This window comes from Accumulibacter sp., from assembly GCF_023806625.1.
Taxonomy (GTDB): Bacteria; Pseudomonadota; Gammaproteobacteria; order Burkholderiales; family Rhodocyclaceae; genus Accumulibacter.
Window position 1 is genome coordinate 1 of the sequence record NZ_JAMTDX010000098.1, and the last position, 56519, is coordinate 56519.

Genomic DNA, 56519 nt, shown 5'->3' on the forward strand with positions numbered 1-56519 from the left:
AACATCACCAGCCGGATCATCGACATCATCGCGCCGATCGGCAAGGGACAACGCGGCCTCCTGGTCGCCAGTCCGAAGAGCGGCAAGACGGTGATGATGCAGCACATCGCCCACGCGATCACCGCCAACCACCCCGACGTCACGCTGATCGTCCTGCTCATCGACGAACGGCCCGAAGAAGTCACCGAGATGACCCGCTCGGTCCGCGGAGAGGTCGTTGCGTCGACCTTTGACGAACCGGCCACGCGCCATGTTCAGGTCGCCGAGATGGTCATCGAAAAGGCCAAGCGCCTCGTCGAGCACAAGCGCGACGTGGTCATCCTGCTCGACTCGATCACCCGCCTGGCACGCGCCTACAACACGGTCCAGCCAGCATCCGGCAAGGTTCTCACCGGTGGCGTCGATGCCAACGCGCTGCAGAAGCCCAAACGCTTCTTCGGCGCCGCCCGGAACATCGAGGAGGGCGGATCGCTGACCATCATCGCCACCGCGCTGATCGACACCGGCAGCCGTATGGACGACGTGATCTACGAGGAATTCAAGGGCACCGGCAACATGGAGATCCACCTCGACCGCCGGATGGCCGAAAAGCGCGTCTATCCGGCGATCAACGTCAATCGCTCGGGGACTCGACGCGAGGAACTGCTGCTCAAACCCGATGTCCTCCAGAAGATGTGGATTCTGCGCAAGCTTCTCTACAACATGGACGACCTCGAAGCGATGGAGTTCCTTCTCGACAAGATCAAGGCGACCAGGAACAACGGCGAGTTCTTCGACTCGATGCGCCGCTGACCGGTGTTCCCCCGATCCACCGGGCTCGCGCTGCGCACGCAGGGAGAAATCGCCGCGGTCTGCGATTGCCCTGCCCCGCCCGCCTGGCGGATTGCGGCAAGCGGCGAATTCGCGGATAATCACGCGTCTCGTCAGAAGCTTGCGCAACACGGTCGATCGCCTCGACTAGGACCAGCAGCCCCAACCCTACAGGAAAGAGCAGTAAATGAAACCGAACGCCCATCCCGCTTACAACGAAATCACGGTGACGTGTTCCTGCGGCAACACTTTCACTACACGGTCAACGATGAAGAAGCCTCTGCATGTCGAAGTCTGTTCGGCGTGTCACCCTTTCTACACGGGCAAGCAGAAGATCATCGATACGGCCGGTCGGGTCGAGAAGTTCAACCAGAAATACGGTGCGATCCGCAGGCCGACGTGAGTCGAGCAGCGGGGTAGAAGAAAGGCAGCCCCACGGCTGCTTTTTTTTCGTGCCGACGAGTTCTTTTCCGCGCTGCCCACCCGAGCATGCCCGTTCATTCGGAGCAGACCGTGCCTAGAGGGATAGGCCTGCCGCCCAGTTCTTGGACGCTGGCCATTCTGCTTCTCGTCTATTCCCTGACCGGGCTGGTCGGTCACGATCCGTGGAAGAGCGACGACGCAGTCACCATAGGGGTCGTCCACGACCTGCTGACCCGCGGCGACTGGCTGACCCCCGGCCTGGCCGGCCGGCCGTATCCTGATGCCCCGGTCTACTACTGGGTTGCGGCGGGCTTCGCGAAGCTGGCGTCGGCAGTGCTTCCGGTACACCAGTCCGCCCGGCTGGCCAGCGGCCTGTTCACGTTGCTTGCCCTGGCTTTCATTCTGTTCGCCGCGCGCGAACTGCACGGTCCGGATCAGTCCTCGGCAGCCCCGTTACTCCTCGCCGGTAGCGTCGGCTTCATCTACCATGCCCACGAGGCACAGCCGATGCTGGCCACTCTGACCGCGTATACGGCTGCTTACTGGGCATTGACGCAGTTCAACCGGAGACCGGTCCTCGGCGCGTTGTCGTTCGGCTCGGCGCTCGGTTTCGGCTGCCTGGCCAACGGCCTGACGCCAGTTCTGCCATTGATCCCGGTAGCTGGCTTCGTGGCCTGGCGATCCGAGCGACGCTTGTACTCCACTCTCCTCATGCTCGCGTCCCTGCTGCTCGCCGCCGCAATCGTCGCCAGCTGGCTCGTTCCGGTATACGCGACGTCGCCCACCTTTTTCGCAGCCATCGTCGCGCAGGAGTCCGAACAGATTGCCGGGACGGCGCAGCCGCTTCTCAGTCTGCTGCGCTTCCTCTTCATGCTCCCATGGTATGCCTGGCCGGCCTTGCCCCTCGCCTGCTGGACGCTGTGGGCGAAGCGACGGCAGCTGGGTAGCCAGGCGCTGTCGATGCCCTTGGCCGCCCTGCTGATCACGCTGCTCCTGGCGAGTTTATGGCTCGGTCCGCGCAGTGTCCCAGCCCTTCTGCTTCTGCCGCCACTGGTCCTGCTCGCCGTTCCGGCCGTTCCGACGCTGCGCCGCGGTGCGGCCAACGCTTTCGACTGGTTCGGGATGATTACCTTCAGCTTCTTCGCGCTGCTCGTCTGGGTCGGCTGGAGCGCCATGGTCTTCGACTGGCCACCGCGGCTCGCACGTCAGGTCGTCCGGCTGGCGCCGGGCTTCGTCGGCCACTTCAGCCTCCTGCCAGTCCTGGTCACCGTCGCCGCAACCCTGGCCTGGTCATGGCTGATCGCCACGAGTCCCCGCTCACCGATGCGCGGCGTCCTGCACTGGATGGCCGGCCTGACGTTGCTCTGGCTGCTCGTCACGAGCCTCTGGATGCCGTGGATCGACTACGGCAAGAGCTACCGCCAAGTGTCGCTCTCGCTGGCGGCCGCCCTGCCCGAGAAAAGGCGCTGCATTGCGTCGGTCAGTGTCGGCGACCCGGTGCTCGCCTCGCTCGACTATTTTTCGGGAATCCGGACGATTCCGTCGACGATGACGGCGTCGGCAAGCTGTGATCTGCTGCTGATACATGGCGCGCCGCGATACAGTGGAGTGGCTGCGAACATCGGCTGGCGCAAGATCTGGGAAGGCGGTCGCCCGGCCGAACGTGCCGAGGGCGACAGGCTCCACCTGTTCCAGCGCGACGCCCCGCAGACCGGACAGCCAGGGCGCTGAGCGGTGCTCGAGCGTCTTCTGATGGCGGCGAGACGAGGAACGCTCGCGATCTTGCCGGACCGCTGACTTCCGCGAACCCCCGTGATGGGCTTCCCGTGGGGAACGGCGAGGGCGCGGCGGGGAGGCTCTTCAGAGCCTGAGAAAGTGCTCGCGATAGAACCTGAGTTCCTCGATCGACTCGCGGATGTCGGCGAGAGCCGTATGCTGCGAACGCTTGACCAGTCGGCTGGCGACCTCGGGCCGCCAGCGCCGGCACAGTTCCTTGAGCGTGCTCACGTCGATGTTTCGGTAATGGAACCAGGCTTCCAGTCGCGGCATGTAACGCTGCAGGAATCGCCGGTCCTGGCCGACGGAATTCCCGCACAGCGGGCTGGCCAGACGTGGTACCTGAGCCTCCACGAAGGCGAGTGCAGCCCTCTCGACGCTCGTCTCGTCGAGCTTGGATGCCCTGACGCGGTCGAGCAGACCCGAACTCCCGTGGGTGCGCCGATTCCACTCGTCCATGCCTCCGAGGCAGGACTCTTGCTGATGCACGACCCATTCCGGAGACTCGACGATCGTCTTCAGGTCGCTGTCGGTGATGATCATCGCCACTTCGATGATCCGGTCGCGCTCGGGATCCAGGCCGGTCATCTCCATATCGATCCAGACGAGGCGCGTGCTGTCCTGTGCCATATAATTGGGTTTACTCCGTTTCGTATGGAACCGCCTCGGCGCCACGACTCCTCCCGCAGAGCCCTTCGGGCGCCCCCACCCCTGGCCCCGCCCCCGAGGGCGGGGAACTCCTCGCCGCCGGACGGGCTCGGGAGCTGGCCGCAAACAGCTGCGACCAGCCCCAAGCCCTTGAGCGTATTAGCGTTTCGGGCGCTGTAAAGGGTCCGCTTCGCCGGGCTTCGCCCGCCCTTGACAGCGCCCTCAACGCTGGTCATGTCCCGACCATAGGGTCGGGCGGATACCAGCCGGGCGCGGCGGGTATGGCGGCTTTCCACACGAAACGACATAGACCCATATAATTCCCCGGAACCGCGAGGCTCCGATTCTGTCACATTTGTAAAATGGCAAATGCGTTTTCTCTGATCTTTGGCGCTGCCGTGGCGCTGATGTGCCTGCTGCGCTTCTGGCTCGCCGGTCGTCAGATCGGGCACGTCCTCGCACATCGTGGCAGCGTTCCCCCGAGCTTCGCCGGGCGCATCGATCTGGCCGCTCATCAGAAGGCCGCGGACTACACCGTGGCGCGGACGCGTTTCGGGCGCTTTGCCCTCGCGGTCGAGATCGCCGCGCTGCTCATGCTGACGCTCGGCGGCAGCGTCCAGGCGATCCACGCCTTCTGGTCAGCGCACCTCGAGGGTCTGGCCTACGGCGTTGCGCTGATCTTCAGCGTCCTCTTCGTTTCGGCAGTCGTCGATCTGCCGCTGGCCGTATACCGGCAATTCGTCATCGAAGAGCGCTTCGGCTTCAACCGGATGAGCGCGCGCCTGTTCGTCGCCGATCTTGCCAGACAGGCGGTGCTGGCGATCGTCGTCGGCGGACCGGCCCTGCTCGCCGTTCTCTGGCTGATGAACGAGGCGGGCAGATTATGGTGGTTCGCCGTCTGGCTGTTCTGGTGTGCATTCAATCTCCTGCTGCTGTTCGTCTACCCGACCTGGATCGCACCGTTGTTCAATCGTTTCGTCCCGCTCGACGACATCGCGCTGCAGGCGCGGATCGAAGCCCTGCTCGCACGCTGCGGCTTTGCCAGCTCAGGGGTTTTGGTGATGGACGGTTCGAAGCGCTCGACGCACGGCAACGCCTACTTCACCGGCTATGGCAGGACGAAGAGGATCGTCTTCTTCGACACGCTGCTCGGCCGACTGCAACCAGCCGAAACGGAAGCCGTCCTGGCCCACGAGCTCGGCCATTTCCGGCATCACCACGTGACCAGACGAATCGCCCTCGCCTTCGTGCTGTCGCTGCTCTTTCTCGCCATCCTCGGCCAACTGGTCGATGCCGGATGGTTCTACCGCGGACTCGGCGTGGCCGCGCAGAATGCTGCCATCGGCCTCGTACTCTTCCTGCTTGCCGGGCCGGTGTTCATTTTCCTGCTCACCCCGCTGCTGAGCCTGCTCTCACGACGCGACGAGTTCGAGGCGGACCGTTACGCGGCCGCGCAGACCTCGGCAGACGATCTCGTCTCGGCGCTGGTCAAGCTGTACGAGGACAATGCCACGACGCTGACCCCCGACCCGGTGTACTCGCTGTTCTACGATTCCCATCCCCCCGCCGCCCTGCGTGTCGCGCGGCTTCAGGAAGCCGGCTGAAAAGAAAGGAGTCCGACCGTGAAGACTGCCGAAAACCCGCTTGCCCGCGAGCATTGCCAACCCATCCGGGGTACCGGGCACCGGCTCGATCCGCTCGAGATCACCGCGCTGCTCGCGACCCTGCCTGGATGGCAGGTCGACGGACAGGGCAGGCTCAGCAAGTCCTTCAGCTTCGCCGGCTACCCGGCGACGATGCTCTTCGTAAACATGATCGCTGCGCTTGCCGAGCGCGAAGACCACCACCCCGATCTCGAGGTCGGCTACGGAAAGGTGCTGGTCGGCTATTCCACTCACGACGTCGGCGGTCTTTCACGCAACGATTTCATCTGCGCAGCCAGGGTCGAGGCGCTGGCCGGCTTTTGAAACAGTCGGGCATCGTCGTCGCAGCCTACGGGCGTCAGTACCGCGTCGAACTCGACGGCGGACCGACCCAGCTCTGCGATGCACGGGGCAAACGCGGCGGCCTGGTCTGCGGCGACCGGGTGACCGTCCTCCAGACTGCCAGCGGCGTCCAGGGGGTCATCGTCGCGCACGAACCCCGCGGGAGCCTCTTCTATCGTTCGGACGTCTCCCGGCAAAAGCTCATCGCCGCGAATGTCACCCAGGTGATCATCGTCGTGGCTACCGAGCCCCCGTTCTCGGACGAACTGGTCACGCGGTGCACCGTCGCTGCGGAAGCACAGAATATCGCCGTACTGATCGTGCTCAACAAGTGCGACCTTGGCGATCGCCTCGGCGCAGCGATCGCCGTTCTCGAGCCATTCGTCAGGCTGGGGTATCGCGTCCTCAGGATATCCGCGCGCAGCGACGGGGCAAGGCAGTTGCTCCCCATGCTCGCCGGAGAGACCAGCCTTCTGATCGGCCAGTCAGGAATGGGCAAGTCTACGCTGATCAACGCCCTGGTACCCGGCGCCCGCGCAGCGACCCGGGAGATTTCGCAGGCCTTGCACAGCGGCAGGCACACCACCACCTGCTCGCACCTCTATCGGCCGGCCCCGGCTTGTGCGCTGATCGACTCGCCGGGTCTGACCGACTTCGGCCTGCGCCATCTGACGGTCGAGGAAATCGCCGCTGCCTTCGTCGAGTTCCGTCCACTGGCTGATCAGTGCCGCTTCCGGGACTGTCACCACCACCGCGAGCCCGACTGCCGGATTCGCCTGGCCCTCGAGGAGGGCAACATCGATCCTCGACGATATGCGGCATTTCTGTTGCTTTGCTCAGAGGCTGCACAGCGGAACAGCAGTCGATGACCGGCGAAGCGACCGCCGGGGACACGTCTCGGAGCCACCGAACGTGCGCTCCCGCTCCGGGTCCGGCGGGCGAACCGCACGCCTCGGGTACCCATTTCAAACCAGAGGAGTTCTCCGATGAGCGACATCATCATTCGCCGCACTCATGGCAGAAGCCTTGCCGAAGCGCGTGCGTCGGCCGAGCATATGGCCGCCGAACTCAACGAAGAGTTCGACCTCGCCTACTCGTGGAACGGGAACGTCATGCGCTTCAAGCGCCCAGGCGTCTCCGGCAACCTGTCGGTCGACGACCGAGAGGTGGCGCTGGACATCCGGCTGGGTTTCCTGCTCTTTGCGCTCAAGCCGACGATCGAACGCGAAGTCCATCGCTTCTTCGACGAGAACTTCCCGATCTAGTCCCGGAGAGCAGCACGACGGCCTTCAGCGATTCCCGAGTTGGTCGACCAGCGCGACGTACTGCTGCATCGCATCGCTCGCTGCCGTCCCGCGGATCGCGGCCCACGCATCGTACTTGGCGCGCCCGACCATGTCGGTAAAACCGGGACGCCTTCCCTGCACGTCGCCCTCGCTGGCCTGCTTGTAGAGCGCGTAGAGCTGCAGGAGAGTGGCATTGTCCGGCCGCTCCGGCAAGGCCTTCGAACTGGCCACGGCGGCCTCGAACTGGGCTTGCAGGTCACTCACGATTCTTTCTCCGCTGGAAGTGGTGGTCACGCGGCTCTATTATATGGGCTGGCTTTTCCCGGTGGAGCGGACAGGATGAGTTCGCGCGAGAAGATTTCCCATGTCGATACCGCCTGGCTGCGCATGGATCGGCCGGAAAACCTGATGCAGATCCTCGGGGTGATGATCTTCGCCGGGCGGATCGACGCGGAGCGCTTCCGACGCACCGTCGCTCGGCGCATGCTTCGCTACCGGCGCTTCCAGCAGATCGCCCTGCAGGGAGCCGACGGCGCCTGGTGGATCGACGACTCCGATTTCGATATCGACGCGCATGTCCGCCATTCGTGTCTGCCTGCCCCGAGCGGCAAGAACGAGTTGCAGAAGTTCGTCGCCGAGATGGCCAGCACACCGCTGAATCCGTCGCGACCCCGCTGGGAATTCAACATCGTCGATCTGGCCGACTCCCGGTCGGCGCTTGTCGTACGCATCCACCACGCGATCGCCGACGGCATCGCCCTGATCGGGGTGATCGACTCGCTCACCGACGCCGCGGCGAGCGCACCGGAAGACGGAGAGAGGCGCGGCGGGGGTGCGGAGCGGCACGCGAGCCGCGACGAGCACGACCGCCCCGGCAACGATGACGACGCCTTCTGGCGGGTGATCCTCGAGCCGCTGAGCGAAGTCGCGCTGGCCTCGATCCGCGTCGGCGGCCACCTCTGGGCCCAGTACCTCGGCCTGCGCAACGATCCGGCATCGGTCCGCAGCTACGCGCGAGTCGCCTCGGCGATCGCCTCCGAAATCGGCAAGCTGGCGCTGATGGACGACGACAGCCGCACGCGCTTAAAGGGCAAGGCGGGAACGGTGAAGCGCGTCGCCTGGTCGGAGCCGGTTCAGCTGGCCGAGATCAAGGTCGTCGGCAAGGTCCTTGGCTGCTCGCTCAACGACACCCTCCTCGCGTCGATTGCCGGAGCCCTGCGCAGCTACCTGGTCGAGTGTGGCGACGACGTGGACGGAGTCGACATTCGCGCCATGGTTCCAGTCAACCTCAGGGGACCCGATGATGTTGGCGAGCTCGGGAACCGCTTCGGCCTCGTCGCCCTCGAGCTGCCCGTCGGCATCGAGAATCCACTGGCCAGGCTCTACGAGACGCGAGCGCGCATGGCCGAACTCAAGGGCTCGTACCAGGCGATGCTGACCTTCAGCCTGCTCGGTTTCGCCGGAATGGCGCCAAAGCTCGTCGAGGACCAGATCCTCAGCCTGCTGACCAGCAAGACCACCGCGGTCATGACCAACGTCCCCGGACCACAACAGCCACGCTACTTCGCCGGCAGCCTGATCGAGCAAGAGATGGTCTGGGTTCCGCAAGCCGGCGACATCGGCATGGGGGTCAGCATTCTCTCGTACAACGGCCGAGTGCAGTTCGGTCTGATTACCGACCGAAACAGGGTCGACGACCCGGAGCGGATCGTCAGCCGATTCGCCGCGGAGTTCGAGAAACTTCTCTGGCTCGTGCTGCTCGAGCCGTCGGACCGCCTGGCCAACCCCGAGGTCGTCGAAGGAGACCTGATCAGGCTCGCCGTCCAGCCCGGCGCAAGCCGGTGAAGACCGGCCGTCCGGGCATGACCCGGTCGCGGCCAGCGAGCCAGCGGCGGCTCAGTCGGCGAGCTCGGCCTTGGCCGCTTGGACGTCAAGGCGCTCCATCGCATCCAGCGGCTGACAGGCCGCCGCTTCCTGATACAGCCTCTCGGCATCCTTGAGCCTGGCCTTGCCATACATCATCACCAGAGCGTTGGCGTACTCGATGCGCGCGATTGCCGAGTCGGGGTTCATCTTCAGCGCGGTCTCGAGCAACTGCTGGCCCGTCTCCTTCCTGGCGCCATAGGTCAGTCCACCGACCATCGCACCGACCTTGTCGATGACCTCGGCGTGATACGCGCCGAGCGCGATCCGTGCGTCAGAGTGCTCGGGGGCCAGTTCCAGGGCACGCGTGAGGCTTCCCTTGATCTTGCCGCCGAGACCCTGGGCCAACGCCTTGACGACCGATATCCCCTGACTGTAGCGACCGAGAGCGAAGCCATGCAGGTACCAGCCGTTCACGTTCGCGGGATCCTTCTGCTGCACTTCCTCGCAGCGCTCGGCCGCCTCGCTGAGCAGCGCAAGCTTGCGCTCCTCGTCGCTTTCGAGGTACGTCGCGTAGATCGTCGCCGCCTTGTTGGCCGCGTTGTAGCCAGCAGGTCCGCAGGCCACGCCGGTCTCGAGCGCCTTGCCAAAATCCCCCGCGTGATAGTGCCGCCAGGCTTCCTGCACGCGCGCGTCGCCGGGAAAGGGTTCGCAGTCTCCCCGGTGCAGCCTGGCCCAGTTCTGCTGCAGCGCTGCTCCCGGGTATTCATAGGTCTTCTCGGGGTAGGGAAACTTCTTCCAGCTCATCGGTTCACCTCGGGCCAAGCAAAAAAACTCTCCGGCGCAGTAGGCTACGCCCTCAGGTACTCCTGTGACAATCTTTCGAGCAGGTTCTTCGCTTCGCCGACCAGGAACGGCGAAATCATCGCCATCACCTGATAGACGCCACGACCGATCCGGCCACGTTCGAGCTTGCCGCGAGGATCGCGAGCGTATTCGAAGGACAGCCAGTACGTTGCCACGCAGGCCATGTTCGTGGCCAGGGCGCGCAGTTCGCCGGAACCGGCGCGCATCGAGCCCGCCGAGACGAGTGCCTCGCAAAGGGTCGTCGCCGTGCGCACCTTGTGGGCGAGGATCTGCTGGAAATGGACTTCGAGAACGCGATTTCGGGTCAGCAGGTCATTCAGATCGCGATAGAAGAAACGGTACTTCCAGATCTGTTCGAACAGCAGGTGCAGGAACAGCCAGATGTCCTCGACGTCGGCCGGCCGGCGTGTCGGAGCAGCCAGCGTTTCCTCGATCTCGCGTTCGAAGATCCGGAAGATCGACTCGAGGATCTCGTCCTTGTTGTGAAAATGGTAATAGAGGTTGCCCGGACTGATGTCCATTTCATCGGCGATGACCGAGGTGGTCACGTTCGGCTCGCCAAAGTCGTTGAACAGTCGCAAGCTCGTCTCGATGATCCTTTCGCGCGTTCGCCGCCTGGGCTTGCGATCCATCGACGAGTCCTCCCCGAGTGCCGTCACCGGGGCAGGATAACACCCCGGCGCCCCTTCGGGGAATCCTCGGTCGCCGTCTCCGCTTCCGGATGGGCGAGCGCTTCAGGCCCCACGAGCCGCCAGCCAGGTCTCGAGATCACGCAGCGAAGACTCCAGCGCACTGGTACTGGTCGCCAGGTCCGGGCGGCGCTTGTGCAAAAGCAGCGAGCGGCTGTGGTCCTTGAGTACTCCGAGGTTCAGCTCGATACCGTGTCGCGCGAGAATCGGCCGCAGTTCGTGCCGCCGCCAGTAAAGGTCGCTGCGCGTACGCTGGTAGGCGTGCTCGCACAGCCGGCTGCGCCCGCGATAGCTGAAGACATTGGTGAAAAACATGTCCTTGTCGTCGCGCGTGGGCTCGAAGAGGATCACGTCCTGGCCCTTGAACTCGTGCCGGTAACGATCCATCCCCGTGCGCATCCGCGAATGGATGATCGCCCGGAAGGTCTGCGAAAGAACGACCGGAAGCCCACCCTCGACGAGATGTTCGGGAGCAAAACCGGGCCTGTCGCTTGCCGAGCGCTGCGCAGCCAGACGCGAGTCGAAGGGCACCAGCGGATTGATGCAAAAGAGCAGGTCCGCTCCTTCCTGGAGCGCCACCGAGGCATGCAGCGTCTTGATCAGCGCGCCGTCGACGAAGTAACGGTCGCCGATCTTCACCGGCGGAAAAAGTCCGGGCAACGCGGCGCTCGCCTGCACGGCCACCGAGATCGGGATGTCATCATGCCCCTGCGCGCCGAAAGGTATCGACTCACCGGTGTCGAGGTCGGTCGCGACGATGAACAGGCGGTGCCGGAGTTCACGGAAGTCGTTGGTCCGGCCGCCGGTCGAGAACAGCTTGCGCAACAGCTCGTCGATCCCCGCGCTGTTGAAGACACCCGCCGGAATAGCGTGGCTGAGGCTCTGGAAGGCCTCGATCAGGCGAAGGTGCCAGGGATCCGAAAGATACTGCCGCAGCGCCGACCAGAACAGCGCCGGAACGGTCATTGCCCGACGCAGGTACTCGCCGAGCGCCGGGCGCAGGAGCATCTCGGGGTCGAACACCTCGTCGGTGTCGCCCTCGACGAGCATCCTGGCCAGCTTGTCTGGGCCGAGACCGTTGGCGACAGCCGCCGACATGAACGCCCCTGAACTGACGCCGACGTAGATGTCGCAGTCGGTGAAGTCCAGACCGTCGAGCGCCTCGGCCAGCGCCGCCAGGGCACCAACTTCATAAATCCCGCCCACCGGCCCGCCGCCTGCGAGCGCCAGTCCGATCTTCGAGCGACGGTTCACAGCCACCATGAAGTCGAGTCCTTTCGTGTCCTGAGCCACCATGCCCGGAAAGATACCACGACCTCACCCATCCACCAGACGAAGCGGTGAGTCCTTCCGGGGGTGGATGAAAAAAGCCGGCGGCTCCTTCGGTGATTCCTGGCCTCGCACGACGCCCGCCCAAGCGGCCGCGACCGTCGCGCAGCGCCAACACGACTCGCCGACCCGACCAGCGAAACCGCGTTCCCTTGCCTGGGCAGGGGAACGCAAACCCATCCGCGCGGTTATTCGCTGGCCGGAGGGTTGGTCTGCGGGATCGTGTTCAGCACGTCGGCCGGGGTGACCGGCGGTACGGCTCGGGCCGCTGCGCGCCGCGTCGGAGCCCGCGTCGGAGCAGGTTTCGCGGCCTCCGACTCGACCGGCTCGGCGGCTGCCTTGGCTTCGGAACCGGCAGCGGGCTCCTTGGTGACCCTGGCTCTGCTCGCAGGCTTGGCACCGGCAGTGCCTTCGGTCAGCGCCTGGACGGCGGCGCTCAACTCGACGACCCGCTTCGACAGGCGGTCGATATCCTGCTTGCTCGGCACGCCGAGGCTACCCAGCGCCCGGGCCACGCGATCCTCGAAGACCTGCTCGAGGCGATCCCAGGTTCCGGCGGCCTTGCCAGCGACCTGGGCAATCCGTTCGTCGGTCATCTGACGGGTCCGCGCCTGAATGTTCTCGCCCTCCTTGACGAGCGCGTCGAACACCTTGCCGCCTTCCTCCTGCGCCTTCGCGAAAGCCCCGAGCCCTGCCAGCCAAATCTGCTGGGCAGATTCCTTGACCGTCGCGGCCAGTTGATTCTCGCTGACGCTACCGGCCAGTTCCTTGAGTTTCTTGCCCATTGTCATCTCCTTGAAGAGGGTATCCAGAAGGCATGCGAGTTTTCCGCTTGCCCTACGAACAAAGTCTAGTGACAATATCTAGAGGACGCACACTAAAGACCCCGGAGCCGGGGCCCCGACGCGGCCTGCCTGACAGACGCGACTGGCACGGCGGACCACGCCCATCTGGAGATACGCATGAGCTACTTCGTTACCGGCGCGACCGGTTTCATTGGCAAGAGACTCGTCCGCAAGCTGCTCGCCCGCCCCGGGGCGACCGTCTATTTCCTGACCCGAGCCGCCGAACTTCCTCGCCTTCCCGAATTGCACGAGTACTGGGGCTGCGACGAGGGCCGGGTGATTCCCGTCGTCGGCGACCTCACTCAGCCCGCGCTCGGCGTTTCGCCAGCGGACATCCGTACGCTTAAGGGGCAGATCGAGCATTTCTTCCACCTCGCGGCGATCTACGATCTCAAGGCGAGTGCCGAGGATCAGCAGCGCGCCAACGTCGACGGCACACGCAACACCGTTCGCCTGGCCGAGGAGATCGAAGCCAGACATTTCCATCTGGTCAGTTCGATCGCTTCGGCCGGCCTGTTCGAAGGTCTTTTCCGGGAGGACATGTTCGAAGAGGCCGAGAACCTCGACAACCCGTACTTCCGGACCAAGCACGACTCGGAAGGCATCGTGCGCAAGGAGTGCCGCGTCCCCTGGCGAATCTTCCGTCCGGCAATCGTCGTCGGCGACTCGCGCACCGGAGAGATGGACAAGGTCGACGGCCCGTACTACTTCTTCAAGCTGATCCAGAAGATGCGCCGGATGTTCCCGTCCTGGATGCCGACGATCGGCATCGAAGGAGGCCGCATCAACGTCGTGCCCGTCGACTTCGTCGTCGCGGCGATGGATCACATCGCCCATCTGCCGAACGAGGACGGTCGGTGTTTCCATCTGACCGACCCGACGCCGATGCGTGTCGGCGACCTGCTCAACACCTTTGCCCGTGCGGCGCACGCGCCGGAAATGGCCATGCGCATCAACGCCGCGCTCGTCGGCTTCATTCCGCGCTCGGTGCGCAAGGCCATGTTCGCGCTCACCCCGGTGCGCAGAATCCGTGCTGCAGTGATGAAGGATCTCGGCCTGCCGGACGACATCCTCGACTTCATCAATTATCCGACTCGCTTCGACTGCCGGGAGACGCAACGCGCGCTAAAGGGAAGTGGCATCGCGGTTCCGCCTCTCGACAGCTATGCGTGGCGGCTCTGGGACTACTGGGAGCGCCACCTCGACCCCGACCTGTTCATCGACCGCACGCTGCGCGGCCAGATCGAAGGCAAGATCGTGCTCGTCACCGGAGGCTCGTCAGGGATCGGCAAGGCGACGATCCGCAAGCTGGCCGAAGCCGGAGCGATCGCCGTGACGATAGCCCGCAACCCCGAAGCTCTCGACGCCGTACGCCGCGAGTTCGAGGCCGACGGGCTGCGCCTGATCACTCACGCCGTCGACGTCGCCGATCCCCAGCAGTGCGCCGCATTCGTCAAGTTCATGACCGAGGAACACGGCGGCGTCGACATCCTGATCAACAACGCCGGGCGCTCGATCAGGCGCGGCATCGAGAATTCCTTCGATCGCTTTCACGACTTCGAGCGGACGATGGAACTCAACTATTTCGGCGCACTGCGCCTGACCATGGGCTTTCTGCCCGGGATGATCGCCAAACGCCACGGCCACGTGATCAACATCTCGTCGATCGGCGTGCTGACCAACGCCCCACGCTTTTCGGCTTACGTCGCGTCGAAAGCGGCGCTCGACGCCTGGGCGCGCTGCGCTGCTTCCGAGTTCGCCGACCGCGGCATCGAGTTCACGACGATCAACATGCCGCTGGTCAGAACCCCGATGATCGCGCCGACCAAGCTTTACGATCAGGTTCCGACGCTGACACCTGAAGACGCCGCCGATCTCGTCGTTCAGGCGGTCATCCACAAGCCGGTCAGGATCGCTACCCGACTCGGGATCTTCGGCGCGCTGCTCCACTCGCTGACTCCCAAGGCCGCGCAGATCATCATGAACACCACCTTCCGGATGTTCCCTGACTCGAGCGCCGCTGCCCACACCAGGGAACAGGGCGAGCAGACGGCCGACCAGGTCGCCTTCTCGCAGATCATGCGCGGAATCCACTTCTGAGCGCAATGGAGACTCCCGGGCCCGGCCCACAACCCCGTGAGAGGGCGCGCGAACTGCTCCGCGAACTGCGCAGCCGCTTCCCGGTCTTCCGTGACCAAAGACCCCTCGCGCTTGGCATCGATCGACAACTCATCGAGCGCATCCCGGATGTCGACCGCAAGCTGCTGCGCATCGCTCTGGGCATGCACACCCATTCGCTGGCCTATCTCAAGGCGCTCGCCAAAGCGGCAGAGCGCGTCGACCTCGACGGGGGTCCGGCCGGAGAAGTCGCTGCCAGTCACCAGAGTCACGCTGCGCAGTTGCTCGGCGACCTGCTCAGGAAACAGGCCGAGCAGCGCAAGGCACAGCGCGACAGCGAAGCGCTCGAGCGCCGCCGCGCAGAAAAGCTCGGTCAGCTGGTGGCGAAGTTTGGCCGCCAACGGTGATCGATCGGGCAGCTGACGAGGCTGATCGGCCACTGCTGACCCCCCGGCCTGAGCAACGCGCCTTGCCGTAGGTGATCGTCGCCGTCTGGCAGGTGCAGTCCGGACTCAAGATGGATCATCTGATCAGCGACAGTGCGACAATCGAACTCTACGCCTGGCTCGAGCAGGACGCCCAGCTACCCGGGTGGGACGTGCTGCTCGACAATCCCTTCGCGCAAGCGTTGCCTGAAGACCGCTTCAGCACGGTGCAGAACTACTTTGCCGAGTACCACCTCGAGTATTTCCGCCAGAGACTCTTCCGCCAGTTCCCCAGCCGACTGCACGCACTGCTGCTCTTCGCCACGCGCGTCGATGCCGAAGCGTTCCGCGTCAAGCATCCCCGGCGCGCCTTCGGCAAGATCCTCGTACGCGCGCGCAGCCGCGGCCGCTACCTCTGCTCGTTTCACGATTCCAGCTGGTTGGATTACCTGCGCCTGCCGCACAGCCTGAGCCTGGCGATGCTCGACGAGGTGGCCAACCACTATTGGAACGGCGTCCTCGTCGAGGAAGCCGGCCTGAGCTTCCTCGACCAACGCTGGCACGATCCGCCGGTGATCGAAGCGCTGTTCCAGGGCACGCTCGAACCGGTAGTGACATACCCACAGAGCGGCTGGCTGCCCGGATTCCCCTAGCCCGAACCTGCCGACGTGCCCCCTCAGCCGCCCCTGCGTGCCGCTTCGCGCCTGGCCATCGTCGTGACAGGTCCGCTCAGCTGAGCAGCGCGGCCACGAAGTCGAGGTGGAACCGGGCGTCCATGAACCCCGCAATTCCGGATGCGAGGCCCACTCCGGCAAAGACCAGCGCGAACCAGACGAGCCACCGGCGACGGGTCAGGGCAGCCACGCCCAGCACGGCGAGGCCGACGGTGATCCCGGCCTCGGCGATATCGAACTGGTCGTCGTGGAAGTTCAGGTTCTCGTACTCCTGCTCGTAGGCTTCTGCCTGTTGCTTGATCTCCTGCTTCTCGCGTTCATAGCGTTCGACCTTTTCCCGGTAGAAGACGATCTTGTTGTCGAGCAGCGTCTGCGCCTCCGCAGTCAGACCGACGGCGCGCTCGCGCTCGATGGTCAACTGGTCGAGCATGCTCTCGGCGAGCCCCTGCTTGGTGCTCTTCGCCTGGAAATAGGCCCAGGCGTTGACGCTCCTGGCTTGAGCCTGCGCCATCGCCTGGCCGATGTTGCCGCCCTTGATGCCGAACAGCGCCATGATCGTCGCCAGAACGGCGACCAGAACGGCGATCGTGCTGCCCAGCCGATCGCGTGATTCTGCCGCCTCACCCATCACTTCGTCGACCGCATCCTTGATGTCAGCCATCCCGAGACCTCCTCCTGGTGCAAGATTTTTCCGAAGGCTCCGCCAGCGCGGAGGTGAACGCAACGATGCCGCCAGGTCGGGGCCGAATGATCGGCCCAGCCCGCAGAGGCAGCGATGTTAGCCCAGGATCGTGCCCGATGGGCAGGTTTCCGGGACCAAAGAAGCTCATCGACGCCCGCGCGTCGCCTGAAACGAACGCCTCGCCGTCAGCCTGATTGTCGGCCGTCGGCTGGTCAGTGGCGTAACCAGCCAGCGCTGAGCCCGCCGCAAACGCACTCGCTGGCCCGGCGTGGATTCGACGATCTCGACCCGGCCGGCGATGCCGCGCGGCAGCGCCCTCCGTCAGAGGCGTTCCCGTCGTTGGCCAGCCGCTCGCCTCGTGCAATCACGGTGACCCGGCTGGCCGGGCGAAGCAAGAAAGGGCGCAGCCGCGTCGGCCCCCCCTTTTCGAGGCGCGCTGACGATGGCATGCTTGAGTCTGGCGAGCGATGCTCGCGAAGAGTGCGGTGTGACGACCGGAGTTGCGTCGCCAGGGCCCCGGACTAGGCCGACGCCGCGAGCCGCGAGGCACGCCGGCTCATCGGTCGAGGAGGAGCCCGGGCAGCGGAGAGGCGACCACCCGCGGAACCCTGGCACCTCCTTCAGCGGACGTCACCAGGCAGAGGGCAGCTGATTCCATTCACAGGAGGCGAGGTCATGGGCTGGAAAACGGTTCTCTATCAGGACGCACGCTCGCAAATGAAGGCTGGCGACGTGATCGCCTTCTCGGGTAAGAGCCATTTCTCGGAACTCATCAAGTGGGCGACCCGGGCGGTCGTCTCGCACGTCGGCGTGATCCTCCAGTCGAAGCTGCTGATCGACAGCGATCCGCAGTCGGGATACTTCAACCAGATCATCGAGTCCACCTCGCTGAGCGGATTCTCCGGCGTGAGCATCAGCCGGCTCAGCGATCGCCTCGAGACCTACGACGGAGAGATTTGGTGGCTGCCCCTGCGCCAGGACATCCACGCGACGATGGACAAGAAGAAGTTCTATGACTTCCTGATCCATCAGGAGCGCAAGGAATACGACATGCCCCAGGCCATCAGATCAGCGCTCGATGCGCTCGACACGCTCCCCCTGCTGGGGCGCACGACGCACAGCGCCGAGGATTTTTCGCGGTTCTTCTGCTCGGAACTCGTCGCTGCCGGGCTCGAGGCTTCCGGCGCGATTTCGAGCATCAACGCCTCGGAAGTCACGCCGATCGACCTCTGCTCGTTCTCGCTGTTCGAAGCGGACTACTTCCAGCTCAAGGGAAACCGCAAGGAGATCCGTGGGTTCAACACCCGCGATCCCGGCGGCTGGGGAGAGTAGCCCCGGCCAGCTGTGCAGGCCGAGCATCGAGCCGCTCGGCGAGACGGTCCGCCAGACGTGGGGCGCCCAAATCGTCGTCGATGACCTGCCACGAAGCGGCGAGAACGGCTCTTCAGCCGAACGTTCGGGCGGCCGCCTTCCGGAAATCAGTTTTCGTGCTTCAGCGTGAATCGCGGCGGCGGATCGATGACCGTGACCAGCGGGCGAAAGCCCGAGCCATCGGCGGCCGGAACGACCTGCGCCGGCGGTTCGGTCGCCAGACCTGGCACCCAGTTGTAGCGGAGGGTGACCCTCTCCCCGGCAGCGTCGCTGACGACCACACGATTGAACTCTCTCGACTCAATTCGGGCCGCGCCTTCAGCCACATACGACAGGCTGCGCCTGACGCGGTAGACCTCTATTCCCTCGTATTGCGCTACCGGCTCGACGATCGGGATCCGGCTCAACAGGCGTTTGAGGGGTGCCGAGTGGGCCACGATCCAGCCGACGTTGTACCTTTCGAGACCCGCCAGGAAGCGCTCTTCGCTCAGCCCGTCGATCTTGCCGCCAAAACCGTGGCCATCCCAGAAGGATACATCGGGGAGCGAATAAGGGTACGGGCTACCAATGAACTCCCTGCCGATCTGCTTCGCCAGAATTCCGGCCACATGTGCCCCTCCATGAACCCGGGCCATCGACGTTTCGAAGAGGATCCGGCCGTCGGGCGAAGTGTTTTCAGCGAGCCAGGAAGCCAGGAAGGTGTACGAGGCAGGCTGGTTCAAGACTTCAGCCGGGAGCTTGCCATAACGAGCGTGCTTGCCAGGAGACACCTCACGCACGACCTCCCGAGCCCCGAAGGCAAGCGCGAAAACCGCGATCACCAGGGTCACCATTGCCGCGATGCGCTGCCGTGCGGAGTGCCCGCCCAGCGCGCACTGCCCGATCACGAAGGCTGCAGCCATGCCGAGCGTCAGGAAACCTGCAGCGATGAACCGGTTCGGTTGCAGAGAGGCCAATCGTTCGCTGGTCGCACCAAATGCCCCGAAGAGAAGAAGCGACCACCCGGCAATGACCAAGGGCAGCAGTCTGGCGCGCCCCGTGCGGTCGACGACGACCAGACCGATCAGGGCGACTGCACAGATCGCCGGATTGAGAAACGACCCGACCGGGCTCCCGCCGATACCGAGCAGCGGTTGGAGCAGGACATCGATGCCCACCGCTCGCTGATAGGGGTGGCCGATGAAGTGCGGCTCGGCCGTGCCCATCGACAGCAGCCACGGTAGATTCAGGGCCACGGCGATCACGACTATGGCAAGCGCCCTCCCGGTCATCGGCAACGAGAGACGCTGGCGATCGACGACCAACAGGGCCAGGAACAGGACGGCCGGCAGCAAGCCGAACAATGGATGCAACCACAGACCCAGTCCTCCTGAAACCCCCGCGGCGAGGATTCGCCAGGTGATGCCCTGCTGCGCTGCCGCACAGACCGACCACACCCAGGCACCATAGGCCAGCCCAACGTAGCAGCCCAGGACGTAGCTCACCATGCCGGCCATGAAATACCAGCGCAGTTCCCCGACCCAGAACAGCAGCACCCCTACCACGGCCGCGAGGGCGGTGTGCAGCAGCGGCCAGCGGAGCGCACGGCCCATGCCGATCAAGGCGAGCGGAGCCAACAGCGCACAGACGAAGACATAGACTTTGTACAGAACCTCGGTCGGCACGGTATCAGGCAGCAGCGCCGAAACCAGAACGGGCACGCGGCTGCTGGCATTGGAGGTGACGCCGCCGAGATTCCCGCCAACAAAGTACGGGTCGTACCCGGTCAGCAACCCCTGCTTCAGGAGCGCCCTGCCCTGCTCGATCTGGTACAGGTGATACGGATGATCGATATGGAAGAGCGGCTTTCCGCTGAACAGTTCAGAAAGCGGAAGGGTCATCTCGAGCAGGCCGAACTGCAACAACACGACCGCCAGCGCGAGAGGCATCACACTCCACTGGCGACGGGTCGCCAGTGCCCAAAGCTGCGATGTCAAGCGACCAACAAACGTCACCATGCGTTACCCTCATCCCCCCAAATAGACCGCCGACGATCCGCAGCCGACCAGGTACTCCAGGCAAGCGATCGGCATCGTTGCCAGCTGGGTCGGTCGCCCGAGACCGAATGCCGTGGTGACTCGCCGCGAGCCCTCCTGACGGCGGCGCCCGGGGCCCCTCACTCCGCCGCCCCTCCGTCTCTTCTGAATCCCCAGAAACGACTGGCCAGAAAAGTCACTGCCGGGACAGCCGCTGTCGAAACGAGAGCGGCGGCGGTCGGCGAAAGCAGGTTCCCGCTCAGGAGACAGGCCAGCAACAGGGTGTTCAGGGCAAGACCGCTGGTCGCTATCAGCAGGAATCGGCAAAGCGCTCGCCACGGGCTGCCGGGCACCTGGAAAGTCCAGAAGTAGTTGCCAACGAACGACACCCAGAAGGCGGTCAGGAAAGCCAGCAGGTTGGCAACGAGCGCAGGCAGCTCAGTCCGGGCAATGAGTTGCCAGACCATGAGCAGATGGACCGCAGTCGCCATCAGGCCGATCAGCCCGAAACGCGCCGCCGCGAGGAACTCACGGCAGGCCCCTCGGCCCGGCGCCCGTGTCGCGAGCAGGCTCGCGAAGCGCTGCCTCAGCACTTCTCGGCCAAGCAGAAAGCCGTCAGCCCGAACAGCCGATTGCATGGCATGACTGCGAGTTCGGCGCGGGAGAGAAGTGCCAGCAGCTCGTTGGACAGCGGATGGTGCTGCGACAGTTGCGAACGAGATGGCAACGACCTCCGGTGCCGCCACCTGTCGAGCAAACGCAACACGGCTCCCATCGGCAGAACTGCACCAAAGTAATAGACCCCACGGCGGACCGTCAGCCCCGCGCGGCTGACGACCTCCTCGATCTGTCTCAGCCTGTAGCGCCGCCGGTGCCCGAGAAAAACGTCGTGACCGCTCCACAGGAACTGGAACGCAGGAACCGAAACGACGAATCGCGCGCCTGGGGGCACCCTGTTCACATAGGCCCTCAACAATGCGACGTCGTCGTCTACGTGCTCCAGCACATCCATGACCAACACCAGGTCCGCGCAGATATCCTTGGCGACGCGTCTGAAGTGAATAGGCTTCTCTCCTTCGCGATCATCCTCCTCGCGGGTATAACTGGTATCGATGCACCATGCCTCTCTGGCTGAAGTGTGGCAGAGCAGATAGCGTGAAAAGAATCCGGACCCCGCACCAACGTCGATGACCGTGGATACGGGGGCTCTACCGAGCAGGCGAATGACCGCGCTGGCCTTCGAACGGTAATACCAGTGGCGCCCGATGCTCGCGCCGAGGATTTCGGTTTCCTTGAGGTCCATTCCTAGCTGCCGGCCTCGTATATCTGCCGGATCAACACCACCGGCCGCCGTTTGGCCTCGATGTAGGTCCGGCCAAGGTACTCGCCAAGAACCCCGATACCGATCAACTGCAGTCCGCCAAGGAAGGTCACTGCGACCATCAGCGAAGCGTAACCGGGAACGTCTCTTCCCTGGATCAGAACTCTCGCCAGGATGAACAGCGAAAAAGCGAAGGAAGACCCAGCAACTGCCGCGCCAACGTAGGTCCAGATGCGCAGGGGAGCGGTACTGAAGCTGGTTACGCCCTCGAGCGCGAAATTCCACAGCTTCCAGCCGTTGAACTTGGTCGTTCCCGCAGCACGAGCGGGTCGCACGTAGTCGACGTACGCCGTCCGGAATCCGACCCAGGCGAAAAGGCCCTTCATGAACCGGCGCGACTCGGGCAGTTCGTCGAGCGCGGCGATCACGCGGCGATCCATCAGCCTGAAGTCCCCGGCGTTTCGTGGCATTTCGTGATCCGAGATCCGGTTATGCACCCAGTAGAAACAGTTGGCCGAAATGCGCTTGGCCCATGAATCGGCGTCCCGGTTGATCCGTCGACCGACCACCACCTCGTAGCCCTCTCGCCACTTGCCAATCATTTCCAGGACGATCTCTGGGGGATCCTGAAGGTCGACATCGATCGGCACGACCACCCGGCCTCGGGCAGCCTTCAGGCCGGCGGTGAGCGCGGCCTCCTTCCCGAAATTACGCGTCAAATCGACGATCCTGAGTCGTGGCTCGGACTTCTGCAAGCTCAGGAGCGCCTCGAGCGTCCTGTCCGTGCTCCCGTCATTGACGAACACGAACTCCAGCGCGATCTCCGGCTCGCCCTGGAAAACAGCCCGGACACGATCGACGAAAAACCCCACGGTATCCGCCTCGTTGTAAACGGGAACGACGAGCGACAGGCTGTCCGGCGGAGGGCCAGGGTCGGTACGACAGGGTATGGCCTCATTCGAGTTCATCGACATCCTCTTGAGTGGACTGTTCGCGCTTGCGCCGGATTCCTCAACACGTACCCGTTTCTCGTCGCCGGGCACGGCACGCGCATGCGCCGAGGCCGAATCCGATCTTCACTGCCTTGATCCGCTGCAGCCAGGCGCCGCAGACCGTCCATCAGTCGTCCATCTCGTGCGTGACACGAGCCGCTGGATGGAATCGGGAAAGGGTGACGCCATTGATGCGCAGTGGCCAAGACGGCAGGCTCGACAGAGCGCACGACCAGACATCGCCGGTCATGTCGGCAAAAAGTGAACCCGTGTGCGACGCTGCAGATTGGCTGAGCAGCGGGTCCATTGATAGACACTGAGACACTGAGCCGGTCGATCGAGTCATCCACCATCAGGTACAGGAACCAGGATCCGCGTCGATGATCAGTCATGTAACGGTCCCCGCGCTGAATCCTTGAGGCGGTTCGAGCCAGGGTGTCGCTTGGCCGGAAACCCGCTGGGCACCAACGAGGCAGAACCCAGAAACACGAACCCGCATCGCCCGAAAGGGGTGACCGCATTCATCGCCACACTCTCGGACCTCCCTTTCGAATCGACCCGTGGACCACCCGACAATATCTGTCTGGAGGCTCGGCGTCGAACGCTCGGGCACAAAAATGGACTCGGCATTCGGCGCGACGGCGGGGAAAAGCGCCACACGCACCTACGAGTGACGGCCCCCCACCCCCATTTCAGGATCATCGGCGGCCCCGATCGCCGCGAGACCGATTGCCGGAGAACCGAGCTGCAGCGAGCCCTCGCCGGCGCAAGGTCGCCCTGGACATCCCGGCTGGCCATCGGCCAGTGCAGCGTCGTGCCGGCCGGAAGAAGATCACAGGCAGCTCAAGAGCCTGGGAACGGCGCAGCACAACCCACCGGGACAAGGGGAGCGTGCGCCCCGCTTGTGACGATCGCTCAGCGACTGGCGAGCAGGAGTGGTAGGCCGCCCGGGGTCAACCCGGAAACCAGCCCACGGCCCGGCAGAACTGCACAACCGAGCTCGTGGGGACCGCGCGCCCAGCAGCCCCCCGATACCCGGGACTCGTTTCGTCGAATCAGAGAATCGGCGCCGTGCTCTCCGGGCGAGATCGTCGACCCGCTGGGTTCATAGACCACATGCGGCCGGCCGACGAGCAGCGGATCGATCGGACCGACCGCCTCGAGGTCCTTGCCGGCGTAGTTGAGCTTGTGCAGCACGTAACGCATCGCGTTGAGACGGGCCCGCTTCTTGCAATCGGACTTGACCACCGTCCACGGCGTCTCGGCCGTGTCGGTGTGGAAGAACATCGCCTCCTTCGCCTTCGTGTAGTCTTCCCATTTGTCGAGCGAGGCCAGGTCGATCGGCGACAGCTTCCACTGCTTGAGCGGATGCACCTCGCGTTCCTTGAAGCGACGCCGCTGCTCCTTGCGGCTCACCGAGAACCAGAACTTGATCAGGTGGATGCCGCTGCGCACCAGGGTTCTTTCGACTTCCGGCGTCTGGCGCATGAACTCGCTGTACTCCTCCTCGGAACAGAAGCCCATGACCCGCTCGACGCCCGCTCGGTTGTACCACGAGCGGTCCATGAAGACGATCTCGCCAGCGGTCGGCAGGTGCCGTACGTAGCGCTGGAAATACCACTGCCCACGCTCCTCCTGGGTCGGCTTTTCGAGCGCGACGACGCGCCCTCCGCGCGGATTCAGGTGCTCGGTGAATCGCTTGATCGCCCCGCCCTTGCCCGCCGCGTCGCGGCCTTCGAAGATGACCACCACCCGCTGGCCGGTGTCCTTGACCCAATTCTGCATCTTGAGCAGCTCGACCTGCAGGCGATACTTCTGCTTCTCGTACGCCTTACGCGACATCAGGTTCCGGTAAGGGTAGGCATTGTTGTCGCGCCAGCCGCTGGCCAGTTCGTCGTCGGGACTCGTCGCCGGCTTGGCCGCCTCAGGGGGCTCCTTGCCCATCATCGCCTTGCGCAGGGCCACCGCGTCGTCGGGTGACGACCCGGTCATGATCGCTTCGAGGGTCTTGGCCAGCGACGCCGTGTCGCCGACTTTGGCGTGTGCGATGATGTCCTGCAACGCAACGACCTTGCTCTCGACCGCCGAGCTGGCCGCTTCAGAGATGTCGAAGGCTTCCATGCCCTGCGGAGTCCGCGAAGGAGCGACGTCGCCGGCCATTGCCCTGCGCGGCTGTGCCGAACGCGTCTCCCCGGAAGCCCGGGGCGCCCGTCGCGTTGGTTTGGCGATCGCAGGTTCAGCAGTCTCCGTTTGCGTTTCGCCTGCAGGAATCTTGCTGTCAGTACCGGTGCCGGCCGGCGTTCTCTTCTCCATCTATCTCTCTCCAGTGGGGTATCTCTGAGCCTGTAAAAACGTCGGATCAACGATCGACGATACTGCGGATGATAGCGCCGACATGTCCGGTAGTTCAATTGCTTGAGGGCTCCCGGAACGATCTTTTGCAGGAATTTTTTCATTTCCCTGCGAGCGACCGAGAAAAGCGCTCTCCGGCCAGCAGTGCGGACGCCCGGCGCTGCCCGGGAGTCACGGCGTCACGGCGCACAGCCTGGGGGGCCCTGGCTGCTCTATACTTGACTGCCTGTCGCCACCGGCCGAACACCCGTCAAAGGAGGGGGCCATGCTCGACCCGCTGGTCCTGCCGTTCTTCCGCAATCGCTCCTGGCGATCCGGCCGGCTTGCGCTCATCGTCCTCGCCACGTTGGCCGCGTGTTCGCCACCCGAACCGGTGCGCATCGGCTTCATCGGCGGACTCTCCGGTCGCGTCGCCGATCTCGGGATCAGCGGGCGCAATGGAACCATCCTCGCCGCAGAGTTGCGCAACCAGAACGGCGGCATCAGGGGCCGGCCAATCGAAGTGATCGTCGAAGACGACCAGCAGGATCCGGAACTCGCCAGAGAGGCCGTCGCTCGCCTGCTCGCCCGGCGGGTCGACGTGATCATCGGTCCGATGACCAGCGCGATGGCGGTCGCGGTCGTCGACCAGGCGAATGCCGGAAGGATCCCGATGATTTCGCCGACGGTGACGACGAACGCCCTGACCGGCCTCGACGACCACTTCTTCCGCGTCGTTGCGCCGACCGCGACGCACGTCTTCAGATCGGCCGACTACCAGTTCAACAGGCAGCACGTGCGCCGCGCGGTTCTCGTCTGTGACCGCCGCAACCAGGCCTACACCGAGAGTTGGGCGGGCGACTTCCGCAAAGCCTTCACAGCGCTCGGCGGGAAAGTCGTCGCCGAAATGGGCTTCGAGTCGAGCGACGCCCTGGCGGCCCTGGCCAGGCAGATTCTCGCCGAGAAGCCCGACGGTGTGGTGATCGTCGCCAACTCGGTGGACACCGCGCTGCTCGTCCAGCGCATCCGCCTGATCGATCCGGACGTGCCCGTCGCCACCGCCGAATGGGCCGCCACCGAGAGGCTCATCGAGCTCGGCGGCAAGGCCGTCGAAGGGCTCGTCGTTGCCCAGTACCTCGACCGGCAGAGCACGGCGCCGGCTTACCTCGCCTTCCACCGCGCTTACCGGGAGCGTTTTGCGCAAGAACCGGGCTTCGCCGGACTGACCGCGTTCGACGCGACCAACGTCGCCATCGAGGCCCTGGCGAGCAGGACCGACGAACAGACGCTGAAGCAGGCGCTGCTCGCCCACGGCGACTTCGCCGGGGCCCAGTCGCCGATTCGCTTCGACGCCAGCGGCGATACGCTGCGCGACACCTTCCTTGCGGTGGTCCGCGATGGTCGCTTCGAACCGATCCGCTAGCCACCCGGCCTGGCCCAGATCCAGACCGGCCGGCAAGCGACGCGTGGCCGCCGCTCTTCGGTGCAAGCCCCGAGCAGGTCACCGGCGGACCGATCAGCGCAGCACTCGGTCCCTCGCCCCTGCGAGTCCGGCCCCCCCGACGTCGCCAATCGGGCGCGTCCTCGGCACGCTGAGGCCGGCGGCGTGCCTTCCCTCAACGGAGAAATCGCATGTCACGGAATCTGGTCGTCTGCTGTGACGGAACCTGGTGTACGCCCGAGCAGGAGATGGGTGCCCTTCCCTGCCCGACGAATGTCGTCAGGCTCCACAACCTCTGCGTCGTCGACGACGCGCAACTCACCTACTATCACCCCGGGGTCGGAGCCGAAGGCAACCTCGTCGAGCGCGTCCTCGGCGGCGGGATAGGCCTCGGACTGAGCCGCAACATCCTCAGCGCGTACCGCTGGCTCTGCGACCACTATCGCTGCGGCGACCGGATCTTTCTCTTCGGCTTCAGTCGGGGGGCTTACACGGTGCGCAGCCTCGGCGGCTTCGTCACCGCGTGTGGCCTGCTCGACCTCGGCGGTCTGACCGAAAAGCAGGCGTGGAAGGCGGTCGAGGAGGCCTACGATCGCGGCTACCGCAAGCGCGAGGCGATCGCCGACTGGGCTGACGACTACCGCTTCCTGCCCGGAGACACGCCCGACCAGCGCGTGCCGATCCACTTCATCGGCGTTTGGGACACCGTCGGAGCACTTGGGGTGCCCGACGACCTCGTGCTCCTCGACCAGTTGCTCGACGATCCGCGGAATTATCGCTTTCACGACACCGAGTTGAACCCGCTGATCAGTCACGGCCGACACGCGCTGGCCATCGACGAGAAGCGGGCCAGCTTCGCCCCGACGCTGTGGACCGGCGATTCGCGTCCGCCTGGCACGAGCGTCGTCCAGCTCTGGTTCGCCGGAACCCACGAAGACGTCGGCGGTGGCCATGTGGAATGTGCTCTCTCCGACTGCGCGCTCAAGTGGATGCTCGACGAGGCCGTCGCGCTCGGTCTGCGGATCGATCCGCTGCTCGCCGACCAGCTCGCCCCAGACCCGCGCGGCGTGCTCCACGATTCGGCGACCGGAATCTGGAAGCACTTGCGCACGCTGCCGCGCGCGGTGCCGGCGATCACCACCAGCAACGTCGGCCTGCGGATCGCGCCGCAGGTCCGGGAAAGGCACGACCTCCCGCCGCTCGCCCAGGCACCATACTGGCCGACGCGCATTCTCGGCCCGGGTCAGTCGGCGAGCGTCGCGGTCTTCGCGCGCGAGCGCTGGAACGCGACCGGGCTGTACCTCGAAGCCGGAGTCACCTACGAGCTCTCGGCGTCCGGCGAATGGCTCGACAGCCGGATCGCCTGCGGGCCGGAAGGCCATCGTGACGGCAAGTTCAGCATCGGCGAAGTCGCCTACCTGTTCGGCGACGCGATCGGCGAAGCCGAGGCGCTGTACAAGCGGCTGACCGGCAAGCAGCGTTCCGACTGGTGGGGATCGCGCCGGCGCGAGGACGCTCCGTGGTTCGCGCTGATCGGGATGATCGCCAACCAGCCGAACATGGACGCCAGCGGAACGGCGATCGAAGGAGAAAGCTTCCTCGTCGGTCAGGGCTGCGAGCTCACGCCAACCGGGTCGGGCTACCTCTACGCCTACGCCAACGACGCGTGGAAGTTCTACGCCAACAACCGCGGCCAGGTGAAGCTGACCGTCCGTCGGCGCTGATTCCGGGTCAGGACCGCCGGCAAGCGCAAGCACCCGCCGACGGCCAGGGGCCATGGCAGACCCACGCCGAGCCCGGCAGAGCGAAGACGCCCAATGGCGACCTGCCCTGAACGCGATTCGCACCGCGGCTGCGCGTACCGCCGACGGCCTCGATCAGCCGGAACGAGACGATCGAGGAAGCCCAAGGTCTCCGGGCTGCGCTGGGGGTCGGAGAACGACTTGCGCCGAGGCTGAAGCCGCGACGCGGTAGCCGATCGGCGACCGGCTCAGCACGGCGGGCTTCGGCCGCCTTCGAGGCTCACCGCCAGCGCCTCGACGCGCGAGCGCATGCGTAGCCAGTGCGAGCCACGCCAGTAGATCCTCGCACAGCACGGGCAGCGCCAGAACTCCGCGAAGGCGGCCCGGGTGCGCCGAGGCAGCGAGTCGGCGACGAGTTCGCTGGCGATCGGCTCGGGCAGAACGTTGCATTCGAGGCAGAGACTCGGCCGGCCAGCGCGCAGATCGATCGCGTAGCGACTGGCGACCTCGGCCAGCTGCGGCAGCGGCCGCGTCGTGCGCAGATAGCACCCCGCGCCCAGCGCCCGGTGCATCAGCAAAGCCCGATCGCGGGTCAGTGCAACGCGCCGCTGATCGCCGGCGATGGTCACGAGTTCGGCGTCGTCCCAGGCGTTCGACCACAGCGTGTCGATCCCGGCGAAGCGCAGGTAGCGCGCCAGCCGCCCGAGATGGGCGTCGGCGATGAACCGCAGCGCCTCGCCGGGAAACGGCGCCGGCCGTGGACAGACGGCGAGCACGTCGACGCGCTGGTCGGGACCCGGCCGGCAGGACAGCGTCGCCGGCTCGCCGTCGACCCACAGCTCTCCGACCTCGGTGTGCGGCACGCCGAGAGACTCGAGCGCGTGCTTCGCGCTCTCGTGCGCGGCGAGCAAGCGGCGGAGCGCCCGCCCGCGTCGCGACAAGGGCAGGAAATCCGCCAGTTCGCCATGAATGAAGAATTCCGCCACCCGCCGAACCCGAAGCGATCACCGATCGCCCATTCTCCCACTCCTCGCCATCCGCCGGCCTTCGCCGCTCAGCAGCTCTGACCTTCGGCGCGAGAGAAACCGAAGCCGCCGCCGATCCCCCCGGGCTCGATGCACACGGTGATGCCCAGCGAGCGAGCGGCCCGGTCGAGGTCGGCGGGGAAGCGTCCGAACGGCGCAGTCCGTTCGACGACGCTGCGAATCAGCGCGATCGCTGCCGACTGATCGGCCTCGTTGAGGATGGTGAAGGACTTGAGGCTACCGTCGGGATTGATCCGGAAGTGAACCGCCGCCTTGCGCAGGCCACGCGTCCGTGGATCACCGCGCACGGTGGCCGCGCTGCGGTTCAGTTTCCTGACCAGACCGTCGAGGTAGAGCTCGAGGCTGAACGGGTCGGGCGGCGGAGCATCGGGTCGGCGCTCGAGCAGCGCCGTTCCCGCATCGTCCCTTTTCGCCTGCTGCCGGCCGTATTCGCGCGCCATGGCCAGCGAGCGCTGGGCCAGCGACGGCTGCGCAGGCGCCGTTCGAGGAGCGGCGAGCTCGTTCAGGAAACGGCTCATCTCGTCGTTCTCGGCGGCGGGACTCTGCCGGCTGTCGATCTGCGCAGGTTGCCGCGGCTTCGCGCTGGCCAGCAGCCGTGGCCTGGGCTCCGGCTTCCTCGGCATGACCGGCTTCGCTCGCGCAGCCGGCGGCGGTGCTGCCGGCCGAGGCACGACGGGAGTCACCGCCGTCCCCGCCAGGCTCGCGTCGATGTGCTGGGGCGCCGGGCTGAGCGGCGGCGTCCGCGACTCGAAGATCACCAGGATCAGCGCATGCAGCGCGAGCGAACCCGCCAGAGCAACGACCAGCCCCCGGTTCGCCCTTCGCTGCGCGAGCCCGCAGTCTGCCGCGCTACTGGCTAGCGGCCCCACGGCAGTCAGAATCCTTGCGCTCCCTTCGCCCGAGCGCCGCTTCGCGCGGGCTCGCCACACCCGTTCCTGCCTTCGCGCTCATCGGGCCCGCGAAGGCGAACGCCGGCGCTCACTCGGCCTCCGGCGCTGCACCGTCAGCGGCCCGAGCCAGCGCACGCCGGCGTCGTGGCCCGCGGCTGAGCAGACTCCACAGCCATCCCTGAGCATCGCGGCCGGTGAGCACGTAATCGAGCGCGTTGCGATTGTCGAGTGCCAGATTCTGCGCGAGTTTCGCCGCGCGCGTCCCGGCGAAGAGCAGCTCGTCGCCCGCACACAGGCTCATCGCCGCCTCCGGCAGTTCGTGGTCGCGGCCGTCACGAACGAGCAGCAGCGGCACTACAGGCAGGCGCTCCGCACGGTTCGCCGGGTCGAGCGTGAGCACCTCGAGCGTCATCCTCCCGTCTTCGATCATCAGGAAGCGGTGCACGGCCGGCGCGTCGGCGGCGTTCAGGCGCACACCCCAGACCAGCGGCACGCGCTGGCCGGCCAGCCCCTCGATTCTTTCGGCGACCGCCGCCGCGCGGCTGTCGGGCCAGGCGCGGACGAGACGCAGGAAGCGGCTGAGCAGCGGCGAGGTGATCAGCGCCAGACACTCGCGGGCGACGATTCGCGACGAGACCATCGTGAAGTCGGCGTTGAAGGCCTCGAAGAGAATCTCGTTGGCCACGCGGTTCTGCCGGACGACGACGAACAGGTCGGGATTGAGCTCCTTGGCGGTCATCGCGATCGACAGATTGTTGGTGTCGTTGTCGCTGGCCGCGACGATGCCCACGGCGGTCTCGATCCCCGCCTGGCGCAGCGGCTCGGCTTCGGTTCCCAGGCCGACGACGTGGTGCACCGCCGTCGGCAGCTGGCTCTCGGGAGCGATCACCGTCAGTCGCACACCCTGCCGCTCGAGGTTCCGAACGACGGCCTGTCCGAAGCGCCCGTAACCACAGACGACCCAGTCACCGGCCGGCGGATCGTGACGCGCGGGAACGGCCTGTCCCGGCAGACCGGTCAACAGATCGACCAGGCGATACCAGTTCGGCGAATGGATCGCCTGGGCGAGATGATCGGCAAACCTCTCGAAGTGGTTGACCACGTAGTGCGTGCCGAAGGACATCATGTTGCGCTCGACGGCCGGACTCGCGACGCGTGCGACGATCGTCAGGCTCGGGTTGATCACCCGGCTGGCGATGGCCACGGCCAGATTCGCCGAATCGTCGTCGGTCATCGCCAGCACCCCGCGACAGCTCCGGTGGCGCAGACCGGCCATCAGCAGCTGCTGCGGTTGCGCCGCGTCGGCACACAGGGTGAGCAGGTCGGCGGCGAAATCCTCGAGGTCGAGATCCTGGATCCGCGCCTCGCTGCGCTCGATGGCCACCACGCGGATGCCCTCGCGGTCGAGTGCGCGGGCGATCAGCAGGCCGGTCTCGCCACAACCGCAGATGATGTAGAACGGCTCGCCGAGATGCCGGACCCGGCGCACGAAGCGCCCGGTCAGCAGCACCTGCTGGAAGCCCTTGTCCTGGACGAGCGCGAGCAGGCTGATGATCGAATACGACCAGCCGATCACCGAGAGGAAGATGACCAGCGTCACCCACATCCTCTGCGCCTCGGAGAAGGCCCCGGGCAGCTCGCCGAAACCGATCGTGCTCGCCGTGTAGCTGACGAAGTAGAAGGAGTGGAAGAAGCTCATCGGCGGCGCCGGCTGGCCCTGCGCGTCGATCCCCGGAATCAGCGTCAGCCCGAGAGTCGACACCGCGTAGATGGCGATCAGCACGATCAGCGGCGCGCGCATCCGCCGCAGGGCGAGGAAGAAGACGCTGGCGTTCACTGCGCGCAGTCGTCAGCGGCGGAGCATCACCGTTTCGGCGATCAGCAGGACGACCGAGACGACGTTCGCGAACAGCGCTCCGCCGCTCAGCGAGACGACGCTGGTCGTAACGTCCGGCGACATCCCCTCGCCGGTGACGTGGACCGCGATCCCCCAGACACAGGCAGCGGCGACGAGTTGCAGGTCGGCGACCAGACTGGTCGACAGATGGACCGCGCCGATCTGCGTCCGGTCGCCGAACTTCAGCACCGTGGCGATCAGGTTGACGACGATCGCCGAGAACAGTTCGTAGATATGGTGGTGGCGCGGCTGGTCGATGTCGCCGATGAAGAAGCCGAAGTTCAGTGTCGCGGCGAGGACGATGAAGAACCCAAAGACGACCTTCTCGAGATTCATGCTCCCGTTCTCCCTCCCCGAAACTCCGCCGATCCACGCAACCCGACGGCCGACAAGCATACTCGCCCGAACCACGGAAGGGAACGGGCGCGACGCGCTGACCGTGCGGCACGCGGCTCCCCGAAGCCATCAACCAGCCAGGCGTTCGCCTTGTCCGACGGTCGTCTCGTCGCTGCTTTGGCTTCCGCGACGCCGGGCGAGCAGCGTGTATACGGTCGGCACGACGAAGAGCGTGAAGAAGGTGCCGACGAGCAGGCCGCCGACGATCACCCAGCCGATCTGCTGGCGGCTCTCGGCGCCGGCGCCGCGCGCCAGCGCCAGCGGGATCGCCCCGAGGACCATCGCTCCAGTGGTCATCAGGATCGGCCGCAGGCGCAGTTCGGCGGCCTCGATCACCGCCTGGCGGACCTCCCGTCCGCGTTCGGCAAGCTGGTTGGCGAACTCGACGATCAGGATGCCGTGCTTGGTGATCAGCCCGACCAGAGTGACCAGACCGATCTGGCTGTAGACGTTCAGCGTCCCGCCGCTGAGCAGCAGCGCGAGCAGCGCACCGGTCATCGACAGCGGCACGGTGAGCATGATGATCAGCGGATCGCGGAAGCTCTCGAACTGCGCGGCGAGCACGAGATAGATGAAGGCCAGCGCGAGAACGAAGGTCAGTGCCAGTGACGACGACGAGAGCCTGAACTCGCGCGACTGGCCGGCGTAATCGACGGCGTAGCCCGGCGGCAGGACGCGCCCGGCGACGTCTTCGAGAAAGCGCAGCGCCTCGCCCATCGTGTAACCCGGAGCGAGGTTGGCGGTCAGGGTCACCGCCCGCCGCTGGCCGAAATGGTTGAGTTCGCGCGGGCTGACCGTCTCGTCGACGCTGAGCAGGTTGGCCAGCGGAATCATGCTGCCGTCCCTGGCCCGGACGAAGATGTCGCGGATGTCCGAAGGCGTCGTGCGGTCGGCGTTGGCCACCTGGACGATCACGTCGTACTGCTCGCCTTCGCGCTTGAAGCGCGTCACCTGGCGCCCGCCGAGCATCGTCTCGAGCGTCCGGCCGACGGTCTCGATCTGCACGCCGGTATCCAGCGCCTTGTCGCGATTGACGGTCACCGACAGTTCGGGCTTGTTCAGCTTGAGATCGGTGTCGACGTTGGTAAACCCCGGATTCTTGGCCACTTCGTCGAGGACCTTGCGGGTCACCTGGTCGAGTTCCTCGTACGAGGCCGAGGTGACGATGACGAAGTTGACCGGGCGCTCGCGCGGGCTCTGACCAAGCGACGGCGGCAGCACCGGGAAGGCGAGAACCCCGGGGATACCGGCAAACTTCGGGAACAGTTCGCGGACGACGGCCGTCGAGTTGCGCCGGCGCTCGTTCCAGTCGGTCAGCCCGACGAACGAAATCCCCTGGCTGACCGTCGGGTTGCCGGCGACGACGAAGTAGCGCTCGACGTCGCTGGTCCCGGCGTAGATCGCTTCGATCTGCCGTGCGTAGCGGTCGGTGTACTCGAGCGTCGCCCCTTCGGGGCCGAGAAAGACGCCGATGATCACCCCGCGGTCCTCGATCGGCGCGAGTTCGGACTTCAGCGTGCCGAGCAGCCAGACATTGGACCCGGCGACCAGCGCGAAGACGAGCATCACCAGCCAGCGGCGCGCGAGCGCCACGGCGAGCGCCCTGCGGTAGCCGCGGGTCAGACCGTCGAGCGCCTGCTCGACCCACAGATACGCCCGGCCATGACGCGTCTCGTGGCGAAGCAGCAGCGAGCACATCATCGGCGACAGGGTCAGCGCGACGAAGCCCGAAACGAGCACCGCACCGGCCAGGGTCAGCGCGAACTCGACGAACAGCTTGCCGGTCCGTCCGGTCATGAAGGCCACCGGCGCGTACACCGCGGCGAGCGTGATGGTCATCGCAACGACCGCGAAGCCGATCTCGCGCGCACCCTGCAACGCCGCCTGGCGCCGCGGCATCCCGGCCTCGATGTGCCGGTAGATGTTCTCGAGCACGACGATCGCGTCGTCGACGACCAGTCCGATGGCCAGCACGAGAGCGAGCAGGGTCAGCGTGTTGATCGTGAAGCCGAGGACGAACATCAGCGCGAAGGCGCCGACCAGCGAAACCGGGATGGTCACCAGCGGGATCAGCGTCGCCCGGAAATTGCGCAGGAAGACGAAGATGATCAGCAGGACGAGCAGGATCGCCTCGCCAATGGTCCTGAAAACGGCGTCGATCGAACGGTCGATGAACACCGACGAGTCGTAGGCGATGTTTGCGGTCATCCCCGCCGGCAGCTCGTTGATCAGCTTCGGCAGTTCGGCGCGCAGCGCCCGCGACAGGTCGAGCGGATTGGCCGTCGCCTGCTTGATCACCCCCAGAGCGACCGCCGGCCGCCCCTTGAAGCGCACGCTGCTGCGCTCGGAAGCCGCGCCGATCTCGACCCGGCCGAGGTCGGCGATGCGCACCGGGTAGCTGCCCTTGCCATCGCTGGCCTGCTTGACGATGATCTCGGAGAACTGTCCGGGTTCGCCGAGGTCGGTGCGCGCGACGACCGAGAACTCGCGGCTCTCGCTCTCGATCCGTCCCGCCGGCACCTCGACGTTCTGGCGGCGCAGCGCGTCCTCGACGTCCTGCGCGGTCAGGCCGAAGGCCGCGAGCCGGTCACGATCGAGCCAGACGCGCATGGCGAACTTGCGCTCACCGAAGACGCGCACGTCGGCGGCCCCGGGCAGCGTCTGCAGCCGAGGCTTGACGATCCGGTTGGCGACGTCGGTGACTTCGAGCGGCGAATGCTGGTCGGACGAAAAGGCGATCCAGATGATCGGATTGGCGTCCGCTTCGACCTTGGCGATCACCGGTTCGTCGATCGCCGTCGGCAGCTTGTTGCGCACCCGCGAGACGCGGTCGCGGACGTCGGCCGCCGCCGAGTCGGGGTTGCGCTCGAGTTTGAAACGCACCGAGATCTGGCTGTTCTCCTGACGCGAGATCGAGGTGATCACATCGACGCCTTCGATTCCGGCCAGCGAGTCCTCGAGCGGCTTGCTGATCTGCGACTCGACGATCTCCGCCGACGCCCCGCGATAGGTCGTTTCGACGGTGACCACCGGCTCGTCGATCTTCGGGTACTCGCGGACCGGCAGGCGCGTGTAGGAGACCAGCCCGACGAGCATGATGGCCAGCGAGAGGACCGTCGCGAAGACCGGCCGGCGGATGCACAGGTCGGAAATTCTCATCGGCCCTGCCCTGCCGGCGCGCCGGCCGGACCCGCAGCGGATGGTCCGGCTGTGGACCCGGCGAGCGGGCGGACCGGCGCACCCTCGCGCAGCTTGAGTTGCCCGGCGGTGACGATCTCGTCGCCGGTGCTCAGCCCCTCGGTCACCTCGACGGCACCGCCACGCCGCAGACCCGTGCGGACCGTCGTGCGCCGGGCGAAGCCGTCGACCACCCGATAGACATACGGCGCCGCGCTGTCCGGAACGACCGCCTCCTCGGGGATCAGCAGCGCCTTCTCGCGCTGCCCGAAGAGCAGGCGGACGCGGACGAACATCCCCGGACGCAAGAGCTCCTGGTCGTTGGGCAGCACGGCACGCAGCGAGATCGCCCGTCCGCCGGCCTCGACGAGCGGGTTGATCGCCTCGAGCACCGCCGTGAACACCTGCCCGGGCAGCGCATCGCTGGACACCTCGAGGCGTTGCCCGGGCCTGAGTTGCGGGAGGTACGACTCGGGCAGCCGGAAGTCGATCTTCAGTGTGCCGATGTCCTCGATATTGACCAGCTCCTGGCCTTCCTTGACGTAGTCGCCGACGCTGACCTGGCGCAGGCCGACGATTCCGGCGAACGGCGCGCGCAGCCGCGTCTTGTCGAACTTCGCCTGGGCCAGCGACAACGCCGCATCCTGGACCTTCAGCGCGGCCTGCGCATTGTCGAGTGCCTGGCGGCTGATGAACTTACGGGCGAAGAGGTCCTCGCTGCGCTGATGGTTGGCCTGCGCCAGGCCGAGGTTGGCCTTCGCCTGATCGAGTTCGGCGGCCTGCGTCGCCGAGTCGAGCGCGACGAGCAGCGCGCCCTTGCCGACCGCGACGCCGTCGCGAAAGTGGATCGAGGCGATTCGCCCGGCGATTTCCGGGCGCAGGACCACCGACTCGTTCGAGCGCAGCGACCCGACCGCGCTCGCTTCGACCGCCAGTTCGGCAGCCTCGACGCGCGCCGTCTCGACGCGGACCGGCGGCTGCCCCCCGGGCACCGCCGCCCCACCGGGTCGGGGCTCCGCCACTCCGCCGGCGGCCGGCGGAGGCGACGAGCCCACCGGCTGGCGAAAACCGACGTAGGAAACGTAGCCCAGGCCGGCGATCCCGACCAGAGCGGCGGCGACGACCACCAGGCGCTTTCTTCTTCTCGACATCGGCGTGGACACCCCGCAGTTGGGGCACTCGGACAGCAGGAAGCCGGGTCGGTACCGCCGGCAAGCGGCAAGTCTAGCGCACGCGCGGCCGATCGGGAACCCCGGGGACCGCGCGAGCTACCCGAGGCCGGGCAGCCAATGGTAAAGTGCGCCCTGCACCGGACGCACCGACGATTCTGCGACCGCCGGCCAATCGCTCGCCCGATGCGGTCATCTGAACGGAAGCGCAGACATGAGGATTCCCTCCGAAACCCTGCCCCCGGCAGGCAAGCTCGGCCGCGAACTCGACGCCGAGCGCAGAGCCGAGCCGGTCAACGACTCGACGAGGCTGGCCAACGACCTGTCGAGCGCACACGGCGAAGCCGCGCCAGCCCGCCCGGCGCAGGCGGCACCCGCGGCGACCGGTGCCGGCGCGGCTGCCGAGGAAAGCCCCCCAGCGTTCGTCGAACGCCGGCAGACCGAGCGCCGCGTCGAGAACCGCCCGGTCCTGCTCGACACGCGCTCGGGCAACCGGCGCCGCAAGGGACCCGGCGCGGGGAGCATCAACATCAAGGTCTGAGCCAGCGGCGCACGGCCCCAGCCCCGGTCGAGATCGTTGCGGCCCAGAACGGACCGGCACGACGAAGATCCGCGCCGTCGTCCACGAATTCCTGGTCAGCTGCGCAGTGGCCTGACCAGCAGGAGTCGAGACGGCCATGGGTCTTCGCGAGCCAGGCCACCGTGCGTCGGCGCTGGCGGTCTCCAGGCGGCGCGGCGCCTAGCGCTTCCTTTCCTCGAGCACGACGATCGACCACGGATGGACGAGGTAGCCGTCGTGGATCACCGTCGCCTCGGCCGGCGACCAGCAGTTGCACGCCGCCTCGGCCCAGGCGTCGGTATCGACCAGGCGCACCCAGAGCTGCGACGCGCTGTCGCGCGGGACGGCGAAATTCACCGCTTCCCGCCACATGTTGATCAGCACCAGGAAGTCGTGGTCGCGGACCGACGAGCCGTCGATGCGCAGCCAGACGCAACGGTCGGCGCCGTCGAGATACGAGAAACCGTCGGACTTGCGGAACAGGTAGGTGACGTCGCGCCCGTCATTCATCGTCAGGTCACCCCAGCAGCGTTGCTTGAGCGCCGGATGACCCTGGCGCAGCCGGGCCATGTAGCGGGCGAAGTGGAACAGCGGGTTGACCGCCGGCGGGGTCGCCGCGCTGGCGAAGTTGTCGTGGTACGCGCCGCCGCCCTCGGTGGCCAGCGCGTGCGGGCTGTGGCTGGCGATCATCTGGTAGTTGCTCCAGTTGGCGACGCTGTCGAGGTTGTACGAGTTGTTGTTGCCGTTCTGCGTGCGCCCGAATTCGTCGCCGGCGACGATCATCGGGACGCCGCGCGAGAGGAACTGGACCGTCCAGAAGTTGCGGTGCCGCTGCCGGCGCAGCGCCGCGTTGCCGCCCGAGTCCCACGCCTGGTTGTCGTCGTTGCCGCCGTCGGAAGGACCGAACGGCCAGTTCTGCAGGTTGTTCTTCTGGTTGTAGCTGACCAGGTCGGCGAGCGTGAAGCCGTCGTGGGCGACGATGAAGTTGATCGAGCGCTGTGGTCCGCCCTGGTCCTGGAAGTTCGCGTAATCGCCGTTGAGCATTTCGACGAAGGACTGCGTGTTGCCGTCGCCCTTGAGAAAGCGGCGGACCGCATCGCGATAGCGGCCGTTCCACTCGCCCCAGCCGTTGGGGAAGTTGCCGACTTCGTAGCCCCAGAGGTCCCAGGCCTCGGCGATCACCTCGACGCGCGAGCGCTCGGCGAGTTCGCGAATCCGCGCGAGCAGCGGATGCTGCGGGAAGAAGCGCTTCTGGTAGTCCCAGTTCTGGCGCTCGAAGGCGTTCGGCGTACGCCCGAGCACCGGCGCGAGGTCGAAACGGAAGCCGTCGATGCCCATTTCGCTGATCCAGTAGCTCAGCGAATCGACGACCAGCCGCTGCGCCGCTTCGGCCGAGAAGTTCAGCTGGTTGCCGCAACCCGTCGCGCCGTCGACGAGATAGTTGCCCGGAGTGAGCACATAGTATTCGCTGGTGTCGAAGCCGCCCATGCTGACGAAGCCGGTCGTATCGACGTCGCCCCAGTTGCCGCCCTCGCCGGTGTGGTTATAGACGACGTCGAGGTACACCTCGATCCCCTGCTCGTGGAACGCGCGAACCATCTCCTTGAACTCGCGCGTCGGCCCGCCGGGCGACGGGTCGGCGGCGTAGCGCCGGTCGGGAGCGAAGAAGCCGAAGCTCATGTAGCCCCAGTAGTTGCCTCCGGCGCTCTGCTCGGGATTGGTGTCGTTTTCGGTCTCATGTACCGGCAGCAGCTCGATCGTCGTAAAACCGAGCGCCTTGAGATACGGCGCCATCAGTCCGGCCCCGCGGTAGGTCCCGCGCAGGTCTTCGGGAACGTCGGGGACGTTCTCGAAACCGGGAATCCCGGCGAGGATGCCGGTCAGGCGCGACGCCGAGGGGTGCCGGGTGAAGCCGCGCGGATGGGCTTCGTAGATCGCCGCCTTCTCGGCGGGCAGGAACGGGCGCCGGCCGGTCGGCGTCCGGTCGAGGACGACGATGCCCTTCGGCGCCCAGCGCCCGGTGTCGACGGTGCGCCGCGGTACGCCGCGATAATCGCCGCCGCCGGTGCCGTACATCCCGCCGTCCTCGCCGGCGGCGAGCAGCGCGGCCGACACGCGATCGTGCGAGATCTCGCGCGCGTAGGGATCGAAGAGCACCTTGTTCGGGTTGAAGCGGTTGCCCGCCGCGTCGACGTCGGAGACGAAACCGGCGGCGCTGTTGCCGCGCCGCCAGTCGCTGCTGTACTCCCAGTTCGGGCCCCAGCAGCGAAACGCGTAGAACGCGCCCGAGCGCAGGTTGGCGAGCCGCGCGCGCCAGAAGTCGTCGGCCGGATTGCGCGCCAGCCAGACCTCATGAACGGCGTCGCCGCCGGTCGCCGTCTCATACACCTCGAGCAGGACGCGCGTCGCGTGCTTCGAGTAAACGGCAAAGGTCACCTCCTGGCCGGCGGCCTGCGCGCCTGGCGGGTAATCGGCGGTGGCCCACTGGTCGGGGTCGACGGCTTTGACCGCGCCGATCGGCGACGTTGTCCTGGCCATGAGCGAAATCCTTTCTCGACGAGGTTGAGGCACTGCCGGCGACGCCGGGCCGAAGCGGCAGCGACGGCCCCCGGGTTCTCCGGCGCAGCGGTCAGACACCGTGGTGAACGCCGTCGTGCCCAATCATCGTACAGGACGAGCCGATTCGGTGGTAGATTGTGAGCCTGCCGGCCAGGCTCGCCGCGCTCCTTCTCCCTCGCCATTACTCGCCATGCCCCAGGTTTGTGCCAACGGTCTCCAGCTCGAATACGAGTCGTTCGGTGCCGGGTCGGACCCGGCGATCCTGCTGATCATGGGCCTCGGCGCGCAGCTCGGGCGCTGGAACGTCGAACTCTGCGAAGCGCTCGTCGCCCGCGGCTTCCGCGTGATCCGCTTCGACAACCGCGACTGCGGGTTGTCGAGCAAGCTCGACGAGTCCGCAGTCCCGGACATCGGCCGGACGCTGCGCAGCGGAGCACCGCTCGACGCGCCATACACGCTCGAAGACATGGCCGCCGACTGCATCGGCCTGCTCGACGCGCTGGGCATCGAACGGGCGCACATCGTCGGCGCGTCGATGGGCGGGGCGATCGCCCAGATCGTCGCCGCGCGCTACCCGCAGCGAACGCTTTCGCTGACCAGCATCATGTCCACGAGCAGCCATCCCGATCTGCCGCCACCGACCAGCGAAGCGGCCCGCGCGCTGTTCGCCCCCCTGCCGCCGACGCGCGATCGCGAAGCGCTGATCGAGGACGCGATCAGCCGGCAACTGGCGGTGGCCAGCCCCGAATACCCGAGTTGCCCACAGCGCCTGCGCGAACGGTTCACCGAAGAGCACGAGCGCGGCTTCCATCCGCGCGGTGTCGCCCGGCAACTCGCCGCGTTCCTCGCCTGCGGCGACCGGCGCGCGCTGCTGGCGACGATCACGGCGCCGACACTCGTCCTGCACGGTGCCGACGATCCGCTGATCCCGGTCGCCTGCGGTCGCGACGTCGCGGCGCACATTCCGGGTGCCGAACTGCGGGTCATCGAAGGGATGGCCCACGATCTCCCGCTGGCGCTGACCGACGTCTTCGCCGACGCGATCGTGGCGCTGGCCAGCCGCGCGGGGTGAGCGGCGAGACCCGCCGGGCGCTCGATCCCGGCCGCTCGCCGGTGGCGACCGGGATCGACCCGCTGCTGGTCCCCGAGCCGCTGGTCTTCGTCGACCTCGAGACCAGCGGCGCCAACCTGGCCAACGACCGGATCATCGAGATCGGTCTCGTCGAAGTCGACGCCTCGGGGATCGGCGAATGGAGCGTGCTGGTCAATCCCGAAACGCCGGTCTCGGCTTTCATCACCCGGCTGACCGGAATCGACGACGCGATGCTCAGCGACGCACCGACCTTCCGCGAACTCGCCCCGGCGCTGATCGAGCGGCTCGACGGCAGACTGCTGCTCGCCCACAACGCGCGCTTCGACTATGGCTTCCTGAAGAGCGAGTTCCGGCGACTCGGCGTCGACTTCCGCTCGCCGATCGCGTGCACGGTCAGGCTGTCGCGCCGACTGTTTCCAGAGCATCACCGCCACAACCTCGACAGCCTGGTCGAGCGCCACGCTCTGAGCGTCGCCGGCGGTCGCCACCGCGCGCTCGCCGACGCCCGCCTGCTCTGGGAACTCTGGCAGTGCTGGCACCGCGAGCTGCCCACCGCGGCGATCCACGAGGCCGTCGCGACGCTGGTCGGCCGACCGGACCTGCCCCCGCAGATCGACCGTCGGCTGATCGACGACCTTCCCGAGGCGCCTGGGGCGTACGCGTTGTACGCCGGGGACGGCCGCCTGCTGCTCAGCCAGCGCAGCACCAACCTCCGCCAGCAGGTCCTCGGGCATTTCCGCGAGAGCCAGCGCGACAGCCCGCTCTACCGCAGCACCCGGCACATCGAATGGCGCGAGGCCGCCGGTGAACTCGGCGCCAGACTGCACGAGATCGCGCTCGCCCGACAGGCCTCCGGCGAAGGTGCGGCTGCGCCGCCGGCGAAGAGCGCCGCCGAAGTCTGCTCGTGGCAACTGCCGGCGAGCCCTGGCAGCGATTTCGTTCCCCGGCTGGTGTTCGCCGACGACCTCGACTTTGCCGTCGCCGAAGACCTGTTCGGCCTCTACCGGAGCCCGGGCGAGGCCAGGCGCAGCCTGCGCACGCTCGCCGAGGCCCGCAATCTGTGCCTGCGCCAGCTGGGTCTCGAGGGCCCGTCACGCAGCGGCGCGTGCAGCGCGTACCGGCACAAGGCGTGCCGCGGCAGCTGCGTCGGCCGCGAGGCGCCAGCCCTGCACGGCGCGCGCCTGCTCCAGGCGCTGGCCAGATTGCGCCTCAGGCCCTGGCCATATCCGGGTCCGGCGCTGATCGTCGAACGCGACGCCTTCGGCATGCGCGAGGACTTCCATCTGATCGACCGCTGGCGTCTGCTGGCGACGCTGCACAGCGAGGACGAACTACCCGGCCGTCTCACCGAGGGACCCGCCAGAGAGCGCTTCGACCCCGACCTCTACCGCCTGTTCAGCCGCTTCCTCGACTCCGGCAAGGTCGCCGTCCGCCCGCTGCCGCCGTATTCACTTTGAACGCCCGACTGCGGCGGGATTGCCGGCACGCCCACCGGCGCGGCGCAGCAGGTCGGCGATGTCGGTATTCTCGGTCTTCAGCGCCCAGTCGACCGCCGTCGCCCCGCGATCGTTGGCCAGGTTCGGGTCGGCATGGTGTTTCAGCAGGACTTCGACGACCTCGAGATGGCCGAAGCGCGACGCGAAGAGCAGAGCCGTCGACCCGTTGGTCGTCGTCGCGTTGACTTCGGCTCCCTTGCCAAGCAGGTACTCGGCGACCTCGGCATGGCCCTTGAACGCCGCGTAGATCAGCGGCGGCCAGCCGTAGAGGTTCACGTCGGCACCAGCCTCGACCAGTCGCCTGACGAAGGGCAGCTTGCCGTGGAACGCAGCCAGGCTCAGCGCCGTCTCGCCGTTGCGGTTGCGCGTATTGACCCTGGCGCGGCGCTTCAGCAGGTACTCGAAGAAATCCATGTTGTCGCGGAGCATCGCCTGGACGAGCAGCGTGTTGCCCACCGCGTCGACCGAGTTGACGTCCATTCCGCGCTGGATCAGCTGGATCGCCCACGGCGTATCGCCGGAGATCAGCGCCTCCTCCATGTCTTCGTAAGCCCCGGCGATGGCCAGGGTCGGCAGCAGCAGGCAGCAGAGCAGGACGAGGATTTTCTTCATTGCGGGACTTTCATGCGGGCTTCGGGAAAAAGACGGAAGAAGTTGTTCGTCGTCGCTTCGACGAGTTCATCGGTGCTCTGACCACGCAGGCGGGCGACCGCCTCGGCGACGTAACGGACGTACGACGGCTGGTTGGTCTTGCCGCGGTAGGGCACCGGCGCGAGGTATGGCGAATCCGTCTCGACCAGCAGACGGTCGAGTGGAACTCGCCGGGCGACCTCGTGCACGATTCGCGCGTTCGGGAAGGTGACGATTCCGGACAGCGAAATGTAGAAACCCAGGTCGAGCGCCTGCTCGGCAACCGGCCAACTCTCGGTGAAGCAGTGCATCACTCCGCCCGCCTCGCCGGCGGCCTCCTCGTGCAGCAGGCGGAGCGTGTCGGCAGCCGCGTCGCGGGTATGCACGACCAGCGGCCGACCGACCTCGCGCGCGGCGCGGATGTGCGTACGGAAGCGATCGCGCTGCCACTCCGGAGCGTCCTTGTGCCAGTAGTAGTCGAGACCGGTCTCGCCGATCGCCACGACCCGCGGGTGTCGGGCAAGCTCGACGAGATCGGCCAGCGCCGGTTCACGAACGCCGGTCACCTCGGGGTGTACGCCGACCGAAGCGACGATCTCCGGGAATTGCTCGGCGAGCGAGAGCACACGCGGCAGATCCTCGAGCGTCACGGCGGCGCACAGCGCGCAGCCGACGCCGTGGTCGCGCATCGCCCGGCGAAGTTCGTCGATTCGTCCCGAGAGCGCCGGAAAATCGAGGTGGCAGTGCGAATCGACGAGCATCGGCCGGCGATCAGAGCGTGTGCGTCGGACGCTGCGCCTGCATCACCCCGCCGAGCAGAGCCTCGATCCGTCGCCGCGCCTCGCTGCCCGCTTCATCGCTCTTGAAGTGCACACCGATTCCCTGCGCCTTGTTGTTCTGCGCACCGGCCGGCGTGACCCAGACGACCGTCCCGGCGATCGGCAGTTTGGCCGGATCGTCCATCAGCGACAGCAGCATGAAAACGTCGTCCCCGAGATTGTAGCCGCGGCTCGTCGGGATGAAGATCCCGCCGTTGCGCAGCAGCGGCATGTAGGCCGCGTACAGCGCCGACTTCGAATTGATGTTCAGCGACAGGACGCTCGGCCGCGGGCCCCGCGGACCGTCTCCATCAGCCATGTCAACTCCTCAGCAACAGCGATTGGCGATCAGGCGCCCCGGAGCGCGTTCCCTTGCCCGTGCGCTGGTCCGCAACGGCGGCCACGCCGCTCAGGCGCGTGCGAAGACCTGCGCGTAAGCGATGAAGAAGTCTTCGAGGAACAACCGGCCATTGACCGGCTGCCGGCAGCTCAGGCGATATTCTAGCGCCTTTCGGTTGAACGCCAAGAGCCTGTGCGCGTCGGCAAGCTCGCCGACGCGCTGCAGCGCCGCGGCCTGATCGACGAAGTAGCGCGGGGACAAACCGGCTTTGGCCAGAACCAGGTCGAAAAGCCATTTCTGCACCCAGTCGAGCGTGCGTCTGAGTGCTGCCGGACGCTTGTCGGCCCTGACGGCCTGGTCGACGGCCGCCGCCGCGGCCAACGGCTCGACTTCGCTCCCGCGCGCCAGCTCGGCGAGAACCGCCTCGAGCAGAGCGCGCTCGCTGGTCGAGGCGAGGTCGCGCGCGAGCAGCGGCGAGCCGCCGCTGAGCGCCAGCCAGCGGTCCGGATCCCGGACCCCGGCCTCGTCGAGCCAGCGCCTGGCCAGCGCCGCCTCGGGGCGGCGCAGCGCGACGAGCTGGCAGCGGCTGCGGATCGTCGGCAGCAGCTGACTCGGCTCGTCCGACACGAGAAGGAACAGCGTCGAAGGAATCGGCTCCTCGAGCGACTTGAGCAGCGCGTTCGCCGTCGCACGGTTCATCGCTTCGGCGGGATGCAGCAGAACCACCCGCGCACCCTGGCGGTGCGTCCCGACGTGCAGGAAGTCGTCGAGCCCGCGCACCTGATCGATGGTGATCTGCTCGCTCGGCTTCTTCCTGCTCGTCTCGCCGTCCTGGCCGGCCGGAGCGGCGTCCGTCGCTGGCGCGAGCGCTTCCGGTTGAAGCAGGCGCAGGTCGGGATGATGGCCGTCGGCGACCCAGCCGCAGGCCAGACAGCGACCACAGGCCTCTCCCGACGCCGCCGGCCGCTCGCAGAGCAGCGCCGCGGCGAAGGCCAGGGCGAGCTCGAACTTGCCGATCCCGCGCTGTCCGCAGACGAGCAGCGCGTGCGGCAGCCGCTCGCGCCTGCGCTGCAGCTGCGCCCAGCTCACCGGATGCAGATCGATCGTTCTCATCGACAATGGCTGGCGATCGTTTCCTCGACGGTCCTGCCGACCGCCTCGGGCGACTGGCTCGCGTCGATCACCCGGATTCGCCACGGCGCTGCCGCCGCCCGCTCCAGATACGCGCGACGGACGCGTTCGTGGAATCCGGCCTGCTCGCGTTCGAAGCGGTCGAGGCTGCGCGCCTGCGCGGCGATCCGCTGGCCGGCGAGCGCTGCCGGCAGATCGAAGAGCACCGTCAGATCGGGCTGCAGATGCCCGTGCACCCAACTTTCGAGCTGCTCGAACTTGCCCCGGTCGAGGCCGCGCCCCCCGCTCTGGTAGGCGTAGGTGGCGTCGCTGAAGCGGTCGCAGAGAACCCAGTCGCCGCGCGCGAGAGCCGGCTCGACGAGCTGCGCGAGGTGCTCGCGACGCGCCGCGAACATCAGCAGCGCCTCGGTCTCGAGGTGCATCGACTCGCCGAGCAGCAGCCCGCGGAGCTTTTCGCCGAGCGCGGTGCCACCGGGCTCGCGGGTCGTCACGACACGCCGGCCGCGGCTGGTGATGAAGGCCGCAGCCGCGGCGAGATGGCTGCTCTTGCCGGCCCCGTCGATCCCTTCGAAGGTGATGAACCGGCCGCGCGGCGAATGCTGCTCCGAACTCACCGCTGGCCGCCCTTCTGGTAGCGGGTCACCGCGTCGTTGTGCTCGGCGAGCGTGCGCGAGAAGTGGCTGCTGCCGTCGCCGCGGGCGACGAAGTAGAGCGCGGCGCCGGGCGCCGGATTCAACGCCGCGCGCAGCGACGCGAGACCGACCATGGCAATCGGCGTCGGCGGCAGACCACGGCGGGTGTAGGTGTTCCACGGGGTATCGGCGAGCAGGTCGCGGCGACGCAGGTTGCCGTCGAAACCCGCCCCGATTCCGTAAATGACCGTCGGGTCGCTTTGCAGGGGCATCCCCGAGCGCAGACGGTTGACCAGGACGCCGGCGACCAGCGGCCGGTCGTCGGCGTGGCCGGTCTCCTTCTCGACCAGCGAGGCGATGACCAGCGCCTCGGCGGGACTGCGGTACGGCAGACCGGCGGTGCGCGCCGCCCACTCGCGCGCGAGATGGGCGTGCATCGCCCGGTAGGCCCGGGCGAGCAGATCGACATCGCTGCTGCCCCTGGCGAACAGGTAGGTATCCGGAAAGAACGCGCCCTCGGCGGGAATCCCGGCGGCGCCGATGCGCTGCATGATCTCCTCGTCGCCGAGACCGGCCGTATCGTGCCGGAGGTCCGGGTGAGCGTCGAGGCGCTCCCGCCACTGGCGGAAAGTCCACCCCTCGATCAGCGCCACCTCGGCCTGGTCGAAATCGCCCCGGGTCAGTTTCCTGAGCAGGTCGATCGGCGTCGTCCCGCGGCTGATCGCGTAGCTCCCGGCCTTGATCGACGACTCGACGCCGGTCAGACGGGCGAGCACGACGATCACCCAGCGGTCGAGATCGGCTCCGGCGGCGGCGATCTCGCGCAACGCCGCACGCAGACTGCTCCCCGGCTCGATGGTGAACTCGACCGTGTCGGCCGACAGGCCGATCGGCGCCCAGGTCAGCACGGCGAAGCCGGCTCCGGCAGAGGCCAGCGCCAGGAAGAGAATCGACAGCAGGCGACGAAGGAGTGGGCGCATCAGGGAGGCGCAGCCGCGGGCAGGCTGCTGCGCAACGGGAGAATGGTCGGCGACTGGGCCTATAATAGCCCAACGCTGCCTTCGTGAACCGACTGGCTGCGGCACGGCACCGCCGCCCGCGCCGGCTTCCCGAACCTTTCCCCGGATCGGTCACTCTACGGCATGGCCTCCTCCCCGACCAACGAGATGAGCGAACGATGAAATCGAACTGGCTGGACTTCCTTCGTGCCTCGGGCGCACGCATCGATCAGCAACTCGTCGCCGATTTCGGCGACCCCGCAGGCGAACTCGTCGCCGCGCAGGAGCAAACGATCTTCTCGCCGCTCTCTCACCTCGGGCTGATCGCGGTCAGCGGGCCGGAAGCGGCGGACTTTCTGCACAATCAGCTGACCAGCGACGTCCGCCACCTGCCCGGCGAAATGGCCCAGCATTCGGCGTGGTGCTCGGCCAAGGGACGGATGCTCGCCAGCCTGCTGGTTTTCCGGATCGGTCCCGACTACTTCCTCCAGCTTTCCGCCGACCTCGTCGAGCCGACGCTCAGGCGCCTGCAGATGTTCGTGCTGCGCAGCCGGCTGACCCTCGGCGATGCGTCCGACGAGGATGCGCGCGTCGGCGTGTCGGGACCCGGCGCCGAGACAGCCCTGCGCGCCGCCGGCCTGCCGGTCCCCGAACTGCCGCTGGCCGTCGCTGCTTTCCCGGCCGGGGTGGTCATTCGCCTCGATCGGACGCGCTGGGAAGTGGTCGTCGACTGCGACGCCGCGCCGATGGTCTGGCAGCAGCTGACCACCCGCGCGCGGCCCGCTGGAAGCCGCGCCTGGCAATGGCTCGACATCTGCCTGGGAGTACCGCTGATCACCGCCGCGACGAGCGAGGAGTTCGTCCCGCAGATGGCCGGTTTCGACCGGCTCGGCGCGCTGAGCTTTCGCAAGGGCTGCTACCCCGGCCAGGAAGTCGTCGCCCGCACGCAGTACCTCGGCAAGGTCAAGCGCCATCTCTACCGCGCACACTCCGCCGCGCCGCTGCTCCCGGGGCAGCTCGTCTATTCGCCGGCAAACCCGCAGCAGCACTGCGGCGTCGTCGCCAACGCCGCGCCGTCGCCCGCCGGCGGTCACGACGCACTGGTCGTCGCTCAGGACAACTTCGTTCCCGCCGGCGACGCCCAGCTCGAACTCGCCAGCCCCGGCGGCGCGGCGATCCGCGTCGGCCCGATGGTCGATGTCGCCAGTGCTCCCTGAGCGCGTCGTTGGGACCTGCTGACCGCGGCGTCACGGGCCTTGCGCGCAGGCCGAAGAGTGGCCGGGCGCCGGCATCGCTCGACGGGTCCCGCGGATGTGCCTGATCCTCGTCGCCTGGCAGGCCCACCCCGACTACCCGCTGGTCGTCGCGGCGAACCGCGACGAGTTCTTCAGCCGCCCCGCCGCGCCAGCCGCGTTCTGGGATGAAGCGCCGCAGGTCCTCGCCGGACGCGACCTCGAAGCCGGCGGCACCTGGCTGGGCGTCAGCCGCGGGCAGCGTTTCGCGGCGCTGACCAACTACCGCGAGGGAGGCCGACAGGTCACCGGTGCGCCCTCGCGCGGTGCGCTGGTCGCCGAATTCCTGACCGGCGGCGCCGACCCCGGCGACTATCTCGCGCAGGTCGACCGGCGCGCCGCGCAGTACAACGGCTTCAACCTCTTCGCCGGCGACGGCGATCGACTCGCTTACCTGAGCAACCGCAGCAACGGCGGAATCCGCTGGCTGCCACCCGGGATTTACGGGCTGTCCAATCACCTGCTCGACACCCCGTGGCCCAAGCTGGCCTCGGCGCGCGCAGCGTTCGCCGAAGCGCTCGCCGGACTGCCGGCCGAGACCCGGTTCTTCGAGCTGCTCGCCGACGACGAAATCGTCCCCGACGCGCACCTTCCCGAAACCGGCGTCCCGCTCGCCTGGGAGCGCATCCTCTCGGCGGTCTTCGTCCGCTCGCCGAACTACGGCACGCGCGCGTCGACGCTGCTGACCCGCCATCGCGACGGGCGCATCCTCCTCCGCGAGCGCAGCTTCGACGCTGCCGCGCAGCCGGCCGGGGAGGTCTGCGAGGCCTTTCAGTCCGCGGAGATGTCGACCAGCGTGTAGGGCGGAACGAGGTCGAAGAGCTCGACGATGTCGGCGTTGTGCATGCGGATGCAGCCGATCGATCCCGGGCGACCCATCGGTGCACTGTCCGGGCTGCCGTGGATGTAGATGTAGCGGCGCATCGTGTCGACGCAGCCGAGCCGGTTCCGCCCCGGCTCGCAGCCCGACAGCCAGAGGATCCGGGTCAGGATCCAGTCGCGCCGCGGAAAACGCGCGGCGAGTTCGGGCGAATAGACCTCGCCGTTTGGCCGGCGACCGACGAAAACGGTATTCATCGGCTGTCCGGCACCGATCTTCGCGCGCACCAGGTGCCTGCCGCGCGGCGTGCACAGGCTGTCGCGCATCTCTCCGGGGCCGCGGGTCGCCGTGGACACCGCGTAGCGGCGAACGAGTTGCCCGGCGTCGTCACTCAGGTCGAGAGTCTGCCGGGCAATGGAAATTCCGATATGCATGTCTGATCCCCGCTGGCGCCGCGCCGCTCGGCAAAGAACGCCGAGAGCACCCGCCCGCACTCGACGGCGAGGACGCCGCCGACGACGCGCGTGTGATGGTTCAGGCGCGGCACGGCAAAGAGATCGACGACGCTGCCATGCACGCCGGTCTTCGCGTCACGCGCGCCATAGACGAGCCGCGAAATCCGCGCCTGGAGCAGCGCCCCGGCACACATCGCGCATGGTTCGAGCGTGACGAACAACTCGCATCCCGGCAGCCGGTAGTTGCCGAGCCTGCGCGCGGCGTCGCGCAGCGCGGCGATTTCGGCGTGCGCCGTCGGATCCTGCTCGCCGATCGGCGAATTGAAACCTCGCCCGATGATCTCGCCGTCGCGGACGACGACCGCGCCGACCGGCACTTCGCCGAGACACTCGGCCGCCCGGGCCAGCGAAAGCGCCTCGCGCATGAAAAACTCGTCGTTCATCGCCGCATTCTAGCGCAGGCGGCGGCCGCTTCCCCGCCCGGCCTGAAGCACACCGCGCAGCGCCCGCGACCGGCTCGCGCCGGGCTACAGCCGATCGCCGCGCAACCGGCTCTGCCAGGCCCGCAAGGCCATCGCCAGCTTGCCCGAGAGCGTCACGTAATCACCGTAGAGCAGCGCGTAGGCGTCGGCCGACCGCCCCTCGGCGGCGAGTTCGATGACCCGCGCGGCCATCTCGTGGAATTCGCCGTGCACGCGGTCGACTTCCCGATACGTCTCCGCTTCTCGGTCGGCGCTCGACAAGCCTGGCCCGCACAGCCATCGGCCCAGGTCGCAGCGGTCGCTCGCCCGCAGGTCGACGGCGGCGATGTCCGGGCGCGCCTCGAGCACCGCCCGGGACAGTTCGACCATCCAGCGCGCGTGCGCGCCGATCGCCTCCTCGATTTCCGTCTCGATACTCAAGTCGCCACCTCCCCGGCGGCTCCGGAAGACCGGCGATTATACTGCGTCCGCCGGCTCCTGCACGGGTTCGCCTTCGCGCAAGGCGATTGCCCGAAGGCGATCGGCCCTGGCCTGCGCACTGGAACGAGCCTCACGGAATCAGCGACCACTCGATCTGGTCGCTGCGCTCGACTCCGTCGGTCAGCGCGCGGCACAGAGCGACCAACTCGCGCATCCCCGCGGTGCGGAACTTCCGGGTGTGCCAGACGAAGTGGAAATGCCGGCGCAGGTCGAGTTCGGGCGTCTCGATCGGCGCCAGACTGCCACGCCGGAAAGCCTCGCGCAGCGCCAGGCGCGAGATGCAGGCGACGCCGAGGCCAAACTCGACGGCGCGCTTGATCGCCTCGGTATGCTCGAGTTCGAGCCGGATGTTCAGCGGCCGGAGGACATGGCGGAGAGCCTGATCGAGCGTTTCCCGCGTCCCCGAGCCGGGTTCGCGGACGATCCAGTCCTCGCCGGCGAGTTCGCCGACGGTCGCCGAGCCGCGCCTCGCCAGCGGATGATCCGGCGCAGCGAAGACCACCAGCTCGTCGGCGACCCACGATTCGACGTGCAGGTCAGGATGATGGCAGTGGCCCTCGATCAGCCCGAGATCGAGCTCGTGTCGCGCGAGCAGCTCGACGATCGTCGCCGTGTTATGGACGCGAAGCTGGACCTCGCTTTCCGGGTGTCGACGGAGGAAATCGGCGACGATCAGCGTCGCCAGATAATTGCCGATGGTCAGCGTCGCGCCGATGCGCAGCCTTCCGTAGCCGGCGCGCCCCTCGAGCGCGCTTTCGAGCGCCTGCGCGCGCTCGATCAGCTCGACCGCTTCGGGGAGCAGCGCTTGCCCGAGTTCGTTGAGCCGCAGCGACTTGCCGAACCTGTCGAAGAGTTGCGTGTCGAATTGTCGTTCGAGCTCGCCGAGCGCCGCACTGGCCGCCGATTGCGACAGCGCGAGTTCGTCGGCCGCGCGCGAGACGCTTTCGTGCCGGGCGATGGCGACGAAGACGGCGATCTGCCGCAGGCTGAAGCGCATAGTGACTCTTCCGATAGTTCTTATTCAAACAATCTGCTTTGCGGATACTAGCATCGGCAACTACGATCAGCCGGTTTCCGGAACACAAGATGGCCAACCTGATGAGCACCTTCTCCGCCCAGAAAGTCCTGTCGGTCCACCACTGGAACGACAGCCTGTTCAGCTTCCGCACCACCCGCGACCCGGGCCTGCGTTTCCTCAACGGGCAGTTCGTGATGATCGGACTGCCGCAGCAAGGCAAGCCGCTGAGCCGCGCGTACAGCATCGCCAGCGCCAATCACGACGAATTTCTCGAGTTCCTGAGCATCAAGGTGCCCGGCGGCCCGCTGACCTCGAAGCTCCAGCACCTCGCCGTCGGTGACGAGGTCGTCGTCAGCCGCAAGCCGACCGGCACGCTCGTCCTGCGCGACCTGCGTCCGGGCGAGCACCTCTACCTGCTGGCCACCGGGACCGGTCTCGCACCGTTCATCAGCCTGATCCAGGATCCCGAGACCTGGGAGCGCTTCGCGAAGGTCGTGCTGATCCATGGCGTCCGGCGAGTCGCCGACCTCGCCTACCGCGAGTTCATCAGCGAGGACCTGCCGCAGCACGAGTTCTTCGGTGATCTCGTCCGCAACCGGCTGATCTACTACCCGACGGTCACCCGCGAGCTCTTCGTCCATCAGGGGCGGATCACCGAACTGATCGACAGCGGGCGCCTGTCCGCCGACATCGGCCTGCCGCCGCTCGACCCGACGCGCGACCGGGCGATGGTCTGCGGCAGTCCGGCGATGATCCGCGACTGTTGCGCGGTGCTCGACTCGCGCGGCTTCAAGGTCTCGCCGTACATCGGCGCGCAGGGAGACTACCTGATCGAACGCGCCTTCGTCGACAAGTAGGCCGGCCGCGCCGAAGACCGTTTCACGGGGATACGCGGGCGAGTACCGCTGCTCGCCGCGACTCGGGTAGACTTGGCGCCTGCGCGGCACGCCGTCACGTGCCGGCCGATGCTCACCCGTTTGCGACCGACCGCCATGGCTCAATACGTTTTCACGATGAACCGCGTGGGCAAGATCGTCCCGCCCAGGCGGCAGATCCTCAAGGACATCTCGCTCTCCTTCTTCCCCGGCGCGAAGATCGGGCTGCTCGGGCTCAACGGCTCGGGCAAGTCGACGGTCCTGCGGATCATGGCCGGGGTCGACAGGGACATCGTCGGCGAGGCGACGCCGATGCCCAACCTGAAGATCGGCTATCTGCCGCAGGAACCGTGGCTCGACCCGGACCTGACGGTCCGCCAGGAGGTCGAGTCCGGCCTCGGTGAGGCCTTTGCCGCGCAGGCGAAGCTCGAGGCCATCTACGCCGCGTACGGCGAACCCGACGCCGACTTCGACGCGCTCGCCGAAGAGCAGGCGCGGCTCGAAGCGATCATCGCGACCAGCGGCGCCGACCTCGAAAACCAGCTCGAAGTCGCCGCCGACGCGCTGCGCCTGCCGCCGTGGGACGCTCCGGTCGGTCAGCTCTCGGGCGGCGAGAAGCGGCGCGTCGCACTATGCCGGCTGCTGCTCTCGAAGCCGGACATGCTGCTGCTCGACGAACCGACCAACCACCTCGACGCCGAATCGGTCGACTGGCTCGAGCAGTTCCTCGTCCGCTTCCCGGGAACCGTCGTCGCGGTGACCCACGACCGCTACTTCCTCGACAACGCCGCCGAATGGATCCTCGAACTCGACCGCGGCCACGGAATCCCGTGGAAAGGCAACTACTCGAGCTGGCTCGAACAGAAGGAAGCACGGCTCGAGGTCGAGGCGCGCCAGGAAGCCGGCCGGATCAAGGCGATGAAGCAGGAACTCGAATGGGTGCGGCAGAACCCGAAGGCTCGCCAGGCGAAGAGCAAGGCCCGACTGTCGCGCTTCGACGAACTGTCGAGCGTCGAATACCAGAAGCGCAACGAGACGCAGGAGATCTTCATCCCGGTCGGCGACCGGCTCGGCGACAAGGTCATCGAGTTCCGCGAGGTCAGCAAGTCTTTCGCCGACCGCCTGCTGATCGACCGGCTGAGTTTCGCCGTCCCGCCCGGAGCGATCGTCGGGATCATCGGCCCGAACGGCGCCGGCAAGTCGACGCTCTTCCGGATGATCATCGGCCAGGAGAAGCCGGATTCGGGCGCGATCGAAATCGGCAGCACGGTCAGGCTCGCCTACGTCGACCAGAGCCGCGACTGCCTCGACCCCGACCGGACGGTCTTCGAGGAGGTCTCGGGCGGCGCCGACCTGCTCACCGTCGGCAAGTACGAGACGCCGGCACGCGCCTACATCGGCCGCTTCAACTTCCGCGGCACCGACCAGCAGAAGCGCGTCGGCCAGCTCTCGGGCGGCGAGCGCGGCCGACTGCATCTGGCCCGGATGCTCATCACCGGCGGCAACGTCCTGCTCCTCGACGAACCGTCGAACGACCTCGACGTCGAGACGCTGCGCGCGCTCGAGGAAGCCTTGCTCGAATTCGCCGGCAGCGTGCTGGTCATCTCGCACGACCGCTGGTTCCTCGACCGAATCTGCACGCACATCCTGGCCTGTGAAGGCGACTCGCAGTGGAGCTTCTTCGCCGGCAACTACCACGAGTACGAAGACGACAAGAAGCGCCGCCTCGGCGAGGAGGCGGCGAAGCCGAAACGGATCCGCTACCGGCCGATCAGCCGCGGCTAGATTTCGCCGCGCAGCACCCGCGCTTCCGACTCGGTGAGCGCGATCTCGCGGCTCTTGGTCAGCCAGTACGCGGCAAAGGCGAAGATCCCGGCCGCCTCGACGTAGAAGACCAGCGAGCCGTACTGGCGGAAGAGCGTATTGACCAGCCAGGCGATCGCCGGCGAGACGATCATCAGCACGGCGAGAACCTGATAGCGGCGGCGGTAACGCGCCTGGACTTCGGGATCCTCGAGCAGGCGCAGCGTGTCAGGCGAACAACGCACACAGACGAAAGCGATGCACACGAAGAAGAGGATCGCACAACTGCCGTGCAGCGAGAGCTTCGCGCACGACTCACCGCAGGCCCACTCCATCGGGAAGATTGCGATGCCCAGGGCCATCACTCCGGCGAAGTTCAGAACGTAGTTCTCGATCCGGCTGTAGCCCTTATATAGGTAGAGGAAGACGCCGACCGCGAAGAGAATGCCGACGAACCAGTCGCGCATCGACCGGCCATCGACCGTCGCGTGGTAGTACGCGCTCATCGAGTCCTGCAGCGGCAGCCCGACGTAGATCCGCCCACCGATCCAGAGCAGGAACGGGAAGCAGACGGCGATCACCGCCACGCCGATGCGCAGCGACAGGTAGGTACCCAGGACGTGCTTGTCGAGACGGTCGTTCATCGTTCTGTTCTCCGGGCTTCGGGTGGATCATCGCCGGCCGGCGTCCGCGCAGCCGACGGCAAACGCCGCAGGTCTTGCTGTCAGTCTAGTCGATCCGCCCGGGCCGCGCCGGCCGGCGCACGCCGCGGGTCGATCCGCCTGGCCGCGAAGCGCTCCCCGGACTGGCCTTCGCGGCGCCGACGACGCTCTTCCCGGTGCCTGGCGGCTGGTAATGCGGAACGAGATGCTGGCGGCCGTTGCCGATCAGCTCGGCGCGACCCATTCGCCGCAGCGCCTCGCGGAGCAGCGGCCAGTTGTCCGGGTCGTGGTAGCGCAGGAAGGCCTTGTGCAGCCGACGCTCGGCCGCCGAGCGCGCGGTCTCGACGACCTCGGAGCCGGCGGCGACCTTGCGCAGCGGGTTGCGCCGGCTGTGGTACATCGCCGTCGCCAGCGCCAGAGGCGTCGGCAGGAAGGTCTGCACCTGGTCGAGCCGGAACTGGTTGCGCTTGAGCCAGAGCGCGAGACGGAGCATGTCCTCGTCGGTCGTCCCGGGGTGCGCGGCGATGAAGTACGGGATCAGGTACTGCTCCTTGCCGGCCTCCTTCGAGTACTTCTCGAACAACGCGCGGAACTCGTCCCAGGCGGCGATCCGCGGCTTCATCATGTATGAAAGCGGCCGTTCCTCGGTGTGTTCGGGGGCGACCTTGAGGTAACCGCCGACGTGGTGGGTGACCAGTTCGCGAACGTAGCGCGGGTCGCGAACGGCAAGGTCGTAGCGCAGCCCCGAGGCAATCAGCACCTTCTTCACTCCGGGAACGGAACGCGCCTTGCGGTAGAGTTCGACGAGCGGCGCGTGGTCGGTGTTCAGGTTGGCGCAGATCCCCGGGTAGACGCACGAAAGCCGGCGGCACGCCGACTCGATCTGCGGATCGCGGCAGGCCATCCGGTACATGTTCGCCGTCGGCCCGCCGAGGTCGGAGATCACCCCGGTGAAACCCGGAGTCCGGTCGCGGATCTCCTCAATCTCGCGGACGATCGACTGCTCGGAGCGGCTCTGGATGATCCGCCCCTCGTGCTCGGTGATCGAGCAGAAGGTGCAGCCGCCGAAGCAGCCGCGCATGATGTTCACCGAGAAGCGGATCATCTCGAACGCCGGGATCCTCGCCTCGCCGTACGCCGGATGCGGCCGGCGCTGGAAAGGCGAGGCGAAGACGCCGTCGATCTCCGCCGTGCTCAGCGGGATCGGCGGCGGGTTGAGCCAGACATCGCGTGCGCCGTGCGCCTGGATCAGCGCCCGCGCGTTGCCCGGGTTCGCTTCGAGATGGAAGACGCGCGAGGCGTGCGCATAGAGTACCGGGTCAGTGGCGACCTGCTCGTACGCCGGCAGGCGGATCGCCGTCCTTGCCCGGTCGATCGTCGCCCGGCGGCGCAGCCCGCCGAAGTCGACGGAAATCGGCTGCTCGCGCGGCGCGGCTTCCCTCGCGCAGTCCGCTCCACTGCCGGTGGTCGCCGCATAGGGATCGGCGTGCCGCACCGGCGGACCGGGCGCGTCGACCACCGTCGAGTCGACCTCGACCCAGTCGTCGCCCGGCAGCCAGCCGCGCGCAACCATGAACGCCGTTCCGCGCAGGTCGCGGATCCCGCCGATCGGCTCGCCGGCGGCGAGCCGGTGCGCGAGTTCGACGACCGCGCGCTCGGCGCTGCCGTAGATCAGCAGGTCGGCCTTCGAGTCGGGCAGCACCGACCGGCGTACCTTGTCCGACCAGTAGTCGTAGTGCGCGATCCGGCGCAGGCTCGCCTCGATCGAACCGATCACCACATTGACGCCGGCGTACGCCTCGCGGCAGCGCTGCGCGTAGACGACGACCGCCCGGTCCGGGCGCCGGTCGGGTGCGCCGTCGGGCGTGTAGGCGTCGTCCGAACGCGGCTTGCGGTCGGCCGTGTAGCGGTTGACCATCGAGTCCATGTTCCCGGCGGTGACCCCGAAGAACAGCTTCGGCCGGCCGAGCGCGCGAAACGCATCGGCCGACCGCCAGTCCGGCTGGCTGATGATCCCGACGAGGAAGCCCTGCGCCTCGAGCAGGCGACCGATCAGCGCCATGCCAAAGCTCGGGTGGTCGACGTACGCGTCGCCGCTGACGATGATCACGTCGCACGCATCCCAGCCGAGATCGTCCATCTCGGCGCGCGACATCGGCAGGAAAGGC

Annotated in this window: 52 protein-coding genes and 1 pseudogene (1 of these 53 running past the window's edge); 22 read left to right on the forward strand and 31 right to left on the reverse strand. The window is 66.9% G+C overall.

The features are described from left to right. From rho to NFW05_RS15690, 3 genes are all read left to right on the forward strand, one after another. Positions 1-792, forward strand: a 792-nt coding sequence (gene rho, locus NFW05_RS15680) for a transcription termination factor Rho (RefSeq protein WP_295309016.1), incomplete at its 5' end; no start/stop codon positions are given. A 205-nt stretch (positions 793-997) separates the two neighbouring features. Then, the gene (gene rpmE / locus NFW05_RS15685) at positions 998-1213 is read left to right on the forward strand and encodes a 50S ribosomal protein L31 (protein WP_295309020.1); all 216 of its coding nucleotides are present in this window, start codon (positions 998-1000) and stop codon (positions 1211-1213) included. 110 nt (positions 1214-1323) lie between these two features. Then, on the forward strand, positions 1324-2964 hold the full coding sequence (locus NFW05_RS15690) for a glycosyltransferase family 39 protein (protein ID WP_295309022.1): 1641 nt from the start codon (positions 1324-1326) through the stop codon (positions 2962-2964). Between the two features lie 129 nt (positions 2965-3093). Here the strand turns inward: NFW05_RS15690 and orn are convergent, their stop codons facing one another. Further along, on the reverse strand, positions 3094-3639 hold the full coding sequence (gene orn, locus NFW05_RS15695) for an oligoribonuclease (protein ID WP_295309025.1): 546 nt from the start codon (positions 3637-3639) through the stop codon (positions 3094-3096). Positions 3640-4019: 380 nt separating this feature from the next. Here orn and NFW05_RS15700 point away from each other — a divergent pair, with 380 nt between their 5' ends. The 4 genes from NFW05_RS15700 to NFW05_RS15715 all read left to right on the forward strand — a co-directional run bounded on the left by NFW05_RS15700 (position 4020) and on the right by NFW05_RS15715 (position 6907). Next, a complete protein-coding gene (locus NFW05_RS15700; RefSeq protein ID WP_295309028.1) occupies positions 4020-5261 on the forward strand; it encodes a M48 family metallopeptidase in 1242 nt (413 codons plus the stop codon). A gap of 18 nt (positions 5262-5279) precedes the next feature. After that, positions 5280-5624: a 4a-hydroxytetrahydrobiopterin dehydratase gene (locus NFW05_RS15705; RefSeq protein ID WP_295309031.1), complete on the forward strand. Its 345-nt coding sequence runs from the start codon at positions 5280-5282 to the stop codon at positions 5622-5624. Then, positions 5621-6511 (forward strand): ribosome small subunit-dependent GTPase A, encoded by an 891-nt coding sequence (rsgA, locus tag NFW05_RS15710; protein WP_295309034.1) that lies wholly within the window; start codon positions 5621-5623, stop codon positions 6509-6511. The genes NFW05_RS15705 and rsgA overlap by 4 nt, the downstream gene beginning before the upstream one ends. 117 nt (positions 6512-6628) lie before the next feature. Further along, positions 6629-6907, forward strand: a complete 279-nt coding sequence (locus tag NFW05_RS15715) for a polyhydroxyalkanoic acid system family protein (RefSeq protein WP_295309038.1) — start codon at positions 6629-6631, stop codon at positions 6905-6907. A 24-nt stretch (positions 6908-6931) separates the two neighbouring features. On the opposite strand, the gene NFW05_RS15720 is transcribed toward NFW05_RS15715, so the two are convergent. Then, positions 6932-7192 carry an acyl-CoA-binding protein gene (locus NFW05_RS15720; protein ID WP_295309041.1) on the reverse strand — a complete coding sequence of 87 codons (261 nt, stop codon included), beginning with the start codon at positions 7190-7192 and terminating at the stop codon, positions 6932-6934. Between the two features lie 75 nt (positions 7193-7267). On the opposite strand from NFW05_RS15720, the gene NFW05_RS15725 reads away from it, so the two are divergent. Beyond that, positions 7268-8773, forward strand: coding sequence for a wax ester/triacylglycerol synthase family O-acyltransferase (locus tag NFW05_RS15725; protein WP_295309044.1), 1506 nt, complete (start codon positions 7268-7270; stop codon positions 8771-8773). 51 nt (positions 8774-8824) lie between these two features. Here the strand turns inward: NFW05_RS15725 and NFW05_RS15730 are convergent, their stop codons facing one another. The 4 genes from NFW05_RS15730 to NFW05_RS15745 form a co-directional block, all read right to left on the reverse strand. After that, positions 8825-9598: a hypothetical protein gene (locus tag NFW05_RS15730; protein WP_295309047.1), complete on the reverse strand. Its 774-nt coding sequence runs from the start codon at positions 9596-9598 to the stop codon at positions 8825-8827. Between the two features lie 44 nt (positions 9599-9642). Next, complete coding sequence (locus NFW05_RS15735) at positions 9643-10290, reverse strand: TetR/AcrR family transcriptional regulator (protein WP_295309048.1); 648 nt, start codon at positions 10288-10290, stop codon at positions 9643-9645. A gap of 102 nt (positions 10291-10392) precedes the next feature. Then, positions 10393-11610 (reverse strand): patatin-like phospholipase family protein, encoded by a 1218-nt coding sequence (locus NFW05_RS15740; protein ID WP_295309051.1) that lies wholly within the window; start codon positions 11608-11610, stop codon positions 10393-10395. Positions 11611-11864: 254 nt separating this feature from the next. Continuing rightward, entirely contained in the window at positions 11865-12461 is a 597-nt protein-coding gene (locus NFW05_RS15745) for a phasin family protein (RefSeq protein ID WP_295309054.1), read from the reverse strand. A 177-nt stretch (positions 12462-12638) separates the two neighbouring features. Between NFW05_RS15745 and NFW05_RS15750 the strand changes: the two genes are divergently transcribed. The 3 genes from NFW05_RS15750 (at position 12639) to NFW05_RS15760 (ending at position 15717) form a co-directional block, all read left to right on the forward strand. After that, the gene (locus NFW05_RS15750) at positions 12639-14621 is read left to right on the forward strand and encodes an SDR family oxidoreductase (RefSeq protein WP_295309057.1); all 1983 of its coding nucleotides are present in this window, start codon (positions 12639-12641) and stop codon (positions 14619-14621) included. 5 nt (positions 14622-14626) lie between these two features. Beyond that, positions 14627-15046 carry a ProQ/FINO family protein gene (locus NFW05_RS15755; RefSeq protein ID WP_295309060.1) on the forward strand — a complete coding sequence of 140 codons (420 nt, stop codon included), beginning with the start codon at positions 14627-14629 and terminating at the stop codon, positions 15044-15046. A 71-nt stretch (positions 15047-15117) separates the two neighbouring features. Then, the gene (locus NFW05_RS15760; RefSeq protein WP_295309062.1) at positions 15118-15717 is read left to right on the forward strand and encodes a hypothetical protein; all 600 of its coding nucleotides are present in this window, start codon (positions 15118-15120) and stop codon (positions 15715-15717) included. 76 nt (positions 15718-15793) lie between these two features. Here NFW05_RS15760 and NFW05_RS15765 read toward each other — a convergent pair whose 3' ends face one another. Beyond that, complete coding sequence (locus NFW05_RS15765) at positions 15794-16399, reverse strand: DUF4337 domain-containing protein (protein ID WP_295309065.1); 606 nt, start codon at positions 16397-16399, stop codon at positions 15794-15796. Between the two features lie 696 nt (positions 16400-17095). Here NFW05_RS15765 and NFW05_RS15770 point away from each other — a divergent pair. Then, positions 17096-17752 (forward strand): hypothetical protein, encoded by a 657-nt coding sequence (locus NFW05_RS15770; protein WP_295309068.1) that lies wholly within the window; start codon positions 17096-17098, stop codon positions 17750-17752. Positions 17753-17898: 146 nt separating this feature from the next. On the opposite strand, the gene NFW05_RS15775 is transcribed toward NFW05_RS15770, so the two are convergent. From NFW05_RS15775 to NFW05_RS15790, 4 genes are all read right to left on the reverse strand, one after another. Beyond that, positions 17899-19719 (reverse strand): hypothetical protein, encoded by a 1821-nt coding sequence (locus NFW05_RS15775; RefSeq protein ID WP_295309071.1) that lies wholly within the window; start codon positions 19717-19719, stop codon positions 17899-17901. Between the two features lie 227 nt (positions 19720-19946). Beyond that, positions 19947-20399, reverse strand: a complete 453-nt coding sequence (locus NFW05_RS15780; RefSeq protein ID WP_295309074.1) for a GtrA family protein — start codon at positions 20397-20399, stop codon at positions 19947-19949. Beyond that, positions 20393-21109 (reverse strand): methyltransferase domain-containing protein, encoded by a 717-nt coding sequence (locus NFW05_RS15785; protein ID WP_295309076.1) that lies wholly within the window; start codon positions 21107-21109, stop codon positions 20393-20395. Before NFW05_RS15785 ends, NFW05_RS15780 begins: the two co-directional genes overlap by 7 nt. Positions 21110-21111: 2 nt before the next feature. Then, positions 21112-22095: a glycosyltransferase family 2 protein gene (locus tag NFW05_RS15790; protein WP_295309080.1), complete on the reverse strand. Its 984-nt coding sequence runs from the start codon at positions 22093-22095 to the stop codon at positions 21112-21114. On the opposite strand from NFW05_RS15790, the gene NFW05_RS15795 reads away from it, so the two are divergent. Beyond that, positions 22076-22384 carry a hypothetical protein gene (locus tag NFW05_RS15795; RefSeq protein WP_295309083.1) on the forward strand — a complete coding sequence of 103 codons (309 nt, stop codon included), beginning with the start codon at positions 22076-22078 and terminating at the stop codon, positions 22382-22384. The genes NFW05_RS15790 and NFW05_RS15795 overlap by 20 nt on opposite strands. An 839-nt stretch (positions 22385-23223) precedes the next feature. On the opposite strand, the pseudogene ppk2 reads toward NFW05_RS15795, so the two are convergent. Further along, positions 23224-24279: pseudogene (ppk2, locus tag NFW05_RS15800) on the reverse strand (polyphosphate kinase 2); the annotation flags it as partial. Between the two features lie 457 nt (positions 24280-24736). On the opposite strand from ppk2, the gene NFW05_RS15805 reads away from it, so the two are divergent. Both NFW05_RS15805 and NFW05_RS15810 read left to right on the forward strand, forming a co-directional pair. Then, a complete protein-coding gene (locus NFW05_RS15805; RefSeq protein ID WP_295309089.1) occupies positions 24737-25873 on the forward strand; it encodes an ABC transporter substrate-binding protein in 1137 nt (378 codons plus the stop codon). Positions 25874-26082: 209 nt separating this feature from the next. Beyond that, positions 26083-27615: a DUF2235 domain-containing protein gene (locus tag NFW05_RS15810; protein ID WP_295309092.1), complete on the forward strand. Its 1533-nt coding sequence runs from the start codon at positions 26083-26085 to the stop codon at positions 27613-27615. A gap of 266 nt (positions 27616-27881) precedes the next feature. On the opposite strand, the gene NFW05_RS15815 is transcribed toward NFW05_RS15810, so the two are convergent. From NFW05_RS15815 to NFW05_RS15840, 6 genes are all read right to left on the reverse strand, one after another. Beyond that, positions 27882-28619, reverse strand: coding sequence for a Mut7-C RNAse domain-containing protein (locus tag NFW05_RS15815; protein WP_295309095.1), 738 nt, complete (start codon positions 28617-28619; stop codon positions 27882-27884). A 68-nt stretch (positions 28620-28687) separates the two neighbouring features. Beyond that, positions 28688-29548: a hypothetical protein gene (locus NFW05_RS15820; protein WP_295309098.1), complete on the reverse strand. Its 861-nt coding sequence runs from the start codon at positions 29546-29548 to the stop codon at positions 28688-28690. 109 nt (positions 29549-29657) lie between these two features. After that, positions 29658-31406, reverse strand: a complete 1749-nt coding sequence (locus tag NFW05_RS15825) for a TrkA family potassium uptake protein (RefSeq protein WP_295309101.1) — start codon at positions 31404-31406, stop codon at positions 29658-29660. 12 nt (positions 31407-31418) lie between these two features. Then, positions 31419-31802 (reverse strand): DUF6394 family protein, encoded by a 384-nt coding sequence (locus tag NFW05_RS15830; RefSeq protein WP_295309104.1) that lies wholly within the window; start codon positions 31800-31802, stop codon positions 31419-31421. Between the two features lie 129 nt (positions 31803-31931). Further along, complete coding sequence (locus NFW05_RS15835; RefSeq protein WP_295309106.1) at positions 31932-35021, reverse strand: efflux RND transporter permease subunit; 3090 nt, start codon at positions 35019-35021, stop codon at positions 31932-31934. Then, positions 35018-36190 (reverse strand): efflux RND transporter periplasmic adaptor subunit, encoded by a 1173-nt coding sequence (locus tag NFW05_RS15840; protein WP_295309109.1) that lies wholly within the window; start codon positions 36188-36190, stop codon positions 35018-35020. Before NFW05_RS15840 ends, NFW05_RS15835 begins: the two co-directional genes overlap by 4 nt. 232 nt (positions 36191-36422) lie before the next feature. On the opposite strand from NFW05_RS15840, the gene NFW05_RS15845 reads away from it, so the two are divergent. Continuing rightward, positions 36423-36749 carry a hypothetical protein gene (locus tag NFW05_RS15845; RefSeq protein ID WP_295309112.1) on the forward strand — a complete coding sequence of 109 codons (327 nt, stop codon included), beginning with the start codon at positions 36423-36425 and terminating at the stop codon, positions 36747-36749. Between the two features lie 198 nt (positions 36750-36947). Here NFW05_RS15845 and NFW05_RS15850 read toward each other — a convergent pair whose 3' ends face one another. Then, positions 36948-39305, reverse strand: coding sequence for a glycogen-debranching protein (locus tag NFW05_RS15850; protein ID WP_295309115.1), 2358 nt, complete (start codon positions 39303-39305; stop codon positions 36948-36950). Positions 39306-39516: 211 nt separating this feature from the next. Here NFW05_RS15850 and NFW05_RS15855 point away from each other — a divergent pair, with 211 nt between their 5' ends. Both NFW05_RS15855 and NFW05_RS15860 read left to right on the forward strand, forming a co-directional pair. Then, the gene (locus tag NFW05_RS15855) at positions 39517-40398 is read left to right on the forward strand and encodes an alpha/beta hydrolase (RefSeq protein ID WP_295309118.1); all 882 of its coding nucleotides are present in this window, start codon (positions 39517-39519) and stop codon (positions 40396-40398) included. Next, positions 40395-41876 (forward strand): 3'-5' exonuclease family protein, encoded by a 1482-nt coding sequence (locus NFW05_RS15860; protein WP_295309121.1) that lies wholly within the window; start codon positions 40395-40397, stop codon positions 41874-41876. Before NFW05_RS15855 ends, NFW05_RS15860 begins: the two co-directional genes overlap by 4 nt. On the opposite strand, the gene NFW05_RS15865 is transcribed toward NFW05_RS15860, so the two are convergent. The 6 genes from NFW05_RS15865 to mltG all read right to left on the reverse strand — a co-directional run bounded on the left by NFW05_RS15865 (position 41868) and on the right by mltG (position 46446). Next, complete coding sequence (locus NFW05_RS15865; RefSeq protein ID WP_295309123.1) at positions 41868-42527, reverse strand: ankyrin repeat domain-containing protein; 660 nt, start codon at positions 42525-42527, stop codon at positions 41868-41870. The genes NFW05_RS15860 and NFW05_RS15865 overlap by 9 nt on opposite strands. Continuing rightward, a complete protein-coding gene (locus NFW05_RS15870; protein WP_295309126.1) occupies positions 42524-43306 on the reverse strand; it encodes a TatD family hydrolase in 783 nt (260 codons plus the stop codon). Before NFW05_RS15870 ends, NFW05_RS15865 begins: the two co-directional genes overlap by 4 nt. A 10-nt stretch (positions 43307-43316) precedes the next feature. After that, a complete protein-coding gene (locus tag NFW05_RS15875; RefSeq protein ID WP_295309129.1) occupies positions 43317-43682 on the reverse strand; it encodes a PilZ domain-containing protein in 366 nt (121 codons plus the stop codon). 90 nt (positions 43683-43772) lie between these two features. Beyond that, a complete protein-coding gene (holB, locus tag NFW05_RS15880) occupies positions 43773-44816 on the reverse strand; it encodes a DNA polymerase III subunit delta' (protein ID WP_295309132.1) in 1044 nt (347 codons plus the stop codon). After that, positions 44813-45448, reverse strand: a complete 636-nt coding sequence (tmk, locus tag NFW05_RS15885; RefSeq protein ID WP_295309135.1) for a dTMP kinase — start codon at positions 45446-45448, stop codon at positions 44813-44815. Before tmk ends, holB begins: the two co-directional genes overlap by 4 nt. Next, entirely contained in the window at positions 45445-46446 is a 1002-nt protein-coding gene (mltG, locus tag NFW05_RS15890) for an endolytic transglycosylase MltG (RefSeq protein WP_295309138.1), read from the reverse strand. Before mltG ends, tmk begins: the two co-directional genes overlap by 4 nt. 197 nt (positions 46447-46643) lie before the next feature. Between mltG and NFW05_RS15895 the strand changes: the two genes are divergently transcribed. Continuing rightward, positions 46644-47681, forward strand: coding sequence for a folate-binding protein (locus NFW05_RS15895; RefSeq protein WP_295309141.1), 1038 nt, complete (start codon positions 46644-46646; stop codon positions 47679-47681). 94 nt (positions 47682-47775) lie between these two features. Further along, complete coding sequence (locus NFW05_RS15900; protein ID WP_295309144.1) at positions 47776-48558, forward strand: NRDE family protein; 783 nt, start codon at positions 47776-47778, stop codon at positions 48556-48558. Here the strand turns inward: NFW05_RS15900 and NFW05_RS15905 are convergent. The 4 genes from NFW05_RS15905 to NFW05_RS15920 form a co-directional block, all read right to left on the reverse strand. Next, positions 48528-49010 (reverse strand): L,D-transpeptidase, encoded by a 483-nt coding sequence (locus NFW05_RS15905; RefSeq protein WP_295309147.1) that lies wholly within the window; start codon positions 49008-49010, stop codon positions 48528-48530. The genes NFW05_RS15900 and NFW05_RS15905 overlap by 31 nt on opposite strands. Beyond that, complete coding sequence (gene tadA, locus NFW05_RS15910; protein WP_295309150.1) at positions 48968-49474, reverse strand: tRNA adenosine(34) deaminase TadA; 507 nt, start codon at positions 49472-49474, stop codon at positions 48968-48970. The genes NFW05_RS15905 and tadA overlap by 43 nt, the downstream gene beginning before the upstream one ends. 84 nt (positions 49475-49558) lie before the next feature. After that, positions 49559-49933, reverse strand: coding sequence for a CZB domain-containing protein (locus tag NFW05_RS15915; RefSeq protein WP_295309153.1), 375 nt, complete (start codon positions 49931-49933; stop codon positions 49559-49561). A 130-nt stretch (positions 49934-50063) separates the two neighbouring features. Then, positions 50064-50990 carry a LysR family transcriptional regulator gene (locus NFW05_RS15920; protein WP_295309155.1) on the reverse strand — a complete coding sequence of 309 codons (927 nt, stop codon included), beginning with the start codon at positions 50988-50990 and terminating at the stop codon, positions 50064-50066. Between the two features lie 101 nt (positions 50991-51091). On the opposite strand from NFW05_RS15920, the gene NFW05_RS15925 reads away from it, so the two are divergent. Beyond that, the gene (locus tag NFW05_RS15925; protein WP_295309197.1) at positions 51092-51868 is read left to right on the forward strand and encodes a ferredoxin--NADP reductase; all 777 of its coding nucleotides are present in this window, start codon (positions 51092-51094) and stop codon (positions 51866-51868) included. A 135-nt stretch (positions 51869-52003) separates the two neighbouring features. Next, entirely contained in the window at positions 52004-53671 is a 1668-nt protein-coding gene (gene ettA / locus NFW05_RS15930; protein ID WP_295309158.1) for an energy-dependent translational throttle protein EttA, read from the forward strand. On the opposite strand, the gene NFW05_RS15935 is transcribed toward ettA, so the two are convergent. Together NFW05_RS15935 and NFW05_RS15940 are read right to left on the reverse strand one after the other, a co-directional pair. Further along, on the reverse strand, positions 53668-54333 hold the full coding sequence (locus tag NFW05_RS15935) for a hypothetical protein (protein ID WP_295309161.1): 666 nt from the start codon (positions 54331-54333) through the stop codon (positions 53668-53670). The two genes, ettA and NFW05_RS15935, sit on opposite strands and share 4 nt — an antisense overlap. A gap of 85 nt (positions 54334-54418) precedes the next feature. Continuing rightward, positions 54419-56519, reverse strand: partial view of a YgiQ family radical SAM protein gene (locus NFW05_RS15940; protein ID WP_295309163.1) — the 3' portion only. Its footprint extends 89 nt past the window's final position; 2101 of the gene's 2190 nt are visible here — the last part of the coding sequence; the start codon falls outside the window, past its right edge; the stop codon is at positions 54419-54421.

Bases quoted from the DNA above. Each gene is read 5' to 3' on its own strand.
- rpmE (WP_295309020.1), top strand. From the start codon at position 998: ATGAAACCGAACGCCCATCCCGCTTACAACGAAATCACGGTGACGTGT.
- orn (WP_295309025.1), bottom strand. From the start codon at position 3,639: ATGGCACAGGACAGCACGCGCCTCGTCTGGATCGATATGGAGATGACC.
- NFW05_RS15700 (WP_295309028.1), top strand. From the start codon at position 4,020: ATGGCAAATGCGTTTTCTCTGATCTTTGGCGCTGCCGTGGCGCTGATG.
- NFW05_RS15715 (WP_295309038.1), top strand. From the start codon at position 6,629: ATGAGCGACATCATCATTCGCCGCACTCATGGCAGAAGCCTTGCCGAA.
- NFW05_RS15725 (WP_295309044.1), top strand. From the start codon at position 7,268: ATGAGTTCGCGCGAGAAGATTTCCCATGTCGATACCGCCTGGCTGCGC.
- NFW05_RS15730 (WP_295309047.1), bottom strand. From the start codon at position 9,598: ATGAGCTGGAAGAAGTTTCCCTACCCCGAGAAGACCTATGAATACCCG.
- NFW05_RS15735 (WP_295309048.1), bottom strand. From the start codon at position 10,290: ATGGATCGCAAGCCCAGGCGGCGAACGCGCGAAAGGATCATCGAGACG.
- NFW05_RS15740 (WP_295309051.1), bottom strand. From the start codon at position 11,610: ATGGTGGCTGTGAACCGTCGCTCGAAGATCGGACTGGCGCTCGCAGGC.
- NFW05_RS15745 (WP_295309054.1), bottom strand. From the start codon at position 12,461: ATGGGCAAGAAACTCAAGGAACTGGCCGGTAGCGTCAGCGAGAATCAA.
- NFW05_RS15750 (WP_295309057.1), top strand. From the start codon at position 12,639: ATGAGCTACTTCGTTACCGGCGCGACCGGTTTCATTGGCAAGAGACTC.
- NFW05_RS15755 (WP_295309060.1), top strand. From the start codon at position 14,627: ATGGAGACTCCCGGGCCCGGCCCACAACCCCGTGAGAGGGCGCGCGAA.
- NFW05_RS15765 (WP_295309065.1), bottom strand. From the start codon at position 16,399: ATGGCTGACATCAAGGATGCGGTCGACGAAGTGATGGGTGAGGCGGCA.
- NFW05_RS15770 (WP_295309068.1), top strand. From the start codon at position 17,096: ATGGGCTGGAAAACGGTTCTCTATCAGGACGCACGCTCGCAAATGAAG.
- NFW05_RS15775 (WP_295309071.1), bottom strand. From the start codon at position 19,719: ATGCCTCTCGCGCTGGCGGTCGTGTTGTTGCAGTTCGGCCTGCTCGAG.
- NFW05_RS15785 (WP_295309076.1), bottom strand. From the start codon at position 21,109: ATGGACCTCAAGGAAACCGAAATCCTCGGCGCGAGCATCGGGCGCCAC.
- NFW05_RS15795 (WP_295309083.1), top strand. From the start codon at position 22,076: ATGGCCTCATTCGAGTTCATCGACATCCTCTTGAGTGGACTGTTCGCG.
- NFW05_RS15790 (WP_295309080.1), bottom strand. From the start codon at position 22,095: ATGAACTCGAATGAGGCCATACCCTGTCGTACCGACCCTGGCCCTCCG.
- NFW05_RS15805 (WP_295309089.1), top strand. From the start codon at position 24,737: ATGCTCGACCCGCTGGTCCTGCCGTTCTTCCGCAATCGCTCCTGGCGA.
- NFW05_RS15810 (WP_295309092.1), top strand. From the start codon at position 26,083: ATGTCACGGAATCTGGTCGTCTGCTGTGACGGAACCTGGTGTACGCCC.
- NFW05_RS15830 (WP_295309104.1), bottom strand. From the start codon at position 31,802: ATGAATCTCGAGAAGGTCGTCTTTGGGTTCTTCATCGTCCTCGCCGCG.
- NFW05_RS15835 (WP_295309106.1), bottom strand. From the start codon at position 35,021: ATGAGAATTTCCGACCTGTGCATCCGCCGGCCGGTCTTCGCGACGGTC.
- NFW05_RS15840 (WP_295309109.1), bottom strand. From the start codon at position 36,190: ATGTCGAGAAGAAGAAAGCGCCTGGTGGTCGTCGCCGCCGCTCTGGTC.
- NFW05_RS15845 (WP_295309112.1), top strand. From the start codon at position 36,423: ATGAGGATTCCCTCCGAAACCCTGCCCCCGGCAGGCAAGCTCGGCCGC.
- NFW05_RS15850 (WP_295309115.1), bottom strand. From the start codon at position 39,305: ATGGCCAGGACAACGTCGCCGATCGGCGCGGTCAAAGCCGTCGACCCC.
- NFW05_RS15855 (WP_295309118.1), top strand. From the start codon at position 39,517: ATGCCCCAGGTTTGTGCCAACGGTCTCCAGCTCGAATACGAGTCGTTC.
- NFW05_RS15865 (WP_295309123.1), bottom strand. From the start codon at position 42,527: ATGAAGAAAATCCTCGTCCTGCTCTGCTGCCTGCTGCTGCCGACCCTG.
- NFW05_RS15870 (WP_295309126.1), bottom strand. From the start codon at position 43,306: ATGCTCGTCGATTCGCACTGCCACCTCGATTTTCCGGCGCTCTCGGGA.
- NFW05_RS15875 (WP_295309129.1), bottom strand. From the start codon at position 43,682: ATGGCTGATGGAGACGGTCCGCGGGGCCCGCGGCCGAGCGTCCTGTCG.
- holB (WP_295309132.1), bottom strand. From the start codon at position 44,816: ATGAGAACGATCGATCTGCATCCGGTGAGCTGGGCGCAGCTGCAGCGC.
- mltG (WP_295309138.1), bottom strand. From the start codon at position 46,446: ATGCGCCCACTCCTTCGTCGCCTGCTGTCGATTCTCTTCCTGGCGCTG.
- NFW05_RS15895 (WP_295309141.1), top strand. From the start codon at position 46,644: ATGAAATCGAACTGGCTGGACTTCCTTCGTGCCTCGGGCGCACGCATC.
- NFW05_RS15900 (WP_295309144.1), top strand. From the start codon at position 47,776: ATGTGCCTGATCCTCGTCGCCTGGCAGGCCCACCCCGACTACCCGCTG.
- NFW05_RS15905 (WP_295309147.1), bottom strand. From the start codon at position 49,010: ATGCATATCGGAATTTCCATTGCCCGGCAGACTCTCGACCTGAGTGAC.
- tadA (WP_295309150.1), bottom strand. From the start codon at position 49,474: ATGAACGACGAGTTTTTCATGCGCGAGGCGCTTTCGCTGGCCCGGGCG.
- NFW05_RS15920 (WP_295309155.1), bottom strand. From the start codon at position 50,990: ATGCGCTTCAGCCTGCGGCAGATCGCCGTCTTCGTCGCCATCGCCCGG.
- NFW05_RS15925 (WP_295309197.1), top strand. From the start codon at position 51,092: ATGAGCACCTTCTCCGCCCAGAAAGTCCTGTCGGTCCACCACTGGAAC.
- ettA (WP_295309158.1), top strand. From the start codon at position 52,004: ATGGCTCAATACGTTTTCACGATGAACCGCGTGGGCAAGATCGTCCCG.
- NFW05_RS15935 (WP_295309161.1), bottom strand. From the start codon at position 54,333: ATGAACGACCGTCTCGACAAGCACGTCCTGGGTACCTACCTGTCGCTG.